47 protein-coding genes (1 of these 47 only partly in view) are annotated in these 57,671 nt (G+C 47.2%); 18 read left to right on the forward strand and 29 right to left on the reverse strand.

Annotation, left to right across the window (positions count from 1 at the left end):
• The 4 genes in view from B7982_RS06430 to B7982_RS06445 are tightly spaced (at most 28 nt apart) and all read right to left on the reverse strand, a layout consistent with a single transcriptional unit that may run on beyond the window.
• Positions 1–1,383: the beginning of a hypothetical protein gene (locus B7982_RS06430; RefSeq protein WP_088660052.1), read on the reverse strand. 3,126 nt of this gene lie to the left of the window's left edge; only the first 1,383 of its 4,509 coding nucleotides appear in the window; the start codon lies at positions 1,381–1,383; its stop codon lies off the left edge, out of view.
• 16 nt (positions 1,384–1,399) lie between these two features.
• The gene (locus tag B7982_RS15010; protein WP_198953233.1) at positions 1,400–2,641 is read right to left on the reverse strand and encodes a restriction endonuclease subunit S; all 1,242 of its coding nucleotides are present in this window, start codon (positions 2,639–2,641) and stop codon (positions 1,400–1,402) included.
• 28 nt (positions 2,642–2,669) lie between these two features.
• A complete protein-coding gene (locus B7982_RS06440) occupies positions 2,670–4,322 on the reverse strand; it encodes an N-6 DNA methylase (RefSeq protein WP_088660053.1) in 1,653 nt (550 codons plus the stop codon).
• Entirely contained in the window at positions 4,323–7,553 is a 3,231-nt protein-coding gene (locus tag B7982_RS06445) for a type I restriction endonuclease (RefSeq protein ID WP_088660054.1), read from the reverse strand.
• Positions 7,554–7,906: 353 nt separating this feature from the next.
• On the opposite strand from B7982_RS06445, the gene B7982_RS06450 reads away from it, so the two are divergent.
• The 4 genes from B7982_RS06450 (at position 7,907) to B7982_RS06465 (ending at position 11,722) form a co-directional block, all read left to right on the forward strand.
• Complete coding sequence (locus B7982_RS06450) at positions 7,907–8,371, forward strand: hypothetical protein (protein WP_088660055.1); 465 nt, start codon at positions 7,907–7,909, stop codon at positions 8,369–8,371.
• An 11-nt stretch (positions 8,372–8,382) separates the two neighbouring features.
• Positions 8,383–9,036, forward strand: a complete 654-nt coding sequence (locus B7982_RS06455) for a restriction endonuclease subunit S (protein ID WP_158212975.1) — start codon at positions 8,383–8,385, stop codon at positions 9,034–9,036.
• 4 nt (positions 9,037–9,040) lie between these two features.
• On the forward strand, positions 9,041–10,321 hold the full coding sequence (locus B7982_RS06460; RefSeq protein WP_088660057.1) for an N-6 DNA methylase: 1,281 nt from the start codon (positions 9,041–9,043) through the stop codon (positions 10,319–10,321).
• 297 nt (positions 10,322–10,618) lie between these two features.
• Positions 10,619–11,722, forward strand: coding sequence for an ORF6N domain-containing protein (locus tag B7982_RS06465; protein WP_088660058.1), 1,104 nt, complete (start codon positions 10,619–10,621; stop codon positions 11,720–11,722).
• A gap of 106 nt (positions 11,723–11,828) precedes the next feature.
• On the opposite strand, the gene B7982_RS06470 is transcribed toward B7982_RS06465, so the two are convergent.
• Positions 11,829–12,896, reverse strand: coding sequence for a glucokinase (locus tag B7982_RS06470; protein WP_015731915.1), 1,068 nt, complete (start codon positions 12,894–12,896; stop codon positions 11,829–11,831).
• Between the two features lie 206 nt (positions 12,897–13,102).
• Here B7982_RS06470 and B7982_RS06475 point away from each other — a divergent pair, with 206 nt between their 5' ends.
• From B7982_RS06475 to B7982_RS06485, 3 genes are read left to right on the forward strand one after another with little or no spacing between them, the layout of a single operon-like run.
• Complete coding sequence (locus B7982_RS06475; RefSeq protein ID WP_088630440.1) at positions 13,103–13,861, forward strand: 1-acyl-sn-glycerol-3-phosphate acyltransferase; 759 nt, start codon at positions 13,103–13,105, stop codon at positions 13,859–13,861.
• A 2-nt stretch (positions 13,862–13,863) separates the two neighbouring features.
• The gene (locus tag B7982_RS06480) at positions 13,864–16,308 is read left to right on the forward strand and encodes a ribonuclease R family protein (RefSeq protein ID WP_088660059.1); all 2,445 of its coding nucleotides are present in this window, start codon (positions 13,864–13,866) and stop codon (positions 16,306–16,308) included.
• A gap of 3 nt (positions 16,309–16,311) precedes the next feature.
• Entirely contained in the window at positions 16,312–17,238 is a 927-nt protein-coding gene (locus B7982_RS06485; protein ID WP_088660060.1) for a hypothetical protein, read from the forward strand.
• A gap of 19 nt (positions 17,239–17,257) precedes the next feature.
• Here B7982_RS06485 and B7982_RS06490 read toward each other — a convergent pair whose 3' ends face one another.
• On the reverse strand, positions 17,258–17,953 hold the full coding sequence (locus B7982_RS06490; RefSeq protein WP_233138408.1) for a hypothetical protein: 696 nt from the start codon (positions 17,951–17,953) through the stop codon (positions 17,258–17,260).
• 165 nt (positions 17,954–18,118) lie between these two features.
• Here B7982_RS06490 and B7982_RS06495 point away from each other — a divergent pair, with 165 nt between their 5' ends.
• Complete coding sequence (locus tag B7982_RS06495; RefSeq protein ID WP_088660062.1) at positions 18,119–20,206, forward strand: phosphoglycerate mutase family protein; 2,088 nt, start codon at positions 18,119–18,121, stop codon at positions 20,204–20,206.
• On the opposite strand, the gene B7982_RS06500 is transcribed toward B7982_RS06495, so the two are convergent.
• Together B7982_RS06500 and B7982_RS06505 are read right to left on the reverse strand one after the other, a co-directional pair.
• Entirely contained in the window at positions 20,207–22,582 is a 2,376-nt protein-coding gene (locus B7982_RS06500; RefSeq protein ID WP_088660063.1) for an ABC transporter permease subunit, read from the reverse strand. It abuts the gene before it with no gap.
• A gap of 8 nt (positions 22,583–22,590) precedes the next feature.
• Positions 22,591–23,673, reverse strand: coding sequence for an amino acid ABC transporter ATP-binding protein (locus B7982_RS06505; protein ID WP_088660064.1), 1,083 nt, complete (start codon positions 23,671–23,673; stop codon positions 22,591–22,593).
• A 153-nt stretch (positions 23,674–23,826) separates the two neighbouring features.
• Here B7982_RS06505 and B7982_RS06510 point away from each other — a divergent pair, with 153 nt between their 5' ends.
• Positions 23,827–24,894 (forward strand): LD-carboxypeptidase, encoded by a 1,068-nt coding sequence (locus tag B7982_RS06510; RefSeq protein ID WP_088660065.1) that lies wholly within the window; start codon positions 23,827–23,829, stop codon positions 24,892–24,894.
• 37 nt (positions 24,895–24,931) lie between these two features.
• On the opposite strand, the gene B7982_RS06515 is transcribed toward B7982_RS06510, so the two are convergent.
• From B7982_RS06515 to rpmH, 5 genes are all read right to left on the reverse strand, one after another.
• The gene (locus B7982_RS06515) at positions 24,932–25,912 is read right to left on the reverse strand and encodes a hypothetical protein (RefSeq protein ID WP_088660066.1); all 981 of its coding nucleotides are present in this window, start codon (positions 25,910–25,912) and stop codon (positions 24,932–24,934) included.
• Between the two features lie 99 nt (positions 25,913–26,011).
• Complete coding sequence (locus tag B7982_RS06520; protein WP_088660067.1) at positions 26,012–27,862, reverse strand: YidC/Oxa1 family insertase periplasmic-domain containing protein; 1,851 nt, start codon at positions 27,860–27,862, stop codon at positions 26,012–26,014.
• Positions 27,859–28,110 carry a membrane protein insertion efficiency factor YidD gene (gene yidD / locus B7982_RS06525; protein ID WP_014546419.1) on the reverse strand — a complete coding sequence of 84 codons (252 nt, stop codon included), beginning with the start codon at positions 28,108–28,110 and terminating at the stop codon, positions 27,859–27,861. The genes B7982_RS06520 and yidD overlap by 4 nt, the downstream gene beginning before the upstream one ends.
• Positions 28,094–28,456 carry a ribonuclease P protein component gene (locus B7982_RS06530; RefSeq protein WP_348536613.1) on the reverse strand — a complete coding sequence of 121 codons (363 nt, stop codon included), beginning with the start codon at positions 28,454–28,456 and terminating at the stop codon, positions 28,094–28,096. The genes yidD and B7982_RS06530 overlap by 17 nt, the downstream gene beginning before the upstream one ends.
• 14 nt (positions 28,457–28,470) lie before the next feature.
• Positions 28,471–28,626, reverse strand: coding sequence for a 50S ribosomal protein L34 (gene rpmH / locus B7982_RS06535; RefSeq protein ID WP_014546417.1), 156 nt, complete (start codon positions 28,624–28,626; stop codon positions 28,471–28,473).
• Between the two features lie 387 nt (positions 28,627–29,013).
• Between rpmH and B7982_RS06540 the strand changes: the two genes are divergently transcribed.
• Genes B7982_RS06540 through B7982_RS06550 form a run of 3 tightly spaced genes read left to right on the forward strand, consistent with a single transcriptional unit; the run spans position 29,014 to position 31,409 of the window.
• Positions 29,014–29,523 carry a DivIVA domain-containing protein gene (locus tag B7982_RS06540; protein ID WP_088660068.1) on the forward strand — a complete coding sequence of 170 codons (510 nt, stop codon included), beginning with the start codon at positions 29,014–29,016 and terminating at the stop codon, positions 29,521–29,523.
• Positions 29,524–29,529: 6 nt separating this feature from the next.
• Positions 29,530–29,754: a DUF167 domain-containing protein gene (locus B7982_RS06545; protein WP_088660069.1), complete on the forward strand. Its 225-nt coding sequence runs from the start codon at positions 29,530–29,532 to the stop codon at positions 29,752–29,754.
• Entirely contained in the window at positions 29,754–31,409 is a 1,656-nt protein-coding gene (locus B7982_RS06550) for a diguanylate cyclase (protein WP_088660070.1), read from the forward strand. The genes B7982_RS06545 and B7982_RS06550 overlap by 1 nt, the downstream gene beginning before the upstream one ends.
• Before the next feature lie 51 nt (positions 31,410–31,460).
• On the opposite strand, the gene B7982_RS06555 is transcribed toward B7982_RS06550, so the two are convergent.
• The 11 genes from B7982_RS06555 to B7982_RS06605 all read right to left on the reverse strand — a co-directional run bounded on the left by B7982_RS06555 (position 31,461) and on the right by B7982_RS06605 (position 44,724).
• The gene (locus tag B7982_RS06555) at positions 31,461–32,336 is read right to left on the reverse strand and encodes an AraC family transcriptional regulator (RefSeq protein WP_233138409.1); all 876 of its coding nucleotides are present in this window, start codon (positions 32,334–32,336) and stop codon (positions 31,461–31,463) included.
• 189 nt (positions 32,337–32,525) lie between these two features.
• Positions 32,526–33,749, reverse strand: a complete 1,224-nt coding sequence (locus B7982_RS06560) for a DUF1302 family protein (protein ID WP_088660072.1) — start codon at positions 33,747–33,749, stop codon at positions 32,526–32,528.
• Positions 33,750–33,886: 137 nt separating this feature from the next.
• Entirely contained in the window at positions 33,887–34,660 is a 774-nt protein-coding gene (locus B7982_RS06565) for an outer membrane lipoprotein-sorting protein (protein WP_014546410.1), read from the reverse strand.
• Between the two features lie 9 nt (positions 34,661–34,669).
• Positions 34,670–37,045, reverse strand: a complete 2,376-nt coding sequence (locus B7982_RS06570; RefSeq protein WP_088660073.1) for an RND family transporter — start codon at positions 37,043–37,045, stop codon at positions 34,670–34,672.
• Positions 37,046–37,049: 4 nt separating this feature from the next.
• A complete protein-coding gene (locus B7982_RS06575; protein WP_014546408.1) occupies positions 37,050–37,442 on the reverse strand; it encodes a biopolymer transporter ExbD in 393 nt (130 codons plus the stop codon).
• Positions 37,435–38,001, reverse strand: a complete 567-nt coding sequence (locus B7982_RS06580) for a MotA/TolQ/ExbB proton channel family protein (protein ID WP_014546407.1) — start codon at positions 37,999–38,001, stop codon at positions 37,435–37,437. The genes B7982_RS06575 and B7982_RS06580 overlap by 8 nt, the downstream gene beginning before the upstream one ends.
• Positions 38,001–38,708, reverse strand: coding sequence for an energy transducer TonB (locus B7982_RS06585; RefSeq protein ID WP_088660304.1), 708 nt, complete (start codon positions 38,706–38,708; stop codon positions 38,001–38,003). Before B7982_RS06585 ends, B7982_RS06580 begins: the two co-directional genes overlap by 1 nt.
• Positions 38,709–38,884: 176 nt before the next feature.
• Complete coding sequence (feoB, locus tag B7982_RS06590; protein ID WP_088660074.1) at positions 38,885–40,915, reverse strand: ferrous iron transport protein B; 2,031 nt, start codon at positions 40,913–40,915, stop codon at positions 38,885–38,887.
• Positions 40,912–41,133: a FeoA family protein gene (locus B7982_RS06595; RefSeq protein WP_014546404.1), complete on the reverse strand. Its 222-nt coding sequence runs from the start codon at positions 41,131–41,133 to the stop codon at positions 40,912–40,914. The genes feoB and B7982_RS06595 overlap by 4 nt, the downstream gene beginning before the upstream one ends.
• A gap of 15 nt (positions 41,134–41,148) precedes the next feature.
• On the reverse strand, positions 41,149–43,398 hold the full coding sequence (locus tag B7982_RS06600) for a TonB-dependent receptor (RefSeq protein WP_088660075.1): 2,250 nt from the start codon (positions 43,396–43,398) through the stop codon (positions 41,149–41,151).
• A 126-nt stretch (positions 43,399–43,524) separates the two neighbouring features.
• Positions 43,525–44,724, reverse strand: a complete 1,200-nt coding sequence (locus B7982_RS06605; RefSeq protein WP_088660076.1) for a hypothetical protein — start codon at positions 44,722–44,724, stop codon at positions 43,525–43,527.
• Between the two features lie 178 nt (positions 44,725–44,902).
• On the opposite strand from B7982_RS06605, the gene B7982_RS06610 reads away from it, so the two are divergent.
• The 3 genes from B7982_RS06610 (at position 44,903) to B7982_RS06620 (ending at position 48,851) form a co-directional block, all read left to right on the forward strand.
• Positions 44,903–46,666 carry an ABC transporter ATP-binding protein gene (locus B7982_RS06610; RefSeq protein WP_088660077.1) on the forward strand — a complete coding sequence of 588 codons (1,764 nt, stop codon included), beginning with the start codon at positions 44,903–44,905 and terminating at the stop codon, positions 46,664–46,666.
• Positions 46,659–48,386: an ABC transporter ATP-binding protein gene (locus tag B7982_RS06615; RefSeq protein WP_088660078.1), complete on the forward strand. Its 1,728-nt coding sequence runs from the start codon at positions 46,659–46,661 to the stop codon at positions 48,384–48,386. Before B7982_RS06610 ends, B7982_RS06615 begins: the two co-directional genes overlap by 8 nt.
• A 162-nt stretch (positions 48,387–48,548) precedes the next feature.
• Positions 48,549–48,851: a type II toxin-antitoxin system RelB/DinJ family antitoxin gene (locus tag B7982_RS06620; protein WP_088630464.1), complete on the forward strand. Its 303-nt coding sequence runs from the start codon at positions 48,549–48,551 to the stop codon at positions 48,849–48,851.
• A gap of 22 nt (positions 48,852–48,873) precedes the next feature.
• Here the strand turns inward: B7982_RS06620 and B7982_RS06625 are convergent, their stop codons facing one another.
• Positions 48,874–49,212: a class I SAM-dependent methyltransferase gene (locus B7982_RS06625; protein WP_255396752.1), complete on the reverse strand. Its 339-nt coding sequence runs from the start codon at positions 49,210–49,212 to the stop codon at positions 48,874–48,876.
• Positions 49,213–49,326: 114 nt separating this feature from the next.
• On the reverse strand, positions 49,327–50,508 hold the full coding sequence (locus tag B7982_RS06630; protein WP_233138412.1) for an alpha/beta hydrolase: 1,182 nt from the start codon (positions 50,506–50,508) through the stop codon (positions 49,327–49,329).
• Between the two features lie 105 nt (positions 50,509–50,613).
• Here B7982_RS06630 and B7982_RS06635 point away from each other — a divergent pair, with 105 nt between their 5' ends.
• A complete protein-coding gene (locus B7982_RS06635) occupies positions 50,614–51,402 on the forward strand; it encodes a ZIP family metal transporter (RefSeq protein ID WP_198953236.1) in 789 nt (262 codons plus the stop codon).
• A gap of 2 nt (positions 51,403–51,404) precedes the next feature.
• On the opposite strand, the gene B7982_RS06640 is transcribed toward B7982_RS06635, so the two are convergent.
• From B7982_RS06640 to B7982_RS06650, 3 genes are all read right to left on the reverse strand, one after another.
• Complete coding sequence (locus B7982_RS06640; protein WP_088660079.1) at positions 51,405–52,808, reverse strand: ATP-binding protein; 1,404 nt, start codon at positions 52,806–52,808, stop codon at positions 51,405–51,407.
• Positions 52,809–52,927: 119 nt separating this feature from the next.
• Positions 52,928–53,416, reverse strand: a complete 489-nt coding sequence (locus B7982_RS06645; protein WP_088660080.1) for a GNAT family N-acetyltransferase — start codon at positions 53,414–53,416, stop codon at positions 52,928–52,930.
• 23 nt (positions 53,417–53,439) lie between these two features.
• On the reverse strand, positions 53,440–54,321 hold the full coding sequence (locus B7982_RS06650) for a LysR family transcriptional regulator (protein ID WP_088660081.1): 882 nt from the start codon (positions 54,319–54,321) through the stop codon (positions 53,440–53,442).
• 579 nt (positions 54,322–54,900) lie between these two features.
• On the opposite strand from B7982_RS06650, the gene B7982_RS06655 reads away from it, so the two are divergent.
• Positions 54,901–56,346: an N-6 DNA methylase gene (locus B7982_RS06655; RefSeq protein WP_073055580.1), complete on the forward strand. Its 1,446-nt coding sequence runs from the start codon at positions 54,901–54,903 to the stop codon at positions 56,344–56,346.
• 121 nt (positions 56,347–56,467) lie between these two features.
• Positions 56,468–57,664: a restriction endonuclease subunit S gene (locus B7982_RS06660; RefSeq protein ID WP_088660082.1), complete on the forward strand. Its 1,197-nt coding sequence runs from the start codon at positions 56,468–56,470 to the stop codon at positions 57,662–57,664.
• Positions 57,665–57,671: the final 7 nt, after the last annotated feature.

A 57,671-nucleotide genomic window follows, 5' to 3' on the forward strand; every position in this document is an offset into this window, starting at 1 on the left:
ATTGGAAAGAAACAGTTTGCTTCTAATAACAGAAAAATTTTGGACGGAAAAATAAAGCGCTAAAAAATATTCGTAATAAATATTAGAAACAAAAGATAACTTACCTTCGTGTTCTTCAATGATGGACGACTTTAGGAAACATTCCGAGATATCGTCATTATTAAAACTTTCGAGAACATTCTTTTCAGAAAAATGACGAACACCTTTTAAATTCAACTGATAGCAGAAATCGGCTAAACAACTCTTCAGATTTTTAAAATCAATTTTTGATGATGAAGTTTGTCTCCCTGAGAGACCTTCTGCATAGTCTTTCCTTTTTTTATCGTCCTTTAGCTTACTTTCAATAATTGTTTCCACGAACAGCTTTAGGTTCTTAATTTCTTTATATTCATCCTGTAATGCACGACTTTTATAAAACGGAATGAATACTAAAGAGAAAAGAGGCGTGTCTAAATATCGAAAGTATAGTTTGCGATCATTCTCATCTTTTAAATTTATTTCAAAGGTCAGCCTTAATTCTTCGCAGAAGGAATCCTTGACAAATTCAAGGTCAAAAGACGCATCTCTTCCGGCAATCACAAATCTTACATTCGGATGAGAATTTTTTATAATCCCTATCTTTTTCTTAACCTTAACAGCATTGCATTCGGATAATTCATCAAAGCCGTCAAGAAAGACAATTGTATTGTCAACATCTAATGGAATGATTAAATCGTCCTGAAAATTTTTTAATTCAAAATAAATAGGATATGGGCAAAACTGATACTTTTTATGTTTATTCTTATCTGAAAAAATATTAATCAAGGAATTATAGGCATATTTCATTTCCGTTGACTTGCCTATGCCAGCAACACCCTTCACAATCAAATTTTTAAAACGTTTCCAATCAAGTTGTTCAATTTGCGCGAGTATATAATTCGACAAGACATGCTTTGAAAGAAAATTTTCTTTTTTCCCGTTAATCAGCTTAACATCAAAGAAGGAGTCTTCTTCTATGTCAATATCTTGTTGTGGGCAACATTCAAGCCTTTTGAGATACGCATTTTGCATTGTCACAAAAGGGTCTTGGAAACGACTTTCATGCGTCTGTTTCCATTCGCGAAGCAAACCTACAGGATATTTTTTAGGATTCTCATCAATGATTTTATTACAATCTCCACAAAGTAGAATCAAGTTTGCATAATCTCGACGCTCATCGTCAGTCATAGAAGCATCATAACGAGGCCCATTTGGACTAGCAGCACATATATGGGCTATTTCCCCAAGCTGCGTTCCATCTTTAATCAATTCTCTTTGGCAATCTGGATTTGCACACTTATTACCAGACAAAGCATATAACTTTTTAATTGTATTTAGAGTAATATTACGTGCTTGATTTGCCATGAAGATTCTCTTATTATTATACCTCGATTTGGCCGGTCATGAGGAGCGGGAGGAGGGTGTTGCGTTGGGTGGTTAAGGCTTCGATTTGTTTTGTGTTTACTAATTGTTTTTCAAACAATGGTTTAATTGAAGAATTGAACGCGTCTAATGTTTTTTTGTCAGGAACAATAACCGGAAAAGAAGTCAAACTTCCCCTAGAAACTTCTTTAAATGTTGTTCCCGAACCAAGTTGTTCAATTTTTTTCATATTTGTCAACAAATAGTAATACAAATATTCTGTATAATCATCTGATTTTGGAACAAATGTTTTGAAACCTTGATTAGTACACAATTCGCATTTCGCAATTGAGACTAAACCGATGGGAGCTCTGCTTGACATTAAAATTGAATTAACAGGAACGAGAGTCGTACTGCAAGAATCATATCCTTTTTGTGATATAGTTCTTTCACCAAAATAAACGAATTTACTTTTTTGATCGGACAAATCTTTAGGTGTAATCCACACAATACCACCATCAAAATTACCTTCTTCCGCAGTTGACGGAGTTGCTCCATTTACAACCTCCGCCAACTCACTCATATTTTTCACTTCCCAATTTGTGGGGATGTTGCGGTTGAGGGTTTTGTTGTAAGTGGTTTGGTGGCCGGCGCATTGGAGGAAGGTGTAGTCGTAGATTGTTTTGGCGGTTTGTTCCAGCACGCGATTCTGGGCACGGAGATTTTCAATGCGTTTGTCAAGAGTAGAAAGCATGTCTCCTATTTTCTTTTGAACATTCAAACTAGGCAACATGATTGGCATATCTTCCATCGTCGATACTGCAAGAGTGAATCGCATTCCACTTCCGGTTGCATTCAGCTCAAAATACTTTTTAATGTAATCGGAACTCACAAATGCGTTCAAATACTTGCCGTAAACAATTTTCTCATTTGGCTTTGCCAAAGCACAATGGTAGCCAAGAACAACATCATCAAAATCATCGGCGATGTAAGTCGAAATGCCTATATCATCACGAGTTTCGCTATCTTTAGTAAACGCAACAAAGCCCTTCTTTAAAGAAAGTTTATTTACGTTGTTATCACTTGCGGATGCGACCATAAACGAATCATAATCCGACTGTTTAATTGCCCAATTGTGGTAAACATCGGTAAAATTACAAAGCCTTACAATCTTTTCGCCCGGCTTTGTTTTCTTGTCAACACTACTGATTACAATTTCAGCAATATCTGCCAATCGATATTTCTTCATTTCCACAGTCATACAATTTCTCTTTCGACTAGCGCGGGTCTTAAATCTTCATTCCCTTAAGGTTCTTGAGAATCTGATTGTCAAGTTCTACGCCCTGGGCAGAAAGTGTTTCCAGTTCCTTGGCAAAGCCCTTTATCTTGGCCTTGAATTCTTCGGGGGTAATCTCTACGTATTCCACCTTGATATCAAAGTATTGGCCTGCGCTCAGGCTGTAGCCCTTTTCCCTGATATCCTTGTATGTCACGGCAACAGAGAAATCTTCCACCGTCTTCTTTTTGCGGAAGGTGGTTACAATTTTCTCGATTTCTTCGGTGCGTAAGCGACGCTTCTGGTTGTTGCCCTCCTTGTATTCTTCACCAAGTTTGCTGGCGTCAATCAAAATCACCTTGTCGGAATCTTTCTTGGGCGATTTGTCGAAGAACAGCACAGAAACGTTGGTTCCGGTGTTCGCAAACACGTTACTCGGCATGCTGACCACGCCACTAACGATATGCTTGTCGGTAATGTATTCCAGAATTTTCTTTTCAACACCGGACTTGCTGGTAATAAAGCCCGTAGGGATAACGATTGCCCCCTTGCCTTCGGCCTTTATGGAATTAATCACGTGCTGGATAAAGCAGGTGTAAATGGCCATCTTGGGTTTGTTGGGGTCAACCTTCTTTACCTTGTTGGGGATACCGGCCCAAAAGCGGACACTGTCTGCCGCCAGGGTGTCGGAATACTCAGGGAAATCAAGCTTAAACGGAGGATTGCTTACCACAAAGTCAAACTTCTTGAGGCTTCCATCCTTTTCTACATGGGCGGGTTCCAAAAGGGTATTCCCCTGCACCACATTAGGCAAACTTCCCACCAGATTGTTCAAAATTAAATTCAGTCGCAGCATTTCGCTGGACTTGTCCGAAATATCCTGGCTGTAAATGGAGCAGCGGTCCTCGCCCACCTGGTGCGCAAGCGCCATAAGGAGCGTGCCGGTACCAGCACTGGGGTCGTAACAGGTTGCGCCCTTGTATTCGGTTTCGGGATCCACCAAAAGCTGAGCCATCACCTGGGCAATTGCTCGGGGAGTAAAGTATTCCGCATACTTACCGCCACCGGCATTGTTGTAATCCTTAATCAGGTATTCAAAAATGCCGCTGAAAAAGTCATACTTTTCGTTAAAAACTTCTTCAAAGTTAAATTCCGCGATGTTCTTTACCAACGCCTTGGCAAAATCATCGCGCTTACCAATGTCAGTGACATAGGGCGTAACGGCAGCAAAGATATTCACCTTCGCCTTTCCCGAAGTCACCACCGAAAACTGGTCCTGGTTATAGGTCGCGATATCAACCAAAGTGGAATCTAGCAACGCCGAAAAATCGCCATGAGTCGAAGCATTGTATAAATGGCTCAAGGTCTGATGCGGCTTAATTAAGGGAACGCCACCGCCCATGTAAGAGAACAAATCCTCGACTTCTTCGTCGGTAAAGGAATCGTATTCAACATCCCACTTTTCAGCTTTGCTCAAGCGCTTTTTGTAAGGAGTCTTTTGGTTCTTGGCTTCAAAGGCAAACTTGTCGTTAAAGAACTTGTAAAGGAAAATCTCTGTGATTATCTTGTATTCGTTGCCGCCATTTGCAAGGCCATACGCACCCGTCGTACTTTTAAGGGAATCAATAAGGGCTATGGTTTTGGCTTTGAGATCTTCGGTGTTCATTTACACTCCATAACTATTATACTGATTGATGTATTCATTAGAGATCAGGTTGCTAATGAATTTGCGGTCATCAAGACTCGCGGTCAAATCAAGGTCCATGAACTTGTGGCTTACGCAACCCAAAATGTCCTTACGGAGTTTGTCCTCGTTTTCCACAATTCCCGGATTCTTTTCAAACAGGTCGTCGGCAGAGTCCTTGATTTCAATAAGGCTTTTCTGAATTTCGAATTCTTCCTTAGAAAGCAAGGGTCTTTCTTTCTTATCGCTTTGGGCACGCACTTCATTTGCTTCTACAATTCGCTTATGAATGCGGACAAATTTCTCATCGTCCTTGTAATGGGACTTTAGCGCGCGATTCTTGCGATTGATTTCCTTGATTTTAGACATTACGTCTTTCAGGTAGAAAATGCTGCCTTCGGCTTCAGTTTTGTCTTTAGGAATATAGCCGTGTTCCCTGAAATACTTTCTGAATTCTTCAATAAGGTTGACAAACTTGTCTTCTTTCTTATCGAAGTTGGCATCAAATTCGGCACGGACCTTTTCGGCTTCTTCCCTAAGGCTATTAATGATAATCTTGAGTTCTTCTGAAATGCCCTTGCGGAATTCAAAATCCAGACTATCAAGAATCGTATTGATTATGCCCGACACATCTTCGCTATGGTCGTTGCCTTCCTTGAAGTTAATGGCCGCAATGCGGCGTTCTACTTCACGCAACAAAACGGGAATGCCGCCGGGCAGCATGTTCTTATACTTGTCCTGCAGTTCAACGTTCCCGCTAGAACGGATTCTGTTGCCCAGGCCCTTTGCATCTTCAAGAATTTTACGAAGGTGGTACAGAGGTTCCTTGTCTTCAATTCCATCAATGACTTCGCGGAATTCCTCGTAATTCTCGGTAGGGAAATTCCACAAGAAATCTGTCAGTTCCTTAATCTGCTGCTTGACTTCTTCGGGATTTTCAATAATCACCTGGCCCGGGTCAGCGGAAAGTTCCAAGCCAGAATCTTCCGTAGTCTTGTTTAGTTCCCGCAGGTAACGGTCATTGGTGGCATCAAAGTTTTCCTTGATGTCAACAAAGTCCACCACGTAGCCGTATTTGAAATCTTTATATGGACGATTGACACGAGTCAGCGCCTGCAACAAATCGTGACCATCGAGTTTGCGACCAAGATACAACTTTTTCAAACGGTTTGCGTCAAAACCCGTAAGCAACATTTTATTGACAATCAAAAAGTCCGTCGTCATGTTCTTCTTGTAGTCAACAATGTATTCCTTGCGTTCCTTCTTGTCTCCTTCATCATGGAGAATCAGGGACGCCTTCAACGGTTTTTCAAAGAAAGAAGCGTTGTAATGCATCAGTTTTTCTGCCGCCATGTTTGCGACTTCTTCTTTCTTTTTCTCAATGACACTTAATGCAAAATTGTAGCGTTCGTTCCACAACTCAAAAAGTTTGCGGGCCTGGTCGTTAGTTTTGCAAACAATCATCGCACCAATAGACTTGTCGTCACATTCAACGCGGAAAGAGGTAAAATCATCAATGATATAATCCAGCAAGGCGTTCAAATACTTAGGATGCTCAATGATTTTATCCTTATCGATATCGCTCTTTTTGACTTGAATCTGGTTTGCCGAATTGTTTTCAAGTTCATCAAGAATCCCCTGCAAAGTTTCTTTGTAGTGGGTTTCAATGGGTTCACGCATCAACTTAAGCGTGTAACCGTCCGCAATTGACTTGTCGTAATAGTAGGTGTGAATGTAATCGCCAAACACGCGCCAGGATTCACGTTCTTCACGAAGCAGCGGAGTGCCCGTAAGGGCGAGCTTTATTGCATGTTTGTCGGCACTCAAAAGGTTTGCAAGGAACGCTCCTTCGGGATTGTAGCCTCGGTGAGCCTCGTCAATAAAGAATATTCGTTGCAGGTTTGTGTTGTAGCCCGCAGAAATATCTACCGGGGCCTTGTCTTCGGCAAATTTCTGGATATTCACCACGGTGATTTCCAGCCTACCGTCGGCACTTTTTACCAGCTGCGTATTCTTGATATCTGCCATGAGTTGTGCGCGGTCTTCTACAGTCTGCACAACAAGTCCACGAGCGGCAAACTCGTCGCACGCCTGTTCCATCAGGTCAATTCTATCCACGATGAAATAGAACTTGGCGGGAATAGACTTTTTCGCAAAATAGTCAGTAAGACTCTTTACAGAGTAATAGGCCAAGGCAGTCTTGCCGGAGCCCTGCGTATGCCAGATAATTCCACTCTTTATGCCTTCATCCAGTTTTTTACGGATGGCAAAAGAAGCGAAAAGTTGCTGGTAACGCATTACATGTTTTTCAAGCGTTTTAATCTTTTCGCCGTCGTCTTTTTCGACAGTCTTTTCTACATAGGCAAAACCATAACGAAGCAGGAACAAGAAACGTTCCTTGCTCAGCAACGAAGTCAGAATGCGGTTCGTGGGAGTAGTCACCTTGCAATTCGTAGCATACTCCGGATGGCTTTTGAGAGAAAGACAATTTCTGTGCTTAAGAATCAGTTTTTCTGTATCTTTCGAAACTTCCCGATACGGATACTTGGGGCCGAACTTTTCGTCTTCTTCGCGGAACACATTGAAAAACGCTTTCTGCTTACCAATGCAGGCGTAGAACGCTCCCTGAACAGGAACACGATTCGCATTGTCGTATTCCTGATTATTGCTGAAAATCATCAGCTGGGTAATGTTCAAAAAGCGCCTGAAACTTTTATTGGGCAAACGTTTCTGGTTTGTGCGGCATTGCTCTGCAACAATGCCTTCCGCATTATTCGGCTTTTTCACTTCGATAAAAGCCAATGGCAAACCGTTCACAAAGCATGTAATGTCAGGGCGGAAACTATCACCCGTCTCCTGATTCTCGCAAGGAAGTTCCGTCGTCACAAGCCAAGTATTGTTCTCCGGATTTTCGAAATCAATCAGCTTGATTCCAGAATTCGAAGAAAGCACCTGGTAAAACTCACGACCAAGATCGTCGCTGCCAAGCTTGCTCAACGCAAACTTCGCAAAAATTTGAAGATCATGGAGCTTTTGCTCCGGATTTAAACGAACAAGGGCTTTAAGGAATTCATCAGTAAGCACATTGTTGTTCTTATCAAGCCTACCTACAGACGTTCCCTCGCCACATTCAGCAAAATAAGTGTAACCCAAACGGCACAAATGAAGGGCCGCAGGAACCTGAACTCTAGTACATTCGTTAAATCCAGCCATAATCAATAGTCACTCAACTCGAAAAAAGGGTCTGACCAAGAGGACAAACCTTATGTTGACAATATACCTTAATAAAATGGAGGTTAAATTCAATCTTTCGTGGAATGAAGCGTTTTTAGGAAAAAACTCACTCTGACATCAGTTTTCGGACGTAACAGACGCCAATAAGTAAAATTATTTTAACTAAATGCTATTTTTGGCTTAAAAACGGCAAACCATCCGCTATTGTTCAAAATTTTTGAACATTTTTATTAAATCACTATTGACTCACGCTTTTCGATATTGTATATTTGAACATAGAAAATAAATCAAAATTCAAACACAACAACATCAGTAAATCACGAGGCACCGCCATGAAAAACAACATCCTTAAGTTAGAAATGTTCGAAGCCGTATGCAAGTGCGGCCACGTCGGGAAATCGCATTACGTAATCATCAGTTTTCCCTTGATGGCGCAGTCCAAGAAAGACGCCGCCAGAATCGCTCGCGGGATGCCGCGCGTAAAGCACGACCACCAAGATGCCATTTTGAACGTTTTCAAGATTGACCAGAAGCGCTACTTTGAACTGCTTGAAATCAACGACCGCGACCCCTATCTTCATTGCACCTGCATTCAAGACCAAAACGCAATTGACCTGTCCAGCCGATTAATGGACGAAGACCGTTCAAATCATTACACTTCTCGCAAAGAAGAAAACAAAAATTCGTTCTATTGCAACAAGCAAAAAATCCGCAACCAGAAAAAATACATGACTCGTTACTACGACTTTGAGAAAATCAGCAACTACAACACCATTGAATACAACGACATTGCATAATGGAGACACCCATGACGAAAAAAAGATTAGGCGACATTTCTAAAATTACCGGCGGCCAAATCACTTCCAGGCTGGAAAAGAAAGAAATCGACGATCTCTTTGAGATTGTACGCGAATCCGACAAGCCAAAGATTACATGCGAAGCTCTTGTTCTTGTACCCAGAGCAATTTCGAATGGTTTTGTGGACAAATCTTCTTTGATGAAAATCGTTTGCGAAAAAGAAACCAAGAAAGAACTCGATGCGACGGACTTGACTTCATTCGTTGACGAAAGCAAAATTACGAAAGCAGACACTTTGGTTTTGAAGTTGTCCACGCCGTACGACGCCTGCGTTATCACGAAAGATGACGAGAACCTGATTGTCTCATCTTTCTGCGCATCCCTGACGCTTACGGATAAAGACGTCGACTTGCTTTATGTCCTCGCCTTTTTGAATTCAAAATTGTATCAAGACCAAATCAAGGACCTCGCAGCAGGTTCCGCAATTCCCTTAATTTCTGTAGGAGCAATCGAAAATGTACAGATTCCTCTTCCGTCTAAAGAGGAACAAGAACAAATTGGAAAGGATTTCATAAACACTATGAAAAAAATCAAACTTATTAATAAAGTCATCGCTTTGGAAAGCGAAAAAATGAACTCTATTTTCTACGGAATGGAGGGATAAGGCTATGAATAAAAATGAAATTTTTTTGGATGATTTTATAAACTACGCCACATATGCATACGGCGATGACGAACCGTATATTACATACGCAGGAGCGAAAAAGACTTTAATCGGTTTTCTCTTTCTTTATATAATAAATGAACAGCTTGAGTTTGCGAATTTCAAAAATACAGACGATTACCTGAAGTTACATAGTTACTTGAGCAAAATCTTCTCTTCGGGAAATTTCAATGATGATGTTTTGAAAGAAATTTCTAATTTGTTTGAGAAGAATTTTGAACTCCCTTCTGGTATTCTCGAAATAGAGTCATTAAAAAATTATTTGCATCACGGGTTGATGATATTTAAAGAGAACCTCAATTTAGGCAACCTGCCTCCGGACATAGACTGTTCTTCAGTCCTGAAAGATTTAATTTCCCGTCCTCAAACGAGCAGGGACTCCGCCAACACCTATCTTTATTACACAAACGAAAGTCTTCAACAATTAGCAGCAGGAATCCTGAAAGTCAAGAACAATGAAACATTTATGGATTGTTGTTGCGGAATGTTTTCTTCAGCCCTCTACAACGACGCAGCAAATTACATCGGCGTTGAATTGGACAAAGAAATTGCCGGCATCGCGGCAATGATCCTGATTATGGCCAAGAAGAAATTTAACATCAAACACGAAAACTTCTTGGATTACAAAGATGAAAATGTCGCAGACAAGATTCTTGCCGATATTCCCTGCGGCACAGGAACGCCCCAAACGGAGAATCGTCCTTACGGCAAAAATACCGAAGCTTATTGTATTGAGAACGTTGTCAACGCTCTTAAAGATGGCGGCAAAGCTGTAGTTGTCTGCTTTGGGTCAATTTTGAGCAAACAGGATTCTTCAAAAAAATTGCGCGAGGCTCTTACGAAGGATCACTTGCAAGCAGTAGTCGCTTTGCCCCCGATGAGCAACGGCACAAAATCCAACACCAATTTGATTGTTCTGCAAAAAAATTGCCATGCCAAGGAAATCAAGTTCATCAACGCATCGAATCTTGACATCAAGAACAAGAACAGATTGACTCTTGATGAATCGGACATCTCGGATATCATTGCATGTCTTAACGGCGAGAACACAAAGTGTTTATTCAAGGACATCCCTGTTGAAGACATTTTGAATTCCGACAGCATTTCCTGGACCCCGAACAACTATGTAAAGGGAGAAGAGAAAAGCAAGGGACGTTCCATCGAAGAAATTGACAATGACTTGAACGAGTCCTACAAGGAACTTAAAGACTTGTTTCTCGATTAGTTTGTGTTGTTGTTGCTCATAGCAAAAGCGTTCGCCGTTGGCGAACGTTTTTTCTTTACCAGTTGGGGCGTTGCGGGGTGTCCCCGCTAGAAGGGGAAGCGGCCCTTCGGCAAGCTCAGGGACCTTGGGACCTGTGGTTGGCGAAGGAAAGCGAGGGGGAGACTTCCCCCATCAAAATAATTTTCAGAAGAAATCGCGCAGGTCTATTGACAAACTGAATGCACGAATCTATATTATAGTGCACAAGTGTATAATCTTTGGTATTTTTTTTTCGCTTGTATGCCAGAGGAGTTAACGATGAAAAAAGATGTTGCGGCTAGTGCCGCTGAGGCCGTTGCGCCGAAAAAGCCTGAATTTTCCCTGATAGATGAGAACCTGCTCAAATCGCGAATATACACCATCCGCGGAGTAAAGGTCATGCTCGATGCCGATTTGGCGGAAATTTACGGGTATGAAACTCGAAAATTTAATGAACAGGTAAAAAATAATATCGAAAAATTTGATGAAGATTTTCGCTTTCAGCTGACTTCAGAAGAATTTGAAAACTTGAAGTCCAAAATTTGGACTTCAAACTGCGGAAATTCGTTGAAATTCGACAATTTTTATAAAAAAGGAAACTTGATGTCCAAAAATCGGATATCAAGTTGGGGTGGCGTTCGAAAAATGCCATTCGCCTTCACAGAACAAGGCATCTACATGCTTATGACGGTGCTCAAAGGCGAACAGGCGACAGCACAGAGCAAGGCCCTCATCCGCCTTTTCAAGCAAATGAAGGACTACATTGCGGCAGAGAATGCACCGAATGTTTCTGCTAGAATGGTTGCATTGGCGACGCAGACAAGTCAAAACACGCGGGATATCGCCGAAATCGCCACGGACGTCCGCACTCTTTCTAACAAGGTGGAGCGGAACGAGAGTTTTCTCCAAAAAGTCATGGCGAATTTCATCGACCCAAGCACCTTCAAGCACATCCTGATTCTGAACGGGCAGCGGTTAGAAGCCGATGTTGCCTACACGCAGATTTATGGCATGGCGAAGAAGTCGGTACTGATCGTAGATGACTACCTAAATGTAAAGACTCTTGATTTGTTGCGGTGCGTAGCGAAGGGCATTTCTATCAAGATTTTCAGCGAACAGCACGGAAGGACCTGCCTGACCGATAGCATGCTAGCAGATTTCAGAGTCGCCCGTCCGGATGTAGAACTTGGCGATGTTCGCGCCACGGGGAACGTATTCCACGACAGGTATATTTACCTGGATTTCGGAACCGCCAACGAGAAGCTTTTCCACTGCGGGGCTTCAAGCAAGGATGCCGGCAACAAGATTACGACCATTATGCAACTTGAAAATATCACAGGATACCGCCCACTGTTCGAGAAGTTATTGCAAGATGAAAAATGAGGTCACTCATGAGAACAAAAAAATCCCAGCCTTTGCGGCCGGGATTAACAAAGCTCTAAGCCCATCGACTTCGGCGCATTCGCCTCCGTCGCGGTTCCAACAGCGTTTACTTCTGCAAGTTCAAACTTGCATTAGCAGCACCGTACAAACTAATGCTATAATCCTTGATGAGGTACACCGGGATCTTGTTCAAGAGCGGGCGGATATTCGGATTGTAGTTCTTTTCGAACCAGGTCATGAACAAGTTATCGCGTTCGAGCCAGCGGAGGTCCTTCTGCACCGTACCACCTGCGAGGTAGAAACCGCCGAGCGGGAGGAACAACGTGCAAGCGTCGCTAGCGAAGCGGGCAAGCATCTTCACGAACATGCGCATCATTTCGGCAGCGACCGGATCGGTATCACTTGCGCGGCTGATGTACTTCGGACGGTCATGCCAATCGGTTTCTTCAATCTTCTTGAAGGCATCGTTCTGCGGAACGCCCTTCGTGTCACGCCACCATTCATAGAGGTGAGCAAGACCCATGCCAGAGACGAGCGGTTCAACGCCCGGCACGGTGCCAATGCGCTTTTCCATGTAGTCGCGGAAGTCCTGGGTTTCCTTGTCGAACGGAGCAAACGTAGAGTGACCACCTTCGGAGCAAGCCGGAATGTACTTCTGACCGTCAAATGCGAGGAAGCCAACGCCCATGCCCGTACCCGGACCAATCACAGCCTTCGTGGCAGCCTGCGGCTTCGGTTCGCTACCGTCGGTGTGCTTGAACTTGAGAATCTGCTTCGGGTCATCGACGTCGAGAGTCGGGATGCCATAGCTAATGGCCATAAAGTCGTTAATCACGAGGGTCGGGATGCCGGTTGCATTCGTGATGGCATCGCCGTCAACGCACCACGGGAGGTTCGTCATGACGCACTTGTTGTTAGCAACGGGGCCTGCAGCACTGATGCAAATGTGGGACGGCTTCAAATCCGCGCGGTTTTCGATGGCAGCCTTGAGCGTTTCACGGATCGGGGTGTCAAGTCCTTCAATGCACTGGCTCGGGCAAACGGTTTCGAGAATGAGTGTAAACTTGCCATCCTTGTAGCCCACAAGACCAAGATTCGTATTCGTACCACCGATATCACCCGCCAAAACGAGACGGTCAAACTTTGCATCGGGATTAAGCCATTTAATTTCCATAATTTAAAACTCCATGTTTTACGTTCAGGAATATAGTTTTTTCTCAAGGAAATAGGAGATTCCCGATTAAATCGGGAATGACAAGTGCGTATTTATGCGTATGTAACAAAAACAACCGATTTACTCCGCTCAAAAAATATACATTAAGCCCATAGGGACCTATTTATATTGAGTGGGTCATAATTCACTTTTAACAAGCAGAGACCATGCGCGCTATTCTTGCACTCTTTTATTACATCGTCGTTTTCACTATCATGGTTGTTGCGGGTATCCCCTACACCCTCTATTGCGGTATCCGCGGGCACTGGGAAAACTGCACCAAGATTTGCACTTTCGCCTTCAGGAACATTATTTTCAAGCTTTTCGGCATTAAAGTCGCGGTCAAGGGGGCAGAAAACATTCCAAAGGGCGTAAACTACGTCATCGTCGCCAACCACCAGAGCTTTTTGGACATCAACGTCGTCTGGCATTCCATCACGTCGGCGTCATTCATGGCGAAGGCAAGCCTCTGGAAAGCGCCCGTATTCGGCTGGGTCCTGAACCGCTCCGGCAACATTCCTATCCACACGAACCCGCGCAAAAACGCAGGCCTCGGCAAAATCCTCAAGAAACGCCTCGAAAGCAATTACAACATTGTCGTGTTCCCCGAAGGCCACCGCAGCGAAGACGGGCACATGTTCAAGTTCCAAAATGGAATTTTCCGTTTGGCAAAAGAACAGCACTTTGACATTTTGCCAGTTACATTTATCAATACCGGAAAGATTCTCCCAAAGGTCAAATGGGCAGTCTATTCCGGCACCGTCGAGATGGTCGTTCACCCGCTAATCCGTTATGAAGATTACGCCGACAAGCCGATGGCCGATCTCCGCGACGAAACCCACGATTTAATTGAATCCGCTATGCCGTACAAGCAGGCGGAACTTGCCGCAGCAAAAGAAGCGGCAACAGAAAACAAGGAGGCTTAATTATGGCTAAGGAATTACCGAGCGAAGAACAAATTATTGCAATCCTTCGTGACGAACCTATGGTAGGGAGCCAGCTCCGTAGCGCTCTCGGCCTCCCCAAAAAACAGAAGATGGCTTTTAAGCAACTCCTCGCCGACATGATCGAGCGTGGCGTTCTCAAGCGTTCTGCCCACAAGGAATATCAATTGGGCGATGGCGAACCGCTCGAAGACAAGCGCGAGAAGCGCCGCAAGAAGCTTGCAGAGCAGGGCGTCGAAGACAACCGCCGTCCGGGCGCTCGCAGCCGCCGTCAGACCGAAAAGGATTCCGGCACACGCGTGAAGCGCGGCATTCTGCACCAGACCGGTGACGAAGACTGGCAGGTGACCGAAATCGATACCGGCAAGGTGTACGAGATGTGCCACCGCAGACAGGCGCCGGGCAAGGAAGGTGAGACCATCAGCTTCACGCTTTATCCGCACCCGAAGCTCAAGCATAGCTACTTGGCCAAAGTCGACCGCTCCGCCGAAATCATGAACGTGACTTGGGACGAAGTCAAGAAGAAGTTCATGGAAGAGAGCAACTTGCCCAAGGGCTTTAGCCCCGCCATTGAAAAGTACGTGGCCTCCATTACGGACCCGACCGAAAAGGATTTCAAGGGCCGCGTGGATTATCGCAAGCTCGACATTCTTTGCATTGACCCCGAAGGCGCCATGGACCACGACGATGCTATCAGCGTGGAACGCAAGCCGAATGGTGGTTACAAGCTCGGCGTGCACATCGCCGACGTGAGCTACTACGTGCCTGAAGGATCTGACCTCGATGAAGAAGCTCTTGAAAGAAGTTATACGCAATACCTGCCGTGGACGGCAGTGCCGATGCTCCCGGAAAAGCTTTCGAGCGGCGTTTGCAGCTTGCACGAAGGCGTAGACCGTTGCGCATTCACCTGCATGATTGACTTGGACAAGGAAGCAAACGTTCTCGGTTGGGATTTCCACCGCAGTGTCGTGAACATCACGAAGGGAATCACGTACCAGCAGGCCGTAAAGATGATGGAAGACGGCGACGATTCCATCAAGGCTCTCGCCGAAGTGACCGCACTTCTCAAGAGGAACCGCACCAAGGATGGCTTGCTCGAATTCCAGACAACCGAATACGGCTGCAAGTTTGACGAGAACGGTGAACCGGTCAAGATTTTCCCGCGCGAACACGACGATTCCAATTCTTGGGTCGAAGAGTGCATGCTCATCGCGAACAATTGCTGCGCGAAGGAACTCAAGCAGCGCAAGCTGCAAGGCATTTACCGTATCCATGAAGCTCCGGACACGAAGGACATCATGGAACTCTATTACATGTACCCGGACCTGTTCAAGGACGCTCCGGTGATGTTGCGTGATTTGGGCAAGCCGCGCAGTGGCGATACAAACTTGAACCCGGTAGCCTTCAAGCTTTACGAACACTTGGTCAAGCGCGCTGCTGGCGACGAGACGCTCACGAACCGCATTTTGCGCAGCATGCAGAAGGCTCATTACGACTCCAACAGCTTCGGGCACTTTGCCTTGAACTGGCAAGATTACAGCCACTTCACTTCGCCGATCCGCCGTTACGCGGACCTCTGGTGCCATCGCGAACTCGCCCGCAAGGGTAAGGAAATCGATGCCGAACGCGTGAACAGCGTGATTGAAGTCTGCGACTTGATTTCTGCAAACGAAATCAAGAACATGAAGGTGGAGCGCATCTCCATCAAGGTGTGCAGCTGCTGGATTTTGAAGAGCCGCATTGGCGACAGCTTCGAAGCAAGCGTTACTGGCATCGAAGAATGGGGCATCTACGTTTCCATCGACGATCCGATTGCCGAAGGTCTTGTGCGCTACCGCGATATCGCAGGCGACGACTTCTATGTGTTCAACCCGGATCAGGGTCTTGCATTTGGCAAGCGTAGCGGCCGCACCTTCCGCCGTGGCGACAAGGTGATGGTTCAACTCCTCAGAGTTGACCCATTGCGCGGTCAGGCAGACTTCAGCATCACCGAAAAGCTGAGCCCTGAACCGAAGAAGCGCCGTACCCGCGAAGATACCGAACGCGACATTCGCAATTTCAATGAAAGAGCTGACCGCGCTGCGGCCGCCGAAGCACTCGGCTATGTGAGCCAGCCGGACGAAGACGACGATTACGAACCGGAATACGTTTCTCGCGGTCGCCGTGGACGTCGCGATTTCGACGGTCCGATTTTCGAACGCACCGGTCGCGATTCTCGTGAACGTGGCGGTTTCCGCAAGGGCCGTGACGAATTCGATGAAGGTCGCCGTTCCGACAAGCGTGGGAAACACGGTTCTGAAAAGCGCGGAACCCGCGATTTCGGCGAAGGATTCCATGTAGCCAGCGAACCGCGTGAAGCAAGACGTGGCCGCAGATCTAGCGAAAAAGGTCGCGGACGCAGCAGCCGCGGAGGCCGCAGAGGAAGATAGTTGATGGACGCATGCAATAAAGTCGCCCTCTACGCCAGTTACCAAACCGGGGAAGACCTCCCCGGCTATGTCCGCTTTGCGCTCAAGCATCTCGCTGAGACCGACTTCAAGGTCGTCCTCCTCACGAATCGCCGAACGCTTTCGAGCGACACCTACGATTTTCTGAAGGAAAATCACATCGAGCTTTTCCTCACCGAAAATCGCGGATTTGACTTTGGCATGTGGCGGCGTTATTTGCAACTGCAGGCGAACCGAACAGACGCAGCCGGCAACTACGTTCCCGGCGTCATCACGCGCGATGTGGAACGCTTGTTGCTCATCAACGATTCCATCGTCTATTACCAAAACAAATTCAAAGAATTCTTTGAACGTGCCGAAAAAAGCAATGCAGACGTCGTCTCACTCACAAGCAATGACGAATTTGCGCCGCATCTGCAATCGTTCTTCTTGTACATGAAACCCGCCGCACTAGGCGTGTTCTTCTTGCACATTTTCGAGACTCCCGAACAGACCGAATTCTACGATGTCACCCGCAAGCTCGAAGTCGGCTTGAGCGAAAAATTCACCGAAGCCGAAGTCATCATGGAATCGCTCTACCACACGGAACGCCCCGTGTTCTTCGCATACGACGAGCTCATCCAACAAGGCGCTGGTTTCGTGAAGCGCAAGCTCTTGGAACGCCGTTTCAACTACGAAGAAAAGAAGCACTTCGTACGCCATCACGCCTACGACGCCCTCAACAAGGACTACACCGCACTCATTCTAGAAGCCGGGCTAGATGCAGACTTTGACGAGAGTTGGCTCCCGAAAAGCAACGAGACCCGCGCAGAGCGCATCAAGGACTTTATCTGGGAAAAAGGATTCCAGCTCGTCGGCTTCCCCGCTAAACGCCTACTCGATAAAATCAAGAAAGGTGATTCCCGATCATAGTCGGGAATGACAATTAGCCTTAAAACGGCAAGTCGAATTCTTCCTCTTGAGCGCGTTTTAGCTGATTGCGCAGTTCAGTCGCGAACTTGCGCGGAACAGGCCTCGAAGGCGGAAGTACGTTCACGGAAAGTTCATCAGAAACACAATAATTTACGGCTCCATTTTCCGACACAGAGTAAGTGACGACCTTATAGGAATCGCCCATGCTCAATTCGTTCAAGGCCGCAGCCGATCCATCCTTAGAATTACGAAGTTGCTCACGGACTTTTTCGATCTGCTCTGCAGTAGACGGCGTATTCCACACAATCGCAAGCTGAGCGTAATCATTCCGCGGAATCTCTACAATGTCGCCTTGCTTAAAACGAATCGTCTTGGGATCACGACCTTTATAAGGCTCTTTATTGCAGACCCTCAACTGTCTCGGGAGATTACTCGGTCCTTCACTTTTTAGCCACAAAGAGCCATCTTCGAGGTAACGCCAGCACGAAACATAGTCGGTAGAATGCATCATAGAACCTATCGGCAATTCCGTCACAAAAAAGCCATAGGCATCATTTGATTTTTTCTTGACAATTTTACGAATACACTTTTCGGCATCCGCCAAAGACTGATAGTACCCCACCTCACTTTCCATCAAATGGAAACAAGGGCAGACAGAGGGGCGAATCGCAAGCTCATCCTTATCGATACTAAAACTCTCTTTTTTGCTAAACATATAGCGAAAAACACGTAAAACGAACAGATTTGTATTGTTTTCGAACTGTTGCATCGTATTCACCTCTCTTTTTATTCAAAATAACAGGTATAATTTATAAAATCGTACTGACATATAATGACATTTTGAATATATTAAGAAGAACATCAGTAAAGCAGGTATGGAATGAAGAAATTTGGTTTAACAGCGATTGGTTTTGCTGCTTTTTGGGCATCGTTATGGATGGCGGGCTGTGGCTCTGACGGAAACCCTGCCACCGGCAATGGCGACATTGACCCGAACCAGCCGATTTCTCTTTTCGATACTTTGAGCGTTCCGAGCGCAGCCAACTTGCCCGCCTGCGATGCAAGCCGTGAAGGTCGCGCATTCTTTGTGCAGAACGAGAACTTGCCGCGACTTTGCGTAAAAGGTTCTTGGCGCAGTGCAGCGGACTCCACAGACTTTAGCGTCACATGCAGCGACGGATTTCTGCACGCGGTTGACAAAATTTCGCCAACCGGAACAATCGTCGGTAGCGCAGACACGGTCTTTGTCGAAGGCTTCGTTTCGCCGATTTCTGGCATTGCGCAAAAAGGACCGTTCGTCTTTGGCACAAGCGTTACCGTCACCGAAGCGAACAAGGAATTCAACACCGAGACTTACCAAAAAGCAGAAGGCTGCATCCTCACGAATGACGGCCGCTACTTCTTTAACGAAGTCCACTCAAATTCCAACTGCGTGAAAATCAGGGCAACCGGTTTTTACCGCAACGAAGTGACAGGCAGAGTTTCAAACAACCCCATTACGCTTGCTGCAAAGACTTGCTCGCCCGAACATGCGAACGTGAACATTCTCACGCATATCACTATCCCGCGCATCGAGCAGCTCACGATGAACCACATTGACTTCGCCGAAGCCAAGGCGCAGGCGGAGCGCGAAGCATTTGCCGCATTCGGGATTGACACGGTCATGCTTTATTCGCAGCCGTACTTCACCGACGGACGCACCGACAAGCCCGTTGCCGAAGATTTGGACATGTTCGGGAATAGCGAATACAGTGCCGCACTGTTTGCCATCTCCGCCATGATTCAAGGCGAGCGCAGCGAGAACGACATGATGAATCTCGCGAACAATCTCGCCGAAGACCTCAAGGGCGATGGCACTTGGAACGACCAGAACTGGAAAATTCAAATCGCCGACTGGATTGTAGGTCTCGACACGCTCTGGAAATACAACGACATTCGCAACAACGTTTCATCGTGGGGCATGAGCATTCCGAACTTCGAACGTTATATGCGCGCGTTTATCCCTATCGCTTACGGATTCGAGCCATGCACTGACGCCAACGCAGGGCAAGTCACTTACGTCAATCAAGGTCAAAGCGCCCTTTTCGCAAACGACTACGAGCACGCTGACCATTCCAGAGTCCGATTCATCTGCGATGCAAATTCCAAGGAATGGCGTATTGCGCAGCCCATCGAAAAAGACACGGCAGGATTTGGCCCCGGCGAATACGACAAAGAAGTCCGCGAAGGCCGCGTGAATCACGACAACTATTACATCTTCGAGACCGCCACAAACGCATGGCGCGTTGCTACCCCGCAAGAAGCCGATGGTTTCACCGACCTCGTTGAAGTTTATGCAAATCTCAAGTCCGATGAAAAAGCGGTCTTCATCATCCGCCACAGCGAACGCACCGATGACACGGGCCCGAACGGCCACTTGACCAGCAACGGAAAAACATACGCCCGCAATTTAGGCACCCGCCTCGCGACGATCGCCAAGGAAGATTTTTACTACGGTTATTCGGGCTACACACGCACGCAAGAAACTTGCGAAGAAATCGCCATCGGAAAAGGCCAAACTGGCCACACACTCAACATCCTCCCCTACATGGACGGAGCCTGGTATATCAAGGACGAAGCCACCGCCAACAACTATATCAACGCCGAAGGTGGCTGGGTCGTATTTTCCAAGTACGGTTTTACAGGCGCCTATCCAGACGCATTCTACGATTTAGAGACACGCAGCGAAGAACTCTTGAAAAACAACATTCTCGCAAACCTCCCGGCCATGAAACGCGTAAACGTCATGTGCACGCACGATTACCTGGTCGTGCCGCTCCTCGCCTACACCACCAACGGTCACGCGAACGTGCGCTACTACGAAAAATGGCGCTGGGTCAATTACCTCTCGGGCGTTGCAATGATTATCTCCGCTGACGGTTCCGTGCGTTACGTCCCCGTCAAGGGACTTGAATCGGGAACAATGTAATTACTTGCGCTTCGCACGGATTTTCGGATCGAGCCTATGCTGTAACATCGTAAGCACGCGAGTCAAAATCCAGATGATGATCAGGTAAATAATTGCCGTCATAATCAACGGGAAGAACGCCTCGTAAGTGCGACTGCGGATAATATCCGACGCTTTTGTCAAATCCAGGATGGCGATATAGCCCACCACCGATGTCATCTTCACCATGCTAATAAATTCGCCTTGGAACACCGGCAAAAAGTGGTGTGCCGCCTGCGGAAAGACGATTTTGAAGAACGCACGAGGTTTCGTATAGCCGAGCGCAAGCGCAGCTTCCATTTGTCCTTTATCGACCGCCAAGATTCCCGTGCGCATAATTTCGGCAGCGTAGGCGCCAAAGTTCATACCAAAGCCGATAATGGCAACCCACACGCCATCAAGCCCCGTACGCGCAAACACGATGTAGAACAGCACCATCAAAAGCACGACCGACGGAATTCCTTGCAAAAGGCGGATGTAGCCAAGTGCAAAAATATTGGCGTATTGCCTACGCGAGAGGCGCAACATGCAAAAGCCAAAGCCAATCAGCGAGCCCAAAATCCCCGAAAGGATAGAAATAAAGATAGTCACGCCAACACCTTGCGCCACAAGCTTCCAGCGGTCTTCACGAATAAATGTTCTCTCGAAGCTTTTCTTTAAAGAACCCCAAAAGGTTTCTTCATAAGGGGCAACAGCCTCTTCTTCTGCAGTCCGTTTTACAATGGCAACGACTCCACCATCATAAACAGGAGTAGAAAAATTAACGCTTCGCTTTCGTTCTGCGGTAACGGTAATCTCCCCCACGGCCAAATCACTTGCGCCAGACACGATCGACGGCAATATGGATTCAAAATTCATATTCACAATTTCAAGTCCATAACCATAAGCCTCACAAAAACGGACAACCCAATCAATATCATAACCAACAATAGCATTGTCCTTAATGTAAACAAACGGGGCTACCTCCACATTCGTGGCCAAGTGAAGTGTTCCATTGGTCGCTTTCAACTTTGACAAATCAATTTTCTTGAGCGATTCATCGGATCCAAACCAGACTGATTCCAAATCAGTTTGCAAACCTTGTTTGATAGAATTTTGAATAAATTCTGTCATTTGTGCACACAACTTTTCACCTTTTTCACTTTTTGAGAAAGCAAAGGCATAGTTAGCCTTTTCTAAAATCTTATTTACAATTTCAACTTCTTTACGACCTTCTACCAAAAGCCTTGCGGTAGGCTCATCAACTAGCATGGCATCCAATTTTCCAGCATCAATCGATTTGACCATATCAGCATAAGTATTGAAAAACAGGGACTTCGCTGTCGGGAAAAATTCATTCAATACTTTATCGAAAACTCCTCCTGTAATAAGGCCAATCTTAGCGCCATCGCGATTCAAGCTTTTAATCATGTCTTCAGGATTTTTCGCTACCTGTTGCTTAGCTTTACCATCAAGAATCTGCACCGCCATCACGCATTCAGAAACGTAAATAGGGTGCGATAGATAATTTTTCTCCTTGAATATAGGAGTTGCACTAAGCGTTGCCGCCGCAAAATCATACATTCCCGTTTCGATGCCAAGAATCACCGATTCGAAAGCCACGTCATGGACCTCAATGCCGCAACCTTTTTCCTTGCAGAAACGAGCCATCAAATCCATTTCGTAGCCGACAATTTTGCCATTCTTGATGTATTCAAACGGCGGATTCACGGCGCTCGTCGCCATTTTGTACGTAGGCATCCCCGGTTTTGCCTTCGGGAATTCCACGACCTTTTTCTCTTCATTTTCACCGAGCCAAATGTTATCAATCGAATCCAGCATTCCTGACAGATGCATCTTGTCGATAAACTCATCCATTTCGTCACGAAGCGCTTTAGCCTTGTCATTTTTCGGGAAAACAATCACAATATCCATCGGCTCGAAATCGGCATGAATATAAGCAAGGTTTGGATTTTCGAGTGCGGCATAGCGGATCACAGGTTCGTCATTGATAAAGCCATCCAGCTTGCCGTTCGCCACCATGTAAGCCATGTCCGGAGTAGACTTGTAATACTTGATTTCGGCCTTGGGGAGCATTCGGCGCGTTTCTTTATCGACAAAGACAAAACCCGTTTGCATTCCAAGTACAAGATTCTCGTTCTTGTTCATGTCCGCAATGGAATTGTACTTGAGGTGCAATTTTCTAAATCGTGGCGGAACATCCTTCAATGCAGAATCACGCCCTTCTTCGTAGCCAATTGTATATTGCGGGTCATTCAGCTGGGCCGCACTTTCAATTTTACGTACTTCTTCATCGCAGCCCGTCAACAAAACCGTCAAAGCCATAAGACATGTCAAATATTCGAGAATCTTTTTCATAGCACCCCCTATTTGACATGGAAATGAATGATATTCATGTCATTGACTACACTTTGTTCATAACATTCTGTAGCCACATTAATCAATTGTCTTGAGATTTCGTCGCAGGCATCCAATGGATTCACGTTCGGTCCTGCGAATTCAAGCCGAATTTCTGCACGGCTGTTGTCTTCGGAATACTCCGCCATTAAACGGATATCCGTACCCTGCGGCAGTTTGGGAACAAGCCCAAGCATCACCATTTCGTCGAGAACATAGCTCACGTTTCGAATGGTCCGATTTTCCATCTGGTTCTTTTCGGCAAAAACTAGGAACCGGTTCATAACGCCCATAAAATCAACGTCTCCAACGACAAGATGTTCGTCAAACACTTTAAGGTGCTTGATAAACAGCCTCGTCTTTTCGCGTTGCGGGTTTTCGAAAATCTGCTTCGGGGTCCCTTCTTCGTAAATCACGCCCTCGTCCATGTAGAACACACGCGTCGAAATATCGCGAGCAAATTTCATCTCGTGCGTAACAATCATCATCGTGAGTCCCTGATTCGAAAGTCCCCTGATCACCGCAAGGACTTCTCCAATCATCGTCGGGTCCAAGGCGCTCGTCGGTTCATCGAACAGTATAATTTCAGGGTCCATCGCAAGCGTACGTGCAATAGCGACACGCTGTTTTTGGCCGCCCGAAAGTTCTTCGGGTAAATTATCGGCCTTGTCCGCAAGCCCCACGCGGTGCAAAAGTTCCATACCCTTTGCGCAGGCGTCCTGCTTGGAACGGTGCAAAATATCCATCTGTGCGACCATGATATTTTCAATAATCGTCAGATGGTTGAACAAATTAAATGACTGAAAAACCATCCCCATCTTGCGACGAATCGCGGGCACATTCGCCCCACGCGCTGTAATCGATTTTCCGTCAATCAGCACCTCGCCCGAAGTCGGGCATTCCAAAAGATTGATACAGCGAAGCAACGTCGACTTGCCTGTTCCCGAAGGGCCGATAATCGACACAACATCGCCACGATTAATCTCGACATTGACATCCAGAAGCGGAGTCGCATTCGGGTACACTTTTTTCAAATGACGAATCGAAATCATTTAACGCTCCCTTTCCCTCAAAAAATATGTGCGGAATATCAAATTCCCTATTAAAATAATATCAACCGTCCGAAAACGACACAAAAAGTTCACTTTCGTGCAAAAACATATTTATATTAAATCATACACAAGGTTTTTCTAGAGGGGAGCTCTATGGATTTTTTGAAAAAAGCGGCTATAGCCATTGGTTTTTGCACCATGCTTACCGCATGCGGAAACGACACTTTAAATTGCGCATCCATTTTCGAAAAGAACGATTCCATCGCCGAAGGGAAGGCGCCCGCCTTCCTCAAGAAAGGCGATAAAGTGGCTCTCCTTTCGCCCTCCTACACAACTCCCGATTCTACAATCCAGAAAACGGCCGATGTGATTCGCGAATGGGGCTTTACCCCTGTCATCGGCGAGAGTGCAAACAAACTCGATGCAGGCAAGTTCGCAGGCACAGCAGAGGAGCGCGCCGAAGATTTCGAGAAAGCGCTCAGGGATTCCGAAATTAAGGCGATTCTCTGCAACCGCGGCGGTTACGGAACCATCCAACTCGTCGACTTGATTGACCAAAGACTCGTGAAGAACAACCCGAAGTGGATTATCGGCTATAGTGACGTGACCACGCTACACGCCATGCAGACCAAGGCAGGCGTCATGAGCATCCACGGCACCATGAGCTCGAGCATTGCAAAAACAGATGGCAAGGATGTCAACAGCACGCTCCTGCGCGACTTGCTCAAAGGCGAAGTTCCCACATACAAAGTACCAAAACATAAATACAACCAGCAAGGTGAAGCCGAAGGCGTCCTCGTCGGCGGCAACATGGCAACATTCGTACCGCTCATTGGCGCAAGCGATATCGACGTTTTCCAGAACGACGGCATCATCCTCTTTATGGAAGAAATCGGTGAGAACTTGCGCAACATCGACCGCATGTTCCATTCCATCGAACTTCACGGCGTCATGGAGAACGTGCGAGGCGTAATCCTTGGTGAATTCGTGAGCTCCGGGACCGACCTTGATTACGAAAGCACCGAAGCCATGCTCTCGCAATACCTGAAGCAGTACAACATTCCGGTGATTTGCGGGTTCCCTGCCGGGCACGACGATATAAATGTGCCTCTCGTAATGGGCGCCAAGGTCAAAATGGACGTCAACAGCGATGGCGCTACGATTACATTCGACATCAACGGCGAAAAGAAAATCGTAAATACAGAAAAGCTGGGCCAATAGACCCAGCTCTCTAAACCACTTTAGAATTTTATAGTCTTTAGAACTTCCACATCACGCCCACGGTCGGCACAATGCTGAAATTGCCCATGTCGTCATCGTGGTTGACTTCAAGGCGGCTAAAGTCGCCTTTCTTGTACTTGACAGAAGCATCCGAGTCAACCTCGGCTACCCAGCGGCCGCCGACACTAGCAAAGAGCCCGACGTGATTGCTGAGCGCAAACCGAGCCATGAAATCGCCACCAAGAGTAAGAGCGGTCAAGGATTCGCTATAGCTGCGATCAACGCGTCCGAGTTCCTTGTGCTTAAACGACTTTTCTTCCGTGACAAAAACGGCGTATTCAACACCAACAACCGCAAACATCGAGAACGTCACTTTCGGGCTGTTCACAAAGCTATAGCCCGCACCGAATTCAACGGCGCTGTACGTGCCTGTTTGCCAGCCGTCCGACGGATAGAACTCGATGTTGCCCGTCGTTGCTATACCAGACGTAATAGACAGCTTTGTAGCAAAGCCACAACGGCAAACGCCCATATAGCTTGCATTCACGCCGTAATTGATCAAGTTAACTTTTTTGTTCCCAATGCCGTACTGATCAAACGGAATAGAAAGACCAGCACCGATATAATGGTTCCATCTCTTAGTCTTAACCGGTTCTGCTTCAGTCGAATCTACTGTTTTTGCAGAATCCACAGCCACTTCAGAAACCTTAGCTGTATCGGCTGCAGGCAAAGCTTCTGCGGGCTTGACCGGTTCAACGGCCTTGGTGGTATCAACAACCGCAACAGCGGCTGAATCGACGGCAGGTGCTGCGGCTGGCACTGCAACCTTAGCCGTATCTGAAACCACAGCGGCAACAGGAGTAGCGGCAGGCGCAATAGCCTTAACAGAATCAACGGCCGGAGTCGTTACAGGAACTGGAGCCTTCGCACTGTCCACTTTAACGGCGGGCACCTGAGCCACGCCTTGAGCAAATAAAGTTGAACAGCAGGCAAGAGCAAGTCCAAAGATTTTTTTCATAGATAATTCCCCTTAGTTATCATTTAAGATAGTATAATTCGATTCACATGGATGGAGTCCAAAAAAGAGAAATGCGCGGGAGAGCCCGCGCATTTTCAATTACTTCACGATTTCGGCGTCCTTGACGTTCTTGCCTTTGAGCTTGGAAGAAGTCTTCGGAGTAGAGCCATTAACCGGCGGGAACTTGCTGTAGATGTACTTGTACTGAGCAATGCTCCAGATGTTACCGATAATCCAGTAGAGCACGAGACCAGACGGCATCACGGCGCTGAACAAGAGCATCATGGCAGGCATCATCCACACCATCATCTTCTGCTGAGCAGGATCCATACCGGCGTTGGAGTTCATCGTCACCTTGGTCTGGAAGTAGGTCGTTGCAACCATGAGCCACGGGAGGATGGCAAGGCCAGACGGCATAATGATAGGAATGCTGATACCATTCCAGACAACGTCACTGCGGCTGAGGTCCGAGATCCAGAGGAAAGCCGGAGCACCACGGAGTTCGATAGCACGGCCAAGCACAAAGAAGAGGCCCATGAAAATCGGCATCTGGATGAGCATCGGGAGGCAGCCACCGGTGCAGCTTGCAAGCGGGTTAATGTTGTTCTTGCTGTAGAGTTCCATCATAGCGGCCTGCTTCTTCTGCGGGTCGGTACGGTACTTCACGTTGATTTCTTCAATCTGCGGCTTGAGAGCGGCCATGCCACGCGTAGACTTGATCTGCTTCACGGTGAATGGAGTCGTAACACCGCGAACGATAAGCGTCACGAGGATAATGGCAACACCGTAGTTCGGGATAATGCTGTAGAAGAGGTTCAAGAGCTTGAGGAGCATCTTGCAAATCCAGACGAACCAGACGTCTGCACCGCACCAGCTCCAGCCACTCACGATAATCTTTTCGTAGTCCTTGTTGAGAGCGGAGAGTTCATCCCACTTGAGCGGGAGAATCATCAAGTCGTAGCCGAGGGACTGAGCACCGCGGAAATCGTCGGCAATCGTAAGCTTGTACGTACCCGGATCAACTTCGCTATCGTCAACCTTCATATGCTTTGTCTTGAGCACAGCCGGAACAGCTTCGTCGAACTGGACCGTCATGGCAACGTACTTGCGACGCAGACCCGCCCAAACAATCTTGCCTTCAGTAGCATTGAAAGAAGCCTGTTCGCGCGGCATTTCACGTTCCACAGAATAGCGGTCGTTGAAGACAACTTCGCTAAAGTAGTAGGTACCGCCACCGCCGATGCCCATGATGCCCTTGGACTTCGGAATATCTTCAGTTTCCTTGAGGCCGCCCTTCCATGCGAGCTCGTAGGCTGTCGGCTGGAAACCGATAAACTTGTTTTCTTGACGGACTGCCGGGCCTTCCTTGGTGAATCCGTAAGAACGGATGACCTGGCTACCATTGGCGTCCTGGAATGCGAACTGGACCTTTGCGCTGTCGGTCACGACAATCTTTGCAGGCGTGTTGCCGAGTTCAAACATCGCTTCGCTCAAGTCTGCGTTGTCGAGCTTCAAGTCGAATGCGCCGAGCGTCGTATCCTGGATGAGTTCCGGGAACTTGCCGGTAGAATCCGGGAGAGCCTTCACGATGATGCTCTTGACCTTGGCCCCCTTGTTGGTGAGAGTCATGATGAACTTGTCGGTTTCGACCGTCACGGAGCGTTCAGCAATTTCGACCTTCGGAGCGACCGGAGCGGCGCTATCGTTTGCCACAGCCGGAGCGGCAGCGTTTTCAGAACCGCCCAAGACCGGAGCAGCCTTGATTTCAGGAGCCTTGCTCGGGATCACGAGCGACTTTGCGGAATCCTGGGAAACCTGCTTTTCGGTTTTTGCCTTTGCCTGTGCGGCACGGGCTGCAGCCTGCGCCTCGGCATTTGCGTTATTGACAGCCATCCACCAAATCACGATGACCGCGATAAGGATGGAACCAATGAGTGTATTCTTGTTCATTTTTTATCCTTAGGGAGCGGAACGGGATCATATCCGCCCTTGCAGAAGGGGTTGCATCTTAAGACTCTAAAAACCGCAAGATAGAAACCTTTGATGGGCCCGTGGAGGCGTAAAGCTTCAATTGCGTAGTTTGAACACGTAGGCTGGAATCTACAGACCCCATGGAAAAAATAGGGGTGCACCAGTTGGTATAGACGGATGGGGGCAATCAAAGCCGCCACCAGAGCATTTTTAAGCTTCTGCCACATCCGGTTGCTTGTCCCATTCCATCTTGTGGAAAATTTTCTGGGCGGATTCGCGGAAACGTTCAGAGGACATTTCCTTGGAATTGTCGCTCACGATAATCATTGCCCAGACGGGCTTTTTGATATTCGGGACAATACCATAAAACAGTGGACGTAGGATCCTACGGCACTTATTGCGATACACGGCATTTCCGTTCTTCTTCTTGGCTAAGAAGCAGAAACGACAAAAACCGTCCGGAGCTTCAATCCATCGCATGCTAAAAGCAGGTGCGCGGAGGAACTTCCCTTGGACGGCTACTTGCCGGTAAGCGGGCTGATTGGGCAGCCGATAAGAACGCAGAGTGGCTATAAGCCAGCCCCGACTTACTTCTTATAGATTTCGTCGCTAACGGTGAGGACCTTACGGCCCTTAGCACGGCGACGGCTCAAGACAGCACGACCCCAACGGTCTTCCATACGGGCCATAAAACCGTGCTTGTTAACGCGCTTACGATTGTGAGGCTGGAATGTTCTTTTCATGATAAAAACCTTTCTATGAAAACAGAATTTTTTTGAGACTCAAATTTAGTAAAATGTCGGTATTTATCAAGGGGTTACAACCGACCTAAAGGGTAATTTTTCACGCTTAACGGGACTCAAACAAAAAGCATTCAGCAAAAGCACAATGTATTAACAAGATGTAAACAGATATTTTTAAAGAGCAGGTCAGTGGTCAATGGTCATTAGTCAGTAGATAATAGACATGCAAGCACATGTCATTCCCGCCTTGAGCGGGAATCTCCATTCCATATTGTCAAAAGGAGATGCCCCGTCAGGCGGGGCATGACAGCGCACAAGGCATGACAACATGCATCCTTTTTATATCTTTTAATTACATAATAGATAATAGTGTAAAAGCAGGATTTTATGGAACTCACTCCGCTTGATATTAGAAACCAGACTTTCCACAAGAAATCTTTTAAGGGGTACGATCCGGAAGAAGTGAAGGCTTTTCTGGAGACAACGGCGACCGCTTTTGAAAACATGTTCCGCGACCGCACAAACTTGACCGAGCGCCTGAAAGTCGCCGAAGAACGCGTGAACTACTACCGCCAAATCGAAAAGACAATTCAGGACGCCGTCGTCACGATGCAGCGCACGATTAACGAAGTGAAGGCATCTGCCGAGAAGGAAGCGGAAATCATCATCGCCGAAGCAAAGGCTCGCGCCATGCGCGAAGTCGAAAGCATCAAGCGCGAAAGCGAAAACCTCCGCACCGAAATCGAGCAGCTCCGTCAACTCCGCACAAACTACTTTATCCGTTGCCGTGCCCTCATCCATAGCCAGGACGAGCTCCTCTCCGCTATGGAAAACGACCAGCAGAAGGAATTCGAGGCTCCCGCCACGATACAGAACGACGGCATCGCCCTCACCTAGCACGACATGAGAATCAACATCAAGGTACATGCGCGTAGCAAGCGCGAGAGCATCACGCCGCAACCCGACGGAAGCTACAAGGTCGAGGTCAAGGCCCCACCGGTCGATGGAGCCGCGAACGAAGCGATTTGCGAACTTGTCGCAGAGCACTTCCACGTGCACAAGCGAGATGTTTCGGTCGTCATGGGTTCTACGAACAACAAAAAGGTCATCGAAATTTTGGGGATGTAATGAGATTTTCGATCCAGTCAAAGATTCTAATCCTTTCATTATCGAGCACGCTCATAGGAACGCTTTCGCTCGGCATACTCAGCACGTTGTTCATCAGCCGGACCACCCAGCGCAACTCCATGCAGTACATGAAGGACCAAGCGAACAACGAAGCCGCCAAGCTGAACTACCTGTTCGAATCCCATGAAAAATACACGATGGCCGCCGCCGCGGGTATTCAGTCACAGATAAATGAAGATTCCACATTTTTGACAAATCCCGAAAAAATCGAAAAAAACATCGAAGGCCTCAGGGAACGTCTCAGTTCCACCATAAACAACCTTTCAGGCACCAAAAGCGTTTTCGTAAATTTCAATCCGGACATCACGCACTCCCCTCAAGGTGTTTATCTTGTACGCAGCCCGATTGATGGAGCATTCCACCCCCGCGCATCGACAAACATAAAGCAGTACAGTCCCTCGGATATGGAACACGTCGGCTGGTACTACAAGCCCGTCATGACCGGAAACCCCGTCTGGATGCCGCCTTACTTCAACAAGAACATTAACGCCTACATCATCTCTTACGTTATTCCAATATTCAGAGGTAACAAGGACATTGGCGTTGTCGGCATAGACATAGATTTTGAACAATTAACCAACCAGCTTTCGCAAGTTCATTTTATGCAAAGCGGTTTTGCGTTCCTCGAAGATGCCGAAGGCTTGATTGTTTACCACCCCACCATTCCTAACGGACTCACATTCAAGCCCGAAGACAATCAGGTCAAGCTTTCGATTCCGCTCAGCAACGGCATGAAGCTCGTCACCGTCGCACCGATTCTCGAAATTAACGCCCAAAGAGACAAGCACATCAAACAAAGTATCATCTTCATTTTACTTCTCTTGGCATTCACGACGACCATCACGATTTTCTTCTCGAGAAGCATTACCAAGCCGCTCAAGGAGCTTACGAAAGAAGCTAAGAAGATGATCACGGGCGACATGAACGCCGATTTTAACATTCAGCAGAACGATGAAATCGGAGAGCTCGCCAAGAGTTTTGCAGCGGCGAAATTCCACATCAGCCAGCACATGAAGCAGATGCAGGGGCTTGCGTTCCAGGATTCGCTCACAGGCGTACGCAACAAGATGGCCTACGACGCTTACCTTGAAGAGCTTAAAGGGCGCATCGAAAGCGGCGAGGTCAAATCGTACGGCATTGCAATTTTCGATACGAACAACCTCAAGGAAATTAACGATACATACGGCCACGAAAACGGCAACTCTTACTTGATAAATTCTTGCAGGCTGCTTTGCCAGATTTTTGCGCATAGCCCGATTTTCAGAATCGGTGGTGATGAATTTTTGGCAGTTCTCATCGGAAGAGATTTGGAAAACCGTCAAGATCTTTTAATCCAGCTCAAGGAAAGCATGGACTTGACCAAGAACGCTTCGTTCCCATGGAAACAGATTTCCATTGCATGCGGTATTGGCGTTGCCGAGCTTGCCAAGATAACGACAATCGAAGAAGTGTTCAACAAGGCCGACAAGAGCATGTACGAGAACAAGCGAGCCATCAAGATTGCAGAGCACAGGCCGCTTAGCCGTGATGAAGAAATGCACGAAGAGAAACACACCGCAAACGAAACTCAGGACGCCGAGAAAGACGACGCTTAAACGAGATTGCGGCGAGATGCACTGCAAAATGTGCGCGAGATGCGACGCGAATTAGGTCTTGTTCTTATATTCTTTAGGCGAACAGCCGGTGTATTCCTTGAATGCTTGCGCGAACTTGCTGGAGTTTGTATAGCCCACACGGCTTGCGACTTCGGCGACATTGAATTTGCCATCTAGCAAAAGCTGGGTGGCTTTTTTCATGCGGTACGTTTTGAGGTACGAATAAATGGAATCGCCGTACGCCAGCTTGAAATACTTTTTCATTTGCGTCGGGCTCATCTCGATTTGCTTGGAAAGCTGTTCGAGCGTCAAATGCTCTTCGACATTCTCGCGGAGAATTTCGCGCAGGAGCTCCATTTTACCTTTGTAAGCGCTCGGGATTTGCGCCGCCGTTTCGTACTTGGCTTCGGAATCAAGGCGGCTCAAGAAGAGGATGAGTTCAAGCACCTTGATTTTAAAATACGGCAAGCGGATGTTTTTCGGGAGCCTGTAGAGTTCCGAGAAAATGTGGCTCACGTGCTCGCTAGACGGGAGTTTCAGCGGGAGTGTAAGCGGCTGGATTTTTTCGATAAGGGCCGCAAAGTCAACACCGACCGCCTTGAACATGTTCATGAGTTCGCATTGGCAGCGTTCCATAGAAAACACGACAGAAATCCCGTGATAGCAATGCACCGGGAATTTAAACGTCTTGCTTGCCGGCATATTGTCGAGCAAAACGAGGCCGTTCTCTTCCATGGATTTCGGCATGGAATCCGAATTCAGCCATTCTGCGCTGCCGTTATGACAATGTAGCACAATCAAGTTCTTGCCTTGATTCTCAAAATTGAAGGTAAATTCCTTGAGATGGAAATTGCTGTAGAAGACTTGCAGCCCAGGCAATACGTTATACGTTAGAAGATGCCCCGTCCCAGTTTTATTTTGCAACATATAATGGGAAAAGAAATCTGTATTCTGAATTAGAATCAGATTCTTATCGGGTATGGGCTTTATCATAATCTCACTCTCTCAAAAATTAGACCAGACCAAGTATTTTAGTTCAAACCAATTTAATTAGATTAAACTAACTTAGTTCAGTCTAAATTTAGGCATTTTTATTCCATACGGCAAGTGACTCACCTAAAAGAAATACTTACCTTTTACCCATATTTGCGTATTTTTCTTGTAAGTTTTAAACGCACCGCGCCTTCCGCCAAGGATATCAGAGCCCAACGAAACCGTAATCTGGTCGCTCAGCAGGTAATCCGCCGCCGGGCGCACATAGAAACCGATATTGTCGACATCGAACATCCCGTAAACAGAAAGCTTGAGCGTATTGTTCAGGAGTTCCTTGGAGATGCGAGCCGTAAGCATGGACGTATTCTGTTCCGTTCCCAACACTTCGCGGTAATCCATGACGACCTTGTGCATGTATTGGAACATGAAAGTCCAGTTATCGCCCGCGTACCAGTCAATACCGAGCAACGCATTGAACGTCTTTCGCAACCAGTAATCGCGAGAATTTTCCAAGGCAATGGGCTCGCCAAAGTACGCAGCCACCTCGCCACGAATCACAAGCTCACCCGCCGGGATAGAGACATCGCCACCGACAACGTTCATCGGCTCATACACGCCCTTAATCACGGCAGATTTCGTTTCCGGATCGAAGCTTGCAATCGTTACTGGCGACTTATTGAAAGTGCGCAGCGCGGTAAGCGAGAAATCGAGATTTTCAAGGAAGAAACGCAAGCGGCCGCCCACTTCGCTGTTCTTGAGGCGCTTTTCGGGAGTACCGCTCAAATCCATGCTCGTATTCGCAGGTAACGGCATGGTCCACGGATTGTCTTCACCCGAGGGCATCACAAAATACTCAGGAACCGGCACAAAGACGAGTTCGGCGGAGAAGCTTTCGCCAGGATACTTGAGGTTGATGGCATTCACAGGCACGCGAATGTCGTCGTAATCGTTCGCCATGAATTCCGTGTAATCCATAGGCGAAATCAAGTCCGTCAGGCGGAGCCCATCGGCAACACCCCACGTGATAATTTGACGGCCCGCCTTGACTTCAAGGTATTTGCCGGCATAATCGAAATACGCTTCGCGAAGGAACGCTCCCGACTGATCTTTGATGAGACTGTTGTACGCGAGATTGACACTTGAGAAAAGCGAAGCCTCGCCGTAATTCGCGCGCATTTCAAGACGGAGGCGCGTCCGCGAAGACATGATCTTGTGCGGACTTTGCACCTGCAGCGCGTGATACGAATCCACAAAGCCGTTCAGCTGCAACGAAAGCTCGTCTTCCTGGGCGTGCGCGGACAAGGCGAATGCTGCGGACAATAACGCGAAAACCGTTTTTTTAAACATTTTTCCTCCTTAATGGGAGATGCCCTCCCGGAACGGAGTCCGGGATGACAAAGAGGCGGGCATGACAATCATACATTCACTGGATCCTATCGGGGCATCGCCCCTCCAGGATGACACAGGACTGTACAGTCTACTAACTACAACCCACGTTCCAACTTGTTCACAGAGAAGATCTTGGAATCGAGCTGGATGTTGTATTTCGGATCAAGGAAGAGGAGTTCTGTGGAGTGTCCCGTCTGCACGTTCTTCATTTCCATCTTGCCGACCGTCCAAAAACCGTCAACCTTCTTGATGTCCGAAGAAACCATCTGGCGATGGAGCTTGCCGAGCTTGTCGTAGAATTCGACCTTGGCGACGACATCGCAATCCTTGCGGATCCAAACGAGTTTCTTGGAGAAGATTTCGCCTTCCTTCTTGGGAGTCGATTCGACAACGTAGTAATCGAAACCGTCTGCAGATTCTTCGCGCAAGAGCTTGTGCGTATCTTCATCGACATTACGCTTGCCGATATCATCGTATGTGAAGTCGGAGCCCATGAAGTAATCGGTCTTGGAGCTCTTTCCGCTAATGCGACGGGTCTTCTTCAAAGCCGGGAGATAGAGCCACTTGTCGTCTTCCTTGTTGACGTCATCGTAGTTCACGGTCAAGAAACCCGTGCCTTTCACATCATTCGGATAAAGGAAGAACATGATGGTCTTGGTATCTTCGCCCACGTCCATCGCATACGAAGTAATTTTACGGACGCGAGTGTTACCGCTCTTGTTCACGAGCTTCATTTCCATCGAAGAAGAACGCGTGTCGCCATCCGGGCGGTTCTTGACCTTGACCATAATGTCACGGGCATTCGTCTGAGCCATAGACATTGCACTGAGAGCGACAACGAGCGTCGCAGCAATTTTTGAAATTTTCATAAAATCCTCCTATTTTCCGAAAATTTTAAACTTCTTGATTAAAAGCGGTGTCACGAACAGGTCGGCGAGCAAAGCCGAGACGAGGCCCACAAACACCACAAAGCCAAAGTTGAACATCTGCGTGGCCTGCGAAGTCGTAAAGCCCGCAAATGTTGCCACCATGATAATCGTTGTCATCACAAGGGCAGGGCCAGCAGCGCGGAACACCTTGAGAATGGAATCCTTGTAGTCCTTGCTACGGTCAAATTCCACATGGCCATGGTTGATGAAATGGATCGTATCGTCCACGGAAAGGCCGATGATCATCGGGATAAGCGTTGCCGTCATCATGTCGAGCGGGATGTTGCTAAAGCCGAGATAGCCACCCACGAAAATACCCGGAGCGATGTTCGGAATCATGCCGATGAGACCCGTGCGGACGCTACCGAAGACGATCATCAAGAGCACCGCCACAATCACGACAGAGATGAGGAAGGAAGTCATCTGGCCCACTTCCAAATACTGCTGCATAGCGGTAAACTGCGGCAAGTTACCCACAGCCGTCACCTTTGCATTCGGATAAAGTTCACGAGCGAATTTCTGCAAATCTTCGATTTCCTTCTGGAGTTCGTTGGAGTTGTAGCTCGAGATTTCAACCATCAAGCGGAGCTTCTTGTAATCGTAATCCATCCAGTAGCTTGCTTCGGAACCACCGGCATTTTCGTACAAGAGCAAGAGCTGAGCCACCTGTTCTTCCGTTTCCGGGATAGCGTACATTTCCTGACGATTTTCATTCAAGGTGCGGTCCAAATCCTTCAAGATGTCGAGAATCGAAGTGGAGCGCTTTGTCAGCGGATACTTTTGGGCGTGATCCTGCAGCTGTTCCAGTTTCTTGAGATTATCAACTTCCTTAGCCTTGTCATTTTCGCCAAAGTCAATCACCAAGTCGTAAGAGTAGAAGCTACCGATTTCAGATTCGGCAACGTAAAGCATTTTGTTCACATATTCGACCTTGCGGCCCATCGTGCGTTCCACGTCAAACGCGGGTTCCATCTTGGTGACGCCATAAATCGAAATTGCGGTAATCACAGCAAAAATAATGGCAATCGGCTTTCCGTGAGTCAGAACAAACTGGCCGAGATTATTGAGGATGAGGCCCATACGCGTATCGCCCTTCTCAAGCACCTTAGCGTTCGGCTTTTTGTCCTTGCCAAAGCTCAAGAGAATCGGCGAAACCGTAAGAGCCACAAGGAGAATGAAGCCAACAGCGATAGAAGAGAGGATGCCCACGGAGCGGATAGGCTTAAGCATCACCGACAGGAACGACAGAAGTGCCACAATCGTTGTGAGTCCCGAGAACAGCACTGACCAGCCGGTTTCTTTCATGGCGTAAAGCACAGATTCCTTGCGCTTACCCGTGAGCATCATATTCTTGCGGAAGAAAGAATGGATATGAATGTTATACGCAATGGAGACGGCAAATGCCAAGATGACAGGCACCATGATGTTGGTCGCATCCATATAAAGACCGAGATAGCCGACCAAGCCAAAAGTCATGATAACGCCCGCGAACGTGGTAATCAGCGGAGAAACGATTCCGCGGAGCGAACGCGTCACGAGGAACATCACGATGATGGAGCAAAGAACCGTAATGAGAAAAATACGGCTCATTTCTTCGCCGATGTACTTGAGCTTCTGATGGCTCAAGTAAGGCATACCCGTTGCAAGAGGGTGCAGCGGAGCGTACTTTTCCTTGGCAATGATTTCAGAGGTTTCACGGCCCGTCTTCATGTCCGGAGCTTCGGCTTTAACGCCCTTCGCTTCGCCTTCTGCCTTCCACACAGAATCTTCCGGGAACGGACGGAGCTTCACGTTAATAAAGGCCTGCTTGCGGTCTTTAGAGATGAGCTTTTTTGCAAGCTCCGGCTTTGCGGCGAGGCGCTTTTCGATTTCGGCAAGGCCCGCTGCATCTGTCGGGATTTCTTCCGGCACGATCTGCACGATTTCCATGCCTTCGTCCGTGCCGAGCATGTATTCCAAATCGACAATCGATGTGGCCTTACCGTCAGAATACGAGAGGCTATCGCGCAACTCGTTAGAAAGTTCGCGCAAGAGCTTCAAGTTTTCCGGCGTCAAGACGGACTGTTCCGTTTCGACCATCACGCCCACGAAATAGTCATTGCCAAAAGTTTCCTTGAACTTGTCCGTTTCGACAAGCATCGGGTCGCCTTCAATGAAGTAGCTATCCCATGAGGCTTCGACGTAAATCTTTTTCATGCCCACGATAGAAATCGCAAGCAAGGCGATAAACGAAACAAGAAGCAAGGCCCTGTGCGAAATCAGGAACCTTGCGAAGTTTTCAAATTTTTCGTTCACCTTTTCGATATTTATTCGAATCCGTGACATCTTCTCACTCCTTTTTTAATTCATTGACGAATTGTATGTTGTAAATCTTTTCCATCTGGAGAACATCCAAGACTTCTGCGACTTTTTCGTAAGGAGTCTTTTTGTCGATTTTCAAGGCCACCGGCGCTTTCTTGTTTTGCACGGCAGCGCTCTTGTTCTTCAAAATTTCAACTGTCGCCAATTCACCGTTGATGGCGATTTCGGTTTCTGAAAGTTCTATAAAGAATCCTTCAGAAACTTCTTGCTTGACTTCGCTCGAAGTCTCGGGCAGCAAAAGCTTGAGGACAGATTTATCCTGCTTAAAAACCGACGTCACCAAAAAGAAGACGAGCAACAAAAACACGCAGTCAATCAGTGGCGTCATGTCCAGCGATATGCGACGACGTCTTTTAGCCATTGCGGGACTCCGTTCTCTTTGCGTCACGTTCCTGCAAAGTCTTGCCCAAGTGCAAAAGCACCTGGTTTTCAACTTCATCCTGTTCCTGCTCCATGCGGGCGTTCAGATAGTTGAACGCAATCACGTGCGGGATAGCGACCACAAGCCCAAGGACCGTTGTCACGAGAGCAAACTTAATGCCCGTCGCAAAAGCGGATGGATCATCAAGGCCAGAGGCCGCTATCACCGTAAATGCGTTGAAAATGCCCACCACCGTACCGAGGAGGCCAAGCATTGGAGAAATCGATGCGATATTTTCGACTGTCGTAAGGCCCTTCGTGAGCGGAGAGAAGGCAAGGCCGATTTCAGTGCGGATACTTTCTGTAATGATGTGATGGTCGGTATTGCAGGTCACCACGCGATGGATAACTTTATCTGTCAAACGCGGCTGCACGGTTTTATTAAAGACAATTAGCGAAATCACCTTCCAGATAATGATGGCGTAACCGATAAAGTTCAGTGCAACCAGGATGTAGCCGATGTAACCGCCCTGTTTGACAAAGTCGAGAATGAAGTTCATTACGATCTCCCTGCATTAAGTTTGTACTGGATTGGAATTTCGATTCTCCAGCGTTCTTTTTCTAAAAGTTTTGGAATAGGTTGAAATTTGCCCATGTTGGCAACGGCTTCCAAGGCACTATTGTCCAGCGACGAATAACGGCTTGATTCCGAAACTTCGATTTGTTCAATCTTGCCATCGGCGAGGATGGTAAACCGCACACGTACCGTGCCTTCCTGCTTTAGGCGCTTAGCCGTCGCAGGGTAATCCTTAATCTGTTCCAGTTGCTTTTTGAGCGAGCGCAAGTACGTGCGGGTCACCATTTTTATAGAGTCTGCCGAAGGTTTGGGCGGTTCCTTGACCACAGGGGGCGCAGGAGGCGCTTCGACAACAGGTTCCGCAACTGCGACTGGTGCCGTTTCTGTTACCGGTTCCGGGATTGGTTCCAGTTCAGGAGGCTGTTCTTCGACCGGTTTTTCTACGACCTTCGGGATAATTTTAGCACGAACGACCTTTTTCACAACTGGCGGCGCTTCTGGAGGCGGAGGGGGCGCGATATAGACCTTTTCCGCATGCATTACGGGGCTATCAGGGCGTTGCGTCGAGATTTCTTGTTTCTTGAAATACGGGTTTAAAAGTGTGGCGATATGGATAAGGATTGCAACGGCAAGCCCTATGTAAAAGGCCTTGTTGAAAGACAAAGCTGAATAGATTCGTTTCTGAGTCATTTGAACCACACAATTGGACGGACAAAAATAAATCAGAACACCCCCTATATTCTACTCTAAACGGTTTAAAAAAGCTCCAATTAGACTAGGGTAACATTTTTGCATAAAACAAGTATGGCGCACCGTTCGGCACGCCATACCCGCTTCTATTGTAGTCTGGGTTTTTCGAAGAAGTCCTAAAGCACCCACAGCGCAATGTGGTAAACGATAAACGCCAAACCAAGCGAAATTGCAAAGTAGTAACCCGCAATTGCAAGCATCCACTTAAGGGAATGCGTTTCACGATACGTTGTACCCATTGCAAGTACACAAGGGATATTGAACATGGATGCAAAAATAAATGCAAGAGCTTCCGGGATGGTCACCACGGCACGCATCATTTCGCCAAGATTTGCACCCGCCTCATTACGGGCAACAAGCGAGAACGCATCAGTTGTACTCGAGAAGACAACGCTCATCACGCCAAGCGACGCTTCCTTGCTAAAGATTCCGCCGATATACGAAATAAACAGTTGCCAGCGCATACCGAAAATCTGCGTAAACGGTTCAATCGCATTGCCAATGGTGTAAAGCACGCTATGTTCCACATTTCCATCTTTCGAATACGAAATAAGCCAGAACAAAAGGGACACAAACCAAATGACCGCAATCGCCTTCTTGAAAACCGCCCAGACATTGCGAGCAACCGTCTTGAGCAAAATTTTCCAATGTGGCTTGTGGTACGGCGGAAGTTCCATAATCATGCCCACGCGTTCATTCACCGGCATCAGCTTATTTCCGAAAAGTTTAGACGAAAGCAAGAACGATGCAAAAATCATCGCTACATAAACCAAGCCAAACAGCGGAGCCGCCGAGCCAAAGAAAACGGAAGCAAGGAAAAGCACTACGGCAACTTTTGAGCCGCACGGAATGGACCACAAAAGCACCATCGCAAACAAGCGCTGTCCACGTGTATCCAACACGCGCGTACCGCAAACGGCGCCGCCCGTGCAAGCAAGCCCAGAGAACAGAGGCATAAACGCCTTGCCATGCAAACCAAGCCTTGAAAGCCACGAGTCAAACACATACGAAGATCTCGCCAAGTAGCCCGTATCTTCCATCAGGCCAAATGTCACGAGAATCGCAAAGACAAAGCTCATCATGGCGACAGTCACAGAAAGACCGCCAATGATAACGCCATTGATGAACGATGCTACAGATGGCCACCAGCCAAACTTTTCGCACATTTGAACAACAAGCGGTTCTGCAACATGCTGGAGTCCAAAGCAGCTTGCAATAATCGGGACTGCGATCATCATGCTCACCGCAAGCGTAAGCACGAGAATAAAGAACGCGACAATTTTACCCCAGATGCGGTGCGTCGCAATTTTATCAAAGCGAGAAAGCTTCATCGACTTTTCTTCGCCTTCAGACGCATCACGGAGAACTTCAGAGACAAAGCGGTACTTCGCTTCACCCGTCAAAAGTCCGCCATCAGAACCTTCAGCATCCAGAATTTCCTTGATTTGCTTCCAATGTTCCGGAGTCACCGCCGTTTCGACTTCCGAACGCACAAGCGAATCATTTTCCAAAAGCTTTGATGCAACCCAGAATCTTTCACGATTGTCAAACTTCAAAGGAGCAATCAAATCTTCAAGCTTTTTCAGATTTTCAACACGAGACTTTTCGCCTTCGCGTTCAACAATGTCACGAATCTTTTCCGACGAAATCTTCGCCTTCTTTTCAAGCGCACGATTCAGCGTTTCAAAGAATTTCGGATAGTCGTCCAAATTTGCCGCCGTAAAGTCAAGCACCGGAATGTTCAAAAGCTTTTCGATTTTCTGGACGTCAATCTTTTTGCCCTTCTGCTCGGCCACATCCATCATGTTGAGCACAAGCATCACCGGGCTTTTCACGCCCGCAAAATCTGCAAGCATGTAAAGGCTGCGTTCTAGTTGCGAAGCGTCAACGATAATGCAGACAATATCAGCGTAACCGTGTTCAATGTAAGTACGCGTCACAACTTCTTCGGCAGAGTTTGCCGTAAGCCCATAGCTACCCGGCAAATCGACAACGCGATAAAGCTCTTCGCCCTGCGTGAAAAAGCCTTCCGCCCTTTCCACCGTTTTTCCGGGCCAGTTACCGACATGCTGATGCGAACCCGTCAATGCATTAAAAAGAGTGGACTTGCCGGAATTCGGCTGTCCCAGCAAAGCAATCGTTCTCATGCCATCTCCACGTCAATCTGCATGCATTCTTTGCGGTTAATCGCAATCATCGTATCGTGCGAATACACGAGAACTGGAGAACGTCCATCATTTTGCAGCACCAAGAACGGACTGCTTGGCGGAAGCCCCATCGAAACCACGCGAGAAATAAAGCGGGAATCCCCGTTAATCTTTTGAATCAAGCCCTTTTGATTTTCCTGTAATTCAGACAAACACATTCTTATAAACTCCTTCTATTTAAAACTGTAGCGAATCTTTGTTGCAAAACTTCTACCCGGTTTACTTTCACCAAACTTATCGAATGATTCGCTATCCGTGATGTTATCAACTTCAAAACTCCAGCCCAGTTTATTATCCCAAATGGAATATTCAACGCCCACATCCTGCGTGAACGAAGCCTTAATTTTACGGCTCTGGCGGGAGCTAATCTTCCAGCCGTAGAAATATTCATCCGTATAATTTGCAGACCACCAGACTTTCAAGAAGTCTTCTTTGCCAAACAAATCGCCCATATGGAATTCCGCAAGATAGTTCATAAAGAATCGCGGAATGTTAGGCACAATCGCCTTCTTGGGGACGCCCTGTTTTGCCGTATATTTCATGTTACGCAAGTCCTGGAAAGTCCAGTTCGTCCCGAGCAAAAACCATTCATTGACATCCAACTTCACATCACCTTCGTAACCCCAGGCACGAATCGGATTCATGTTAAAGTAAGGCGTAGACATTTGCGCAGAATTCATGTAATGGATTCTATCTTTGTAGTACGAATAAAACACATCACCATCAAAGCGGAGCCTTGTCACAAGCGGCAATTCCTGCAAGTCTACAGAAATTCCAAAATTGAAATTATCAGCCTGTTCGGGCTTGAGGTTTGTCGCCGCACTCACGCGAATGCCGTCGCCAAAGAGTTCTTCTGGAGTCGGTAAGCGCACAGCATGCTGATACGAAGCCTTCACAGAAAGTGGCTTTGCCACCTTGAACATCAAGCTTTCATCGTAACTGAAATCATTGTAATCATTCGATTCCACCGCAGGTTCAATCAGAAGGCTCGTCGGCATATTGGAAATTTCAGCCTTCATGTAATGGAACTTGAAACCGAGAAGATTCTGGAGGCGAGATTCAAAGAAATTATTTTCAAGAGAAAGCCCGGTCGTTATCGAGAAAACTTCTCCCGGAAGCCCCGCTGTGTTAAACTGGGCCATTTTAGCGCCGTAATCGTCTTCAGGATTTTCCTTGTGGTACTTGATGAGTGTATTCCAATAAATCTTTTGATCCTTAATAAACTGGTAATCAAAATTCAGCAAGTTATTGAAATCATACACCTGCACCGTGCGCAATCTCGGAAGCCCCATAGACACGAGTTCGCCCACATTCTTTTGCGCCGTATCGCAGCTAAACCAGTTGCGGCAATGAACTCGGCTTGTGTCAATGATTTTATTTTCGGCATAACCGAACGAAAAAAAATCACCGAAATTCAAGTTTTTCGCAAAGAAATTCTTCTTGTCTAGCCCAAAAGAAGCACCGAAATTATAGCCTTCGGAGGTTGATTCCTTAATGCGATTTTCAATGCCCTGAATCTGCTTGTCAAACGCGCCAAAGCTTGCACCCAACGAAATTTGGTCAAACCAGGCGTTCATCAAGTTCGCAAAAGCCTGCACATTGTAAGAGGTGTAATGGTCATGATCGCGAACAACGCTCGTATCCGCACCTGTAGAGCTTTTCATGTACGGCGATGTAAATTCGTAATCGTTATCGGAATGGTTAAAGTAACCGGACACACCAATTTCAAGGCTTGCAGCACCCGCAATGCTATCAATCAAATGGCTTGCGGCAACGGAAGCTTTGTGCGTATTGAAACTTGAAAAACTGTAAGAAGCGTCCACAGAATTTGTCGGGCGTTTCTTAGTCACAATGTTAATGGCACCGCCTGCGCCATCTGTTGCAAAACGTGCCGGGATATAGCCTTTATAAACTTCAATATCCGCAATCTGGTCGATAGGAATATCGTCAAGTCCCAAATTTCCCTGCGTTTCGACAGGAACGCCGTTGACAAGCACCTTGATGTTCTTGCCTTCCATGCCGCGGATATTGATTTTGCCTTCGCTACCCATTCCGCCAGACTTACGCACTTTCACGCCAGACGCAGAATTAATCGCCTTAGAAACGCTCTTGCTCGTATTTTGCAATTCAGCGGCATCAATCGTTGAAACCGTTTCAACCTGTTTTGCAATAGCAGCCTGCTCCGCTTCAGATTCCGTTTCAACCGAAAGCAAGTCCAGCTTTGTGACATCTTCGGAACTTGCGGAACCGCCCGCAGCATTTACTTCAGAAGTGCCTCCATTGGAAGCATCAGTCGCATTACTTTCCGCGACGGGTTCATCAAAATCTTCAAACGAAGTAACTTCGTCATCCTGCGCATAAGCAGAAACAACGGCAAATGCCGCAAAAGCGGCAAAAACAGTAGCAAACTTACGAATATTCATCTTCAATAAAACCCAGAACTACTTTTTACAAGAAGGAGATTCCCGGTCATCCCCGTCAAGCGAGGACAGGCGCCGGGAATGACACAACACTGTCATGCCCGCCACTGAGCGGGCATCTCCAATTCATTACTTCAGCGGAACAATCCACATCGGGATCTGTTCAGACTTGGCAATCTTTTCAGCCTTATCCGTCTTCGGATCATAGCGGAAGTATGCATTGCCATCTTCTTCAGTAGAAACCGCAAAAATTACGTTGCCATCATCTTCCACATACTTGCCGTAGCTTGCCCAGCTCGAAGAATAACCAATCGGCAAAGCCTTAATCGTCTTCTTTGCAAGGTTAAGCTGCACCGGCTTGCAAGTGTTATTGTGATAGCTATCCATGTCCGTCCAGGTCTGCTTCAAATCGACCATCACGTTCAAGAAAGCATAGACAAGGCCATCCTTCTCGTTCGATGCCGGAGAGAGGTACTTGAAATTATCCTTCTTTGTAATGCCATCAATAGCGACATCCTTCGTGATGTACCAGGCATAATCCTTGTCAAACTTGGTTTCACCCACCTTGATACGGAGGAAACCATCAACCTGGCCCGGAGCGTAGCCCCAAGAAGCATTACTGTAGCAGTAGATATAGCCATCGATAACGGTAAATGCCTGGTTCTGGGAGTCATCCAAGGAACCCACGGCAGCAATGCGGTCATCCTTAGCAACAGCGACGACTTCGTCCTTCTTGACATCGATAATGGCGACCTGAGCTTCGTTACCCGTAGCATAATCGCTCACGTTCTGCAAGAGGCCTACATAGAGGCGACCGTCAACAATCACGCCAGTTCCCGGGCTCACCACGAGAGCGTCCTTATTCTTGTACTTGGAAAGGTCAATGGCGCCCGTCTTCTTCATGGTTTTCGGGTTGATGACAATCAAGGAATCGAGCATGCCGCCCAAATAAGCCTTTTCCTCGTTGACAAAATAAATATGATTAGCCCAAGTCCCAGCAAGCGTAAGCTTTGCCGTTACCTTACCAAGCTTATTGTTTTCAGCCAAGCTGTAGCGGGAAATGGAACCAACATCCAAATCAGCGATGAACAGGGAATTATCGTAATAGACAACACCTGCACGCGTACCGACTTCAACAAAGTCCTTGCCCAGATCATCTGTGTGATCGAGGGACATTGTGCCGATAAACATCGTTTCGCCGGTCGAAATGGAAGTTGCAAATTCGCGCTTGTAATCATCCTTTTCAGAATCAGCGTTGCTCGAAGAATCGCTACCGCAGGCAGCAAAAAGGCTTGCTGCAAAAGTAAGTGCAATGAGCTTTTTATTCATACAGTTCTCCTAGGGTTATACACCTTTTAAGTTTCGCCCGCATTTTAGAAATCCCCAAAGACCGCCTCAACTCCAAATAGACTCAAATCAATCCAAAAAGTTAGATATGACTAATATAACCTTTAAAACAAGACCTCAATAAATTAAAATTGGTGCGAAAAACAAACAGAAGGTAACTATGAGTGTTTTCAAAAGACTAACACCTTATATGCAATCGCGAAAAATTTTATATCCGTTTGCACTTTTATTTTCATCATTGAGTTCCATCGCGGGGATCGCTCCCTTTATATATGTATGGCTCATCGTCCGTGAATTATTCGCTGACACAGGCAAAATTTCATACGATATGGTCAAGCATTACGCATTGATGGCCGTCATTTTCTCGGCAGTCAGCGTCGTGCTTTACTTTTCCGCGCTCGTCTGTTCGCACTTAGTCGCCTTCCGCATCGAAGGCAACATCCGCAGAATTACCATGAAAAAATTGCTCAAGCTCCCGCTTGGCTTTTTCGACAAGAATCCCACCGGACGCATCCGCAAAATCATCGACGACAACGCAGCCGTCACTCATACATTCATGGCGCACGAACTTCCGGATTTGGCAGGAACCATCGTCGTTCCCATCGCCTCGCTCGTATTGTTGTTCATTTTCGATTGGCGTCTTGGCATTGCTTCCCTCGTCCCAATTGCCTACGCCATCATCACGCTCGGCTCCAAGATGAACAAGAGCAAGGACTTTATGCAAAAATACATGAAGTCTCTCGAAGACATGAATACAGAAGCGGTCGAATACGTGCGCGGCATCCCCGTCGTGAAAGTTTTTCAGCAAACTATTTACTCTTTCAAGAACTTCTATAAAACGATTGATGATTACCATCAAATGGTCACTGCATATTCCAGCAGTTGGAAATTCATCATGTGTTCTTACACGACGCTCATCAACGGTGTCGCCCTCATCCTCGTCCCCACAACATTCCTTATTGCAACTAGTTCAGGCAACATTGCCGCCACAATCGTGGACTTGATGCTCTACGTTCTCGTGACCCCCGTTTTCTCGCAGTGCGTCATGCGCAGCATGTACTTGAGCCAAGCCGTAAACCAGGCAAAACTCGCCATTGGTAGCATTGAATCGTTGACAGATTACCCAGAACTTGCTACACCGACAAACCCGCAAGAAGTCAAGCATTTCGATATTGAATTCAAGAATGTCAAGTTCACCTACCCCGGCACAGAAAATGAAGTCCTTCATGACATTTCATTCAAAATAAAGGAAGGCGAAACAGTCGCACTCGTTGGTACATCTGGCGGCGGCAAGAGCACCATTGCAAAGCTCGTCCCGAGATTTTTCGATGCCAACGATGGTGAAATTTTAGTCGGCGGTGCGCCCATCAAGGAAATACCCCAAGAAGTCCTCATGAAAAACACATCATTCGTTTTCCAGAATACTCGACTCTTCAAGAAGAGTATTTTGGAAAACGTCCGTTACGGAACTCCTGAGGCATCCATTGAAAGCGTCAACAAGGCGCTTGATCTCGCCCAATGCCGCGAAATCATTGACCGTCTGCCCGAAGGCATCAACACAGTCATCGGCAGCAAGGGTACATACCTTTCTGGTGGCGAGCAGCAGCGAATCGTCCTCGCCAGAGCCATTCTCAAGAACGCACCGATCGTCGTTCTTGATGAAGCGACCGCATTTGCTGACCCCGAAAACGAAAGCCTTATCCAGCAAGCACTGCAAACGCTTTCGAAGGGCAAAACAGTCTTGATGATTGCACACAGACTCACAAGCATCGTGAATGCCGACCAGATTCTCGTCGTACAAGGCGGCCGCATCGTGGAACGCGGCACGCACAAGGAGCTCGTTGAAAAAGGCGGCATATTCGCCAAGATGTGGCAAGATTATCAGCAGTCCGTCAGCTGGACTATCGGAGGCAAGAATGTATAACTGGATTAAAAATCGTTTTGTCCTCTCTGATGAAGGTACAAAAACATTTATCAAAGGCGTATTTTGGACAACGTGGCATTACCTTTCGTTAATGCTCCCGCTTTCGTTCGTATTCCTGTTCCTCAAGGAATTCATGGCGAAAATGCAAAATCCGTCGGCAGAACCGCATAATTTCTGGGTTTACATAGCAATTGCGGTCGTCATTTACCTCGTCATGTACTTCATCTACGCACTTTCTTACGACAGCACGTACGAATCAGTCTATTCGGAATGCAAAAAGCGCCGCATCACGCTTGCCGAAAAGTTGCGCAAGCTCCCGCTCGCCTTCTTTGGCAAAAAGGACCTTTCCGACTTGACATCGACTATCATGAATGACGTGAACGCCCTTGAAATGATTTTCTCGCACGCCGTTCCTGAAATTTTTGCAGTCGCCGCGATGCTCGTTATCTGCGCAGTCGCACTCATTATTTACAACCCGTTGATGGCGGCAGCACTTTTGTGGGTAGCACCATTTGCAGGATTGCTCATTTACTTGTCCCGCAAATTACAGTTCAAAAACTTCAAGCACACCTACAATGCGGCCCGCGTCATTACCGAAGACATTCAGGAAAGCCTTGAAAACATTCAAGAAATCAAGTCCTACTGCGAAGAAGAAAGCGTCTGCAAAGCATTGGACGATCACTCCAAATTCTATGAACATTTCCAGATTAAAGGCGAATTCATGTCAGGAGTCATCTTGAACGGTGCACAAATTTTCCTGAAACTCGGCCTTGCTTCCGTTCTCATTTTCGGTTCTATCCTCCTTGCACAAGACAAATTAAGCGTATTTGATTACCTCGTGTACATCGTCTGCGCATCGACGATTTACAGCCCCATTTATCTCGTTCTAAACAACATGACGGAACTATTCTTCTTGGATGTTCGTCTCAAGCGATTCAAGGAAATGGACGATATGGAAGTGCAACGCGGTTCCACAAAGTTTGAGCCCGCTGATTACGACATTGAATTCAAGAACGTCGATTTCTACTACAACGAAGAAAAGCAAGTTTTGAAGAAGGCATCGTTCACCGCAAAGCAAGGCGAAATCACGGCACTCGTTGGCCCGTCTGGCAGCGGAAAGACAACCGCAGCAAAGCTCGCCGCCCGTTTCTGGGACATTCAAGGCGGCACCATCACGCTCGGCGGCCAGGACATCTCAAGAATCGATCCCGAAACGCTCCTCAAAAACTTTTCCATCGTCTTCCAGGATGTCGTGCTGTTCAACACCTCCATCCGCGACAACATTCGCATCGGTAAGCGCGACGCCACCGACGAAGAAATCCTGCGAGCCGCAAAACTTGCAAACTGCGATGACTTTGTCCAAAGGCTCCCGCAAGGCTACGACACCGTCATCGGTGAAAACGGCGACACGCTCTCCGGCGGCGAACGCCAGCGAATCTCCATCGCCCGCGCCATCCTCAAGGACGCCCCCATCGTGCTCCTTGACGAAGCCACAGCAAGCCTCGACGTCGAAAATGAATCCAAGATTCAGCAGAGTATTTCGGAACTCGTGCAGAACAAGACCGTCATCATCATCGCCCACCGCATGCGCACCATCGCCAATGCAGACAAGGTCGTGGTGTTGCAAAACGGTCAAGTTGTCGAAACCGGCTCCCCCGCAGAACTCAAGGCAAAAGGCGGCCTCTTCGGCAAAATGCTCAAGCTCCAAGAAATAAATTAGAACTCATTCAATAACCACCTACTAAATTGCCCCGGAGAAATCCGGGGCAATTTTCTTAACATATTCTTGTCATTCCCGCCTCCGAGCGGGAATCTCCATTTTTGTTCAGCGCCCCACTCAAATGTATTGCTTTTGTGCGGACAAATATGTATATTGAATAACATGAACAAAACCGCAAATTTATACGCCCGCATAGAGCCCGATGTCAAAGAACAAGCTGAAAACATCCTGGAAACTCTCGGTATATCCGTTTCCAGCGCTATCAACATGTTCTATAAGCAGATTATTCTGCAACAGGGAATTCCCTTCGATGTGAAGCTGCCTAAAGCTCCCGAAAATGCCGCTAAATGGTCAAAAGAGCGCCTCGACACGGAACTCGAAAAAGGATACAATGACATGCTGAAAGGTCGCACCCGCCCTGCAGCGATGGTCCTTTCCGATGTCAAGAAGAATCACAAGATATGAATTTATAGAAGCGAAATAGTCTTTATTTCCCGCATTCCACGTAGGCTAAATCAATCCGCCCTTTAATAACGCAATTTTCTGTTATCGTCCAGCCATTCCCTTTTAAGAAAGACTTGTATTCGTCTTCCGTCCATTCGTGCGCAAAGCGGACACCGACAAGACTCAAAAGCTTTTGCCACAAGTTTCTTTTGCCGTCAGTAGGGAATATAAAGTTCGGAGCTATCAGCACGCCGTCATCTTTCAAGACGCGGCGGATTTCCGCAAGCGCCTTCGAGGGCTCCGGGATAATGTGGAGCGCATTCGCAATCACAACCACATCAAAAGATTTGTCCATAAAACGTAACGAAGTCGCATTGCAAATTCATAAACCGGCGCAAAGACAACCCAAATATTCTTACTCATCATTTTCTCCTAAAAAACGCACTTCCCTCTTGACAAGGAAAGTGCGCCAACCGATTAAAACAAAATCTAGTTATTAAAAGTTCTGTGCAACAACTATTTGCTTCCGCAAAATGGCGCCATCCAAGAATTCAAACATCGTGCGGTAAGCGTTATCGCGAACATCCTTGCGCGAGAGGAACAAGTCATGCATGCCATCCTCAATCGTTACGGTCGTAACATCACTACCCAATTTCGGAGCCCACTTTTCAAGGAGATTCACATCGAGCATGCAGTCGCAACGCATGTAGTCATCATCCCACTTGACCGTGTTCACCGTGCAGCCGCTACGCATCATGAGAACCGGAGCCTTGATCTGCATTCCCGCATGGATCCACTTGATGCCGCGAGTTGTCGCACGGAGGTATCCAAAATACTGTTGCGGCCATTCATCGCTCTTCAAATCACGATTGAATTCCCACTCGCCCTTTTCACTCTTCAAAAGAGAAATGTTGTACTTAGGGGCTTCCTGTTTCGGAGCGGGTGCATCGGGCAACAACAGCGCAATATCCGAGAATACAGGGAACGCCACATTGCGAACAAACCAGCTATTTTTATAATCCAGGAACGGACTATTCAAAACGAGAGCTGCAAAATCTTCGCTATTGCGTTCATTCAGGTAATTCGGCGTAATCAGACCACCCTGCGAATGACCGAGAATGACAAACGGCAATTTCGCACCCGAGCCTTTCGCGGCAATACTCTTGCAAAGCGCAATAGCCGCATCCAATTCCGCATAGTATTCCTTGACGCTACGCATATCCGAGCGCGGCTCGCCTTCGCTATACGAACGACCATTGTAATGCAAGTCAATTGCAAAGAACGCAAATCCCGCAGAATCCGATTTTTCCGCAAGCTCTTCCTGGAAAAAATAATCATTGTAACCATGCACGTACAAGACAATACCACGCGGATTCGGTTCATGCGTCACCGCACGCGGAGAACTTCCGTAAGGATATTCAATTAACGTTGCATGAAAATCCTTATCATACGGTTTTACGTCAATCGGGTAAACCTGATACGGTTCGCCAAGTTCCGGGTCCACAGCCTTCAGCGGCAAAGCGTTATCAATGATCGTCTGCAACGTAGCTGCCGAGAGTTGCTTACTGTAAGCTTCATCCCGTTTCTTTTCCTTGCAGGCGGCAAGGCACGCATTTGCAGAAGTTGTAAAGAGCAATACGGCAGAGGCCGCGACAACAAAAGACTTTAACTTATTCATGCGTCTACGATACAAAAATGTAATCGTTTACGCTACTCCAATTAGACCTTCAAAACTCCAGCGCGTTTTTTGAAATTGTCAAGTTTTAATACTATCTTTTTTCGTATGATTCAACCCATTTTACCCATTATTCAAGGTCTCACCATCCCGTTTTTAGGGACGGTTCTCGGCGCAGCCTGCGTATTCTTTATCCGCGGGCAAATGAAGCAGAACCTCAAGCGCGGACTTTTAGCATTTGCGGCTGGCGTCATGGTAGCGGCATCCGTCTGGAGCCTGCTCCTCCCAGCAATCGAGGCTAGCGAGCATTTGGGTAGATTAGCGTTCGCCCCCGCCGCAGTGGGATTCTGGGCAGGTATTTTATTTCTATTCATTTTGGATAAAATCACGCCACATTTGCATTTGGGCAGCAAAACGCCCGAAGGTCCGAGAGCAAAACTCAAACGCACTACGATGCTCACGCTCGCGGTAACGCTCCACAACTTGCCCGAAGGCATGGCTGTCGGCATCGTTTTCGCGGGCTGGCTTTCCGGAAACGTCGCCATCACGCTCTCGGCCGCATTCGCTCTTTCCATCGGTATCGCCATCCAAAACTTTCCCGAAGGAGCCGTTGTTTCGCTCCCGCTAAAAGCCGAAGGCGCAACGCGCAAAAAAGCATTTGCACTCGGAGCGCTCTCCGGAGCCGTCGAACCCATCGGTGCCTTGATTACCTTAATCGCTGCCGAAATTCTTTCGCCGTTCATGCCCTACCTGCTCTCGTTTGCGGCAGGCGCAATGATTTACGTTGTCGTCGAAGAAATGCTCCCCGAAGTGAGCGAAGGCGACCACTTTGATGCAGGCACCATCCTCTTCGCCGTCGGCTTCACGCTCATGATGGCACTTGACAGCGCACTTTAAAATCAAGCAAACAATTCTTTTATCGAAATAACCTTGTAATTGCCCAGATTTTTTATTTTCTTCTTGACTCCAGCAGTAACACCCTTTCTGGAAAAAATCCAAAAATACAGATTGTCGCGTTTAATACACGGTGCGCACGCCTGCAAGTCAGAAAGTTCAGTTTCATCAAACGCCTTTTCAGTGTATTTACATTCGCAAAGAATGGCATTATTTTCATCTTGGGCAACAATGTCTATTTCCTCTTGACGTTTCGCAAGAGGGTTATTACCCCACCAGCGTCCAACTTGTTCAGCAAAAAACGGAAGCTCGCCATTATAGGATTTTTCCATAATAAACTGCGAGCACACTCTTTCAAATCGATGCCCAATATATCCATTTAAACTTTCAGTTGTAAACTCTCTATCGTAATAAATTTCAGGAGAAATAAGCCCATTCAACATATTCAAATGTTTGAAGATAAACCTGAAATAAAAAGCAAAGTAATTATCGTCAATGGAATAAAGCGTATTGCGAGCCTTGCCTTTTTCGCCAACAGGGATTTCTGCCTTGATAAATCCCAAATTTTGAAGGACGTTTAGATATTTCGCAATCTTTGCACTTTCTTCTCCGACCTTCATCTTTATATCATTAAGCGTCGAAGCACCAGAATTAATAGCAAGAAGAACATTCTTATAAAAAAGCGTTTCCTTGAGTTCCATGCGAAGCAACGTATCAATTTCATTGTATAAGTAGCCCGTTGTAGAAAGGCAATTCTTGATAATGTTCTCGCGAACGGAAACGGAATCGTCAAAAAGAGAAAGGTATAGAGGAATACCGCCAAGAATTGAATAAACCGTTAGGACTTCTTCGTCACTATATTTGGGGAAAAATTCTTTAGATTCTTTATATGAAAATGGTTGCAATTTCAGATCGGCAGTTTTGCGACCATATAAAGGTTTGGTAGAATCATCAAACAAATCCTCAATAACAGAGACTTCAGAACCGCACAAAATTAAAAATATATTCTTTTTTTTCAGAATTCGGTCAATCGCATTCTGCAGTCCCGAATCGTATGCAGGATTTGAATTGTACAAATAAGTAAACTCGTCAATAATGATATTCACACGTTTAGAAAAAGCGGCACCATCGATGAACGAGTAGACATCCTGCCAAGTCTCAAGTGAATTCAAAAAATCGCCAGCATTTAATACCCGTTTCAATTCCGTACAAAAATTACGAACATTATTGGCTTCGCTCCCTTTGTCAGCAGTAAAGAACACAGTATCCTTTTCATAAAGCGAGGCAAAGTGAGCCAAAAGAAAACTCTTGCCCACGCGCCTACGACCATGCATGATTAGCATTTCAAATTTTTTAGACCGATAAAGATCTTCAAGAAGCTTTAATTCTCTTTTACGTCCGACAAACATCTTATTTACTCCAAAGTTATTAACTTTAAAGTTATTTACTCTAGAGTTAATATAAAATTTTTATTTTAGAAAATCAATAGACCTATCCAAAAGCGCTCTTTTTTTTGCAAAAAAAATCGCTACAGTTCAATATAGTGCGGAATGATGTCTTCGTAGCTCCCGTCCTTGAGCAGGAATCCCTTGGGGATTACGCCTAGCTGCGTAAATCCGAGCTTCTTGTAGAGCTTGAGCGCAGACGTATTTGTCGCGACAACCGCATTGAACTGCAAAATCCTGAAGCCGATTTCCTTGGCCTTCGCGAGGCAATCCTTCACAAGGAATTCGCCGATATGCTGACCGCGCTTATTTTTCTTGACCGCATAGCTCGCATTCGAAATATGCCCGCAGCGCCCGACATTATTCGGGTGGAGAATGTACAGCCCGACCACTTCGCCGGAGTCCGCATCGATAGCGATGCCCGTGAATGACTGCGACTTGAAAAACTCGTCTCCCGTCTGCGAATTCAGCAATTCCATTTGCGGAAACGCGACACCGTCTTCGACGATATCGTTCCAGATTTCAACCGCGTCGTTGATATACTTTGTACTGTATCCTTCAATTTTAATCATGAGAATAATCCTCTAATTTCTTTTTATTCCCCCAGCACGTGCCGGAGCGTATCGAGGAAAAGTTCGCCCGCCCGCGTGAACTGCTGGCCCCGCCGCCAAATGATGTACATGTTGGTGGTGAGTTCGGGCATGAGCGGCCTGAAACACAAGCGCGAAGTGCGGCTCGTATCCACAAGGCCGTCGAAAGTGAGCAGGTAGCCCGTGCCCTCTTTGGCAAGCACCGAACCGTTGTACGAAAGATCCAGCCCCACGATTACGTTCAGCTTCGAAATATCGTCGCCGAACCATTTCGGCAAATCCGCTACCATCGCCTGCCGCGACGCCAACAGCGGCTTGTCGAGCAAGTCCCTCGGCTCGATGAAATCCCGCTTGGCCAGAGGGTCGTCGCGACGCATCACCACGCCCCAGCGATCCACCGAACGCACCGCAAGGCAGTTGTACTTTTCCAAATCAACGTTGTCTACAACCACCGCGAAATCAAAAATGCCCTTGTCCAGCTTTTCCAAGGCCCGCTCGCTGTCGCCCGAATATAAGTTGTACTTAATCTTCGGATAGTCGTCCCGGAGAATCCCGATGCACTTCGAAAGAAAATTCACGTTCCGCGATTCCGCGCAGGCAATGGCAATTTCACCCACCACCTCGTCTTCCTTCAGCGACTTGAAATCCTGCACCGTCCTGTCCGCCATCGAAAGGATATCCTCCGCACGCTCCCGCAAGAGTTCCCCCGCAGGCGTCAGCCGAATCGCGTAGTTCGTGCGCTCGAAAAGCTTCTCGCCCAGCTCCTCCTCCAACTCCTTGAGCTGGCGACTCACCGTCGGCTGCGTCACGCAAAGATTATCCGCCGCGCGCGAGACATTCCCCAACCGCGCCGCCTCCAGAAAATACCGCAAAACTCGAAGTTCCATACCCGAAAACTAATAAAATTCAAGCCCCGCAGGTATGAAATTGCAAAAATAATGCCCGGAAGGAATAACTGGCCGATTTGATGGTGGGGAAGTCTCCCCCTGCTTGCAGCCTTGCCCTAGCGTCATCCTGGAGCGCAGCGATAGGGTCTAGGGCAAGTCTTCCAGCACCCCCTCTGCGGGCGCTCGCCGCCCCGCAACGCCCCGGCTTGTCCCGCTCGCCTAAATGTCATGCCCCGCTTGACGGGGCATTCCCCTTTTATCGTCATTCTGAGCGTAGCCGCAAGGCGAAGTCGAAGAATCCAGTCACTTTTTTACTACTATTTCCCCATGACATAGCCCCATTCCTCGCGGTTTGGGGCGCATAGAAATTTGAGTTATTGCTCTTATTCTCTCATTTCGAAATCTGGAAAATTTTGAACTTCAACGAGGATAAGGCAGACACTCACGCACCCTGTGCGTGGGTCGTTTGTGCTTATGTTGAAGAGGTTTTCCAGAGCCTGAAATGAGTAAGTGCATTCGATTCCACGCCTTTTTTGTGGATTGAATGCACCAGTGTAAGGGCTAGCATATGAGGCCCTTATGTTTGAGCAGACTTTTAATAATATCGATGACATTCTCTGGAAAGAGGGTGGTTGCAGCAACGAACTTGATTACGTGGAACAAACTTCATGGGTCCTGTTCCTCAAGTACCTGGACAACCTCGAAGCCGAGCGCGAAGAAGAAGCCGAACTCAAGGGCGAAACCTACGAACGGATTATCGAAAAGAAGTTCCGCTGGAACACCTGGGCCGCCCCGAAAACAAAGAATGGCGAACCCGACCACGCCAAGGCGCTCACCGGCGATGACCTCACAGACTTCGTGAACAACAAGCTGTTCCCTTACCTCAAGAAGTTCAAGGAAACCGCCACCACGCCGCAATCGCTGGAATACAAGATTGGTGAAATCTTCGGTGAACTCCGCAACAAGATTACCAGCGGCTATAACCTCCGCGAAATCCTGTGGTATGCCGACGCTCTGAGTTTCCAGAGCAGCGAAGACAAGCACGAGATGAGCCACCTGTACGAAGACAAAATCCGCAGGATGGGTAACGCAGGCCGTAACGGCGGCGAATACTACACGCCGCGTCCGCTTATCCGCACCATCGTCCGCATCATCGACCCGAAAATCGGCGAGACCGTGCTTGACCCGGCTTGCGGAAGTGCTGGGTTCCTTTGCGAAGCCTACGCCTACATGAAGCAGAAAGTCAAGAGCGTTGCCGACAGGGAAACTTTGCAGAAGAAAACCTTCTACGGACAAGAGAAAAAGGGCCTTGCCTACATCATCGGCATTATGAACATGATTTTGCACGGCGTGAACGCACCGAACATTTTGCACACGAATACCTTGTCCGAAAACATGGCGAACGTGGAACAGAAAATGCGTAAGGATGTCATCATCGCAAACCCGCCCTTCGGTGGCAAGGAACGCGCCGAGGTCCAGCAGAATTTTCCCATCAAGACGAGCGAAACCGCCTACCTCTTTATGCAGTATTTTGTCAAGTTGCTCAAGGCGGGCGGCCGCGCGGGCATCGTCATCAAGAACACATTCCTTTCGAACACCGACAACGCTTCGGTCATGTTGCGCAAGGAACTCCTAGAAAACTGCGACCTGCACACGATTCTCGATTTGCCGAGCGGCGTGTTTACAGGCGCAGGCGTAAAGACCGTCGTGCTCTTCTTCGAAAAGGGTCGCCCCACCGAAAAAATCTGGTACTACCAGCCGGACTTTGGCCGCAACCTGGGCAAGACGAACCCGCTCACCGAAGACGACCTTGCGGAATTCGTGAAGTTGCAGAAGAAAAAGACCGACAGTGAAAAATCGTGGACCGTGAACGTCAAGGATTTGAACCCTGAAACATACGACCTCTCGGTGAAAAATCCCAACAAGAAAACCGAAGTTGAACTCCGCGACGCCAAAACCATCATCAAGGAAATGCAGAGTTTAGACGAAGAGAATAGGAAAATCCTCGCCAAATTGTCGATATGAGAACTTTGTCATTCTGGAGCGTAGCGATAGAATCCAAAGCGTTAAACAAAGAGTCACCCTGAGTCCCGGAACAAGTCCGGGATAAACAAAGTCGAATGGGTCTAAGCAACCGGAGAATGTTATGAGCAAATGGGAATGGAAAGAATTTGAAGATTGTATAGAACGAGTCAAGTATACGACAAAAATCCCTAGCAAAGATTACTTGCAAGAGGGCGAATTCCCTATTGTGTCACAAGAAGATTGTTTGATTTCTGGATATTGGAACGATAGAAATGATTTGTTCAAAGTAACAAAGCCGATTGTAATTTTTGGAGACCATACAAAGGTTTTGAAATATATTGACTTTGATTTTGTTCTTGGCGCAGATGGTGTGAAAATCTTATGTCCGAAAGATTATCTTAATGCTCACTTTTTCTTCTATTTTCTAAAAAGTGTGAACTTTGATAATTTAGGATACGCCCGTCATTACAGATTATTAAAAGAATTGTCAGTTCCCATTCCCCCTCTTTCAGAGCAGAAACGCATAGTCAAATTCCTTGACGAAGAATTCTCAAAAATAGACACGCTCAAAACAAACGCCGAAACCAACCTCAAAAACGCCAAGGAACTATTCGAAACCACCCTTGAAAAAGAACTGAATCCCCAATCACGTCATTCTGAGCGTAGCGAAAAATCCAGTGCAGAATTACCCTCCGGCTGGGAATTGAAAGCATTGGGAGATGTGTGCTATAGAATAAAACGTGGCAAGGCTCCAAAGTATGTTGAACAAAGTGATGTCCTTGTATTTGCACAAAAATGTAATCAGCCTGATGGCACAATGTCTTTAGAAAAAGCTTTGTGCTTAGATCCATCAATTTTGGGTAAATACAAAGCGGAAGATTATGTAAAAGAGGGTGACGTCCTTGTAAATTCAACGGGAAATGGAACTGTTGGTAGAGTGGGCTTTTTTAACAATAAATTATTAAATAATAAAAAACCTGTTGTTCCTGACACCCACATAACAACCATTCGTGGTTTAGCGAATACATTTCCAAAATATTTGTATTACTTCCTAAAACCTAAAGAATCATATCTTTCTGATAAAAGTCTTGGAACGACAAATATGAAGGAACTTCATGCAGATGTTTTGGAACATCTTCAAATCCCCCTCCCGCCACTTTCCGTCCAGAAAGAAATCGTCGCCCGCCTAGACAAACTCTCCGAGAACGTCAAACACCTCGAAGCAAACTACAAGCAAATCATCGCCAACTGCGACGAACTTAAAAAATCGATTCTGAAGAAAACTTTCGAAGGAGATTCCCGGTCAAGCCGGGAATGACAGCAAG

The sequence above is a fragment of the Fibrobacter sp. UWB2 genome, assembly GCF_002210425.1.
GTDB lineage: Bacteria > Fibrobacterota > Fibrobacteria > Fibrobacterales > Fibrobacteraceae > Fibrobacter > Fibrobacter elongatus.

Coding starts and splice junctions, on each gene's coding strand:
- B7982_RS06635 (WP_198953236.1), top strand. CDS start 50,614: ATGATTCAACCCATTTTACCCATTATTCAAGGTCTCACCATCCCGTTT.
- B7982_RS06455 (WP_158212975.1), top strand. CDS start 8,383: ATGACGAAAAAAAGATTAGGCGACATTTCTAAAATTACCGGCGGCCAA.
- B7982_RS06660 (WP_088660082.1), top strand. CDS start 56,468: ATGAGCAAATGGGAATGGAAAGAATTTGAAGATTGTATAGAACGAGTC.
- B7982_RS06655 (WP_073055580.1), top strand. CDS start 54,901: ATGTTTGAGCAGACTTTTAATAATATCGATGACATTCTCTGGAAAGAG.
- B7982_RS06545 (WP_088660069.1), top strand. CDS start 29,530: ATGAGAATCAACATCAAGGTACATGCGCGTAGCAAGCGCGAGAGCATC.
- B7982_RS06520 (WP_088660067.1), bottom strand. CDS start 27,862: ATGAACAAGAATACACTCATTGGTTCCATCCTTATCGCGGTCATCGTG.
- yidD (WP_014546419.1), bottom strand. CDS start 28,110: ATGTGGCAGAAGCTTAAAAATGCTCTGGTGGCGGCTTTGATTGCCCCC.
- B7982_RS06555 (WP_233138409.1), bottom strand. CDS start 32,336: ATGTTGCAAAATAAAACTGGGACGGGGCATCTTCTAACGTATAACGTA.
- B7982_RS06610 (WP_088660077.1), top strand. CDS start 44,903: ATGAGTGTTTTCAAAAGACTAACACCTTATATGCAATCGCGAAAAATT.
- B7982_RS06445 (WP_088660054.1), bottom strand. CDS start 7,553: ATGGCTGGATTTAACGAATGTACTAGAGTTCAGGTTCCTGCGGCCCTT.
- B7982_RS06475 (WP_088630440.1), top strand. CDS start 13,103: ATGCGCGCTATTCTTGCACTCTTTTATTACATCGTCGTTTTCACTATC.
- B7982_RS06565 (WP_014546410.1), bottom strand. CDS start 34,660: ATGAAAATTTCAAAAATTGCTGCGACGCTCGTTGTCGCTCTCAGTGCA.
- B7982_RS06560 (WP_088660072.1), bottom strand. CDS start 33,749: ATGTTTAAAAAAACGGTTTTCGCGTTATTGTCCGCAGCATTCGCCTTG.
- B7982_RS06620 (WP_088630464.1), top strand. CDS start 48,549: ATGAACAAAACCGCAAATTTATACGCCCGCATAGAGCCCGATGTCAAA.
- B7982_RS06440 (WP_088660053.1), bottom strand. CDS start 4,322: ATGAACACCGAAGATCTCAAAGCCAAAACCATAGCCCTTATTGATTCC.
- B7982_RS06490 (WP_233138408.1), bottom strand. CDS start 17,953: ATGTTTAGCAAAAAAGAGAGTTTTAGTATCGATAAGGATGAGCTTGCG.
- B7982_RS06595 (WP_014546404.1), bottom strand. CDS start 41,133: ATGTGTTTGTCTGAATTACAGGAAAATCAAAAGGGCTTGATTCAAAAG.
- B7982_RS06450 (WP_088660055.1), top strand. CDS start 7,907: ATGAAAAACAACATCCTTAAGTTAGAAATGTTCGAAGCCGTATGCAAG.
- B7982_RS06515 (WP_088660066.1), bottom strand. CDS start 25,912: ATGAAAAAAATCTTTGGACTTGCTCTTGCCTGCTGTTCAACTTTATTT.
- B7982_RS06480 (WP_088660059.1), top strand. CDS start 13,864: ATGGCTAAGGAATTACCGAGCGAAGAACAAATTATTGCAATCCTTCGT.
- B7982_RS06510 (WP_088660065.1), top strand. CDS start 23,827: ATGGATTTTTTGAAAAAAGCGGCTATAGCCATTGGTTTTTGCACCATG.
- B7982_RS15010 (WP_198953233.1), bottom strand. CDS start 2,641: ATGACTGTGGAAATGAAGAAATATCGATTGGCAGATATTGCTGAAATT.
- B7982_RS06585 (WP_088660304.1), bottom strand. CDS start 38,708: ATGACTCAGAAACGAATCTATTCAGCTTTGTCTTTCAACAAGGCCTTT.
- B7982_RS06645 (WP_088660080.1), bottom strand. CDS start 53,416: ATGATTAAAATTGAAGGATACAGTACAAAGTATATCAACGACGCGGTT.
- B7982_RS06580 (WP_014546407.1), bottom strand. CDS start 38,001: ATGAACTTCATTCTCGACTTTGTCAAACAGGGCGGTTACATCGGCTAC.
- B7982_RS06640 (WP_088660079.1), bottom strand. CDS start 52,808: ATGTTTGTCGGACGTAAAAGAGAATTAAAGCTTCTTGAAGATCTTTAT.
- B7982_RS06605 (WP_088660076.1), bottom strand. CDS start 44,724: ATGAATAAAAAGCTCATTGCACTTACTTTTGCAGCAAGCCTTTTTGCT.
- B7982_RS06505 (WP_088660064.1), bottom strand. CDS start 23,673: ATGATTTCGATTCGTCATTTGAAAAAAGTGTACCCGAATGCGACTCCG.
- B7982_RS06500 (WP_088660063.1), bottom strand. CDS start 22,582: ATGAAAAAGATTCTCGAATATTTGACATGTCTTATGGCTTTGACGGTT.
- B7982_RS06540 (WP_088660068.1), top strand. CDS start 29,014: ATGGAACTCACTCCGCTTGATATTAGAAACCAGACTTTCCACAAGAAA.
- B7982_RS06485 (WP_088660060.1), top strand. CDS start 16,312: ATGGACGCATGCAATAAAGTCGCCCTCTACGCCAGTTACCAAACCGGG.
- B7982_RS06465 (WP_088660058.1), top strand. CDS start 10,619: ATGAAAAAAGATGTTGCGGCTAGTGCCGCTGAGGCCGTTGCGCCGAAA.
- rpmH (WP_014546417.1), bottom strand. CDS start 28,626: ATGAAAAGAACATTCCAGCCTCACAATCGTAAGCGCGTTAACAAGCAC.
- B7982_RS06575 (WP_014546408.1), bottom strand. CDS start 37,442: ATGGCTAAAAGACGTCGTCGCATATCGCTGGACATGACGCCACTGATT.
- B7982_RS06615 (WP_088660078.1), top strand. CDS start 46,659: ATGTATAACTGGATTAAAAATCGTTTTGTCCTCTCTGATGAAGGTACA.
- B7982_RS06570 (WP_088660073.1), bottom strand. CDS start 37,045: ATGTCACGGATTCGAATAAATATCGAAAAGGTGAACGAAAAATTTGAA.
- B7982_RS06600 (WP_088660075.1), bottom strand. CDS start 43,398: ATGAATATTCGTAAGTTTGCTACTGTTTTTGCCGCTTTTGCGGCATTT.
- B7982_RS06650 (WP_088660081.1), bottom strand. CDS start 54,321: ATGGAACTTCGAGTTTTGCGGTATTTTCTGGAGGCGGCGCGGTTGGGG.
- B7982_RS06470 (WP_015731915.1), bottom strand. CDS start 12,896: ATGGAAATTAAATGGCTTAATCCCGATGCAAAGTTTGACCGTCTCGTT.
- B7982_RS06550 (WP_088660070.1), top strand. CDS start 29,754: ATGAGATTTTCGATCCAGTCAAAGATTCTAATCCTTTCATTATCGAGC.
- B7982_RS06630 (WP_233138412.1), bottom strand. CDS start 50,508: ATGAATAAGTTAAAGTCTTTTGTTGTCGCGGCCTCTGCCGTATTGCTC.
- B7982_RS06460 (WP_088660057.1), top strand. CDS start 9,041: ATGAATAAAAATGAAATTTTTTTGGATGATTTTATAAACTACGCCACA.
- B7982_RS06495 (WP_088660062.1), top strand. CDS start 18,119: ATGAAGAAATTTGGTTTAACAGCGATTGGTTTTGCTGCTTTTTGGGCA.
- feoB (WP_088660074.1), bottom strand. CDS start 40,915: ATGAGAACGATTGCTTTGCTGGGACAGCCGAATTCCGGCAAGTCCACT.